Origin of the sequence: Gilliamella sp. Fer1-1 (assembly GCF_001690825.1) — a bacterium.
GTDB lineage: Bacteria > Pseudomonadota > Gammaproteobacteria > Enterobacterales > Orbaceae > Gilliamella > Gilliamella apicola_C.
The window spans coordinates 1-40,526 of record NZ_LZGX01000040.1; the positions used below are offsets into that span (position 1 = coordinate 1).

35 protein-coding genes, 1 rRNA gene and 1 pseudogene are annotated in these 40,526 nt (G+C 34.5%); 19 read left to right on the top strand and 18 right to left on the bottom strand.

All coding sequences use genetic code 11. The features are described 5' to 3' along the window. Positions 1-282 precede the first annotated feature (282 nt). A complete protein-coding gene (locus A9G28_RS05690; RefSeq protein ID WP_065580039.1) occupies positions 283-1,509 on the top strand; it encodes an RtcB family protein in 1,227 nt (408 codons plus the stop codon). 530 nt (positions 1,510-2,039) lie between these two features. On the opposite strand, the gene A9G28_RS05695 is transcribed toward A9G28_RS05690, so the two are convergent. Further along, on the bottom strand, positions 2,040-2,741 hold the full coding sequence (locus tag A9G28_RS05695; RefSeq protein ID WP_081301513.1) for a JAB domain-containing protein: 702 nt from the start codon (positions 2,739-2,741) through the stop codon (positions 2,040-2,042). Between the two features lie 153 nt (positions 2,742-2,894). Here A9G28_RS05695 and A9G28_RS05700 point away from each other — a divergent pair, with 153 nt between their 5' ends. Next, complete coding sequence (locus tag A9G28_RS05700; RefSeq protein ID WP_065580040.1) at positions 2,895-3,644, top strand: hypothetical protein; 750 nt, start codon at positions 2,895-2,897, stop codon at positions 3,642-3,644. Positions 3,645-4,598: 954 nt separating this feature from the next. Here the strand turns inward: A9G28_RS05700 and A9G28_RS14080 are convergent. Continuing rightward, positions 4,599-4,676 (bottom strand): IS3 family transposase, encoded by a 78-nt coding sequence (locus A9G28_RS14080; RefSeq protein WP_442903048.1) that lies wholly within the window; start codon positions 4,674-4,676, stop codon positions 4,599-4,601. A gap of 524 nt (positions 4,677-5,200) precedes the next feature. Here A9G28_RS14080 and A9G28_RS05715 point away from each other — a divergent pair. The 3 genes from A9G28_RS05715 (at position 5,201) to A9G28_RS05725 (ending at position 7,888) form a co-directional block, all read left to right on the top strand. Then, positions 5,201-6,277 carry a hypothetical protein gene (locus A9G28_RS05715; RefSeq protein ID WP_065580042.1) on the top strand — a complete coding sequence of 359 codons (1,077 nt, stop codon included), beginning with the start codon at positions 5,201-5,203 and terminating at the stop codon, positions 6,275-6,277. 114 nt (positions 6,278-6,391) lie between these two features. After that, on the top strand, positions 6,392-7,357 hold the full coding sequence (locus tag A9G28_RS05720; RefSeq protein ID WP_065580043.1) for a hypothetical protein: 966 nt from the start codon (positions 6,392-6,394) through the stop codon (positions 7,355-7,357). Positions 7,358-7,438: 81 nt separating this feature from the next. Beyond that, positions 7,439-7,888 carry a hypothetical protein gene (locus A9G28_RS05725; RefSeq protein WP_065580044.1) on the top strand — a complete coding sequence of 150 codons (450 nt, stop codon included), beginning with the start codon at positions 7,439-7,441 and terminating at the stop codon, positions 7,886-7,888. Positions 7,889-8,042: 154 nt separating this feature from the next. Here the strand turns inward: A9G28_RS05725 and frr are convergent, their stop codons facing one another. The 11 genes from frr to miaB all read right to left on the bottom strand — a co-directional run bounded on the left by frr (position 8,043) and on the right by miaB (position 20,545). Next, the gene (gene frr / locus A9G28_RS05730) at positions 8,043-8,600 is read right to left on the bottom strand and encodes a ribosome recycling factor (RefSeq protein ID WP_065568208.1); all 558 of its coding nucleotides are present in this window, start codon (positions 8,598-8,600) and stop codon (positions 8,043-8,045) included. 29 nt (positions 8,601-8,629) lie between these two features. Next, positions 8,630-9,364 (bottom strand): UMP kinase, encoded by a 735-nt coding sequence (pyrH, locus tag A9G28_RS05735; protein WP_065580045.1) that lies wholly within the window; start codon positions 9,362-9,364, stop codon positions 8,630-8,632. A gap of 118 nt (positions 9,365-9,482) precedes the next feature. Next, positions 9,483-10,340: a translation elongation factor Ts gene (gene tsf, locus A9G28_RS05740; protein WP_065568206.1), complete on the bottom strand. Its 858-nt coding sequence runs from the start codon at positions 10,338-10,340 to the stop codon at positions 9,483-9,485. An 84-nt stretch (positions 10,341-10,424) separates the two neighbouring features. Next, positions 10,425-11,162, bottom strand: a complete 738-nt coding sequence (gene rpsB / locus A9G28_RS05745) for a 30S ribosomal protein S2 (RefSeq protein ID WP_065568205.1) — start codon at positions 11,160-11,162, stop codon at positions 10,425-10,427. 375 nt (positions 11,163-11,537) lie between these two features. Beyond that, positions 11,538-12,341 (bottom strand): PoNe immunity protein domain-containing protein, encoded by an 804-nt coding sequence (locus A9G28_RS05750; protein WP_065580046.1) that lies wholly within the window; start codon positions 12,339-12,341, stop codon positions 11,538-11,540. Positions 12,342-13,202: 861 nt separating this feature from the next. Then, on the bottom strand, positions 13,203-14,384 hold the full coding sequence (locus A9G28_RS05755; protein WP_065567307.1) for a serine hydrolase: 1,182 nt from the start codon (positions 14,382-14,384) through the stop codon (positions 13,203-13,205). A gap of 14 nt (positions 14,385-14,398) precedes the next feature. Further along, the gene (gene mrdB / locus A9G28_RS05760) at positions 14,399-15,505 is read right to left on the bottom strand and encodes a peptidoglycan glycosyltransferase MrdB (RefSeq protein ID WP_081301515.1); all 1,107 of its coding nucleotides are present in this window, start codon (positions 15,503-15,505) and stop codon (positions 14,399-14,401) included. Between the two features lie 2 nt (positions 15,506-15,507). Continuing rightward, positions 15,508-17,445 carry a penicillin-binding protein 2 gene (mrdA, locus tag A9G28_RS05765; RefSeq protein ID WP_065580048.1) on the bottom strand — a complete coding sequence of 646 codons (1,938 nt, stop codon included), beginning with the start codon at positions 17,443-17,445 and terminating at the stop codon, positions 15,508-15,510. Positions 17,446-17,463: 18 nt separating this feature from the next. After that, on the bottom strand, positions 17,464-18,495 hold the full coding sequence (locus A9G28_RS05770; RefSeq protein ID WP_065580049.1) for a PhoH family protein: 1,032 nt from the start codon (positions 18,493-18,495) through the stop codon (positions 17,464-17,466). A 37-nt stretch (positions 18,496-18,532) separates the two neighbouring features. Further along, positions 18,533-19,012, bottom strand: coding sequence for a zinc-ribbon domain-containing protein (locus A9G28_RS05775; RefSeq protein ID WP_065580050.1), 480 nt, complete (start codon positions 19,010-19,012; stop codon positions 18,533-18,535). A gap of 105 nt (positions 19,013-19,117) precedes the next feature. After that, a complete protein-coding gene (miaB, locus tag A9G28_RS05780) occupies positions 19,118-20,545 on the bottom strand; it encodes a tRNA (N6-isopentenyl adenosine(37)-C2)-methylthiotransferase MiaB (RefSeq protein WP_065567302.1) in 1,428 nt (475 codons plus the stop codon). A gap of 444 nt (positions 20,546-20,989) precedes the next feature. Between miaB and A9G28_RS05785 the strand changes: the two genes are divergently transcribed. Beyond that, complete coding sequence (locus A9G28_RS05785; RefSeq protein WP_065580051.1) at positions 20,990-22,225, top strand: N-acetylmuramoyl-L-alanine amidase; 1,236 nt, start codon at positions 20,990-20,992, stop codon at positions 22,223-22,225. A gap of 44 nt (positions 22,226-22,269) precedes the next feature. Here the strand turns inward: A9G28_RS05785 and rsmG are convergent, their stop codons facing one another. Both rsmG and mnmG read right to left on the bottom strand, forming a co-directional pair. Beyond that, positions 22,270-22,869, bottom strand: a complete 600-nt coding sequence (gene rsmG / locus A9G28_RS05790; RefSeq protein ID WP_065567300.1) for a 16S rRNA (guanine(527)-N(7))-methyltransferase RsmG — start codon at positions 22,867-22,869, stop codon at positions 22,270-22,272. Further along, positions 22,847-24,739, bottom strand: a complete 1,893-nt coding sequence (mnmG, locus tag A9G28_RS05795; protein WP_065580052.1) for a tRNA uridine-5-carboxymethylaminomethyl(34) synthesis enzyme MnmG — start codon at positions 24,737-24,739, stop codon at positions 22,847-22,849. The genes rsmG and mnmG overlap by 23 nt, the downstream gene beginning before the upstream one ends. Positions 24,740-25,738: 999 nt before the next feature. On the opposite strand from mnmG, the gene hda reads away from it, so the two are divergent. Beyond that, a complete protein-coding gene (hda, locus tag A9G28_RS05800; protein ID WP_065580053.1) occupies positions 25,739-26,422 on the top strand; it encodes a DnaA inactivator Hda in 684 nt (227 codons plus the stop codon). A 1-nt stretch (position 26,423) separates the two neighbouring features. Then, the gene (locus A9G28_RS05805; protein ID WP_065567297.1) at positions 26,424-27,203 is read left to right on the top strand and encodes a Cof-type HAD-IIB family hydrolase; all 780 of its coding nucleotides are present in this window, start codon (positions 26,424-26,426) and stop codon (positions 27,201-27,203) included. A 23-nt stretch (positions 27,204-27,226) separates the two neighbouring features. Here the strand turns inward: A9G28_RS05805 and A9G28_RS05810 are convergent, their stop codons facing one another. From A9G28_RS05810 to tusB, 3 genes are all read right to left on the bottom strand, one after another. After that, positions 27,227-28,333 carry an anhydro-N-acetylmuramic acid kinase gene (locus tag A9G28_RS05810; protein ID WP_065580054.1) on the bottom strand — a complete coding sequence of 369 codons (1,107 nt, stop codon included), beginning with the start codon at positions 28,331-28,333 and terminating at the stop codon, positions 27,227-27,229. Positions 28,334-28,337: 4 nt separating this feature from the next. Then, entirely contained in the window at positions 28,338-28,901 is a 564-nt protein-coding gene (locus A9G28_RS05815; protein ID WP_065580055.1) for a Sua5/YciO/YrdC/YwlC family protein, read from the bottom strand. 118 nt (positions 28,902-29,019) lie between these two features. After that, a complete protein-coding gene (gene tusB, locus A9G28_RS05820; protein ID WP_065580056.1) occupies positions 29,020-29,301 on the bottom strand; it encodes a sulfurtransferase complex subunit TusB in 282 nt (93 codons plus the stop codon). A 132-nt stretch (positions 29,302-29,433) separates the two neighbouring features. Here tusB and tsaE point away from each other — a divergent pair, with 132 nt between their 5' ends. The 11 genes and pseudogenes from tsaE to A9G28_RS05875 form a co-directional block, all read left to right on the top strand. Further along, a complete protein-coding gene (gene tsaE, locus A9G28_RS05825; protein ID WP_065580057.1) occupies positions 29,434-29,907 on the top strand; it encodes a tRNA (adenosine(37)-N6)-threonylcarbamoyltransferase complex ATPase subunit type 1 TsaE in 474 nt (157 codons plus the stop codon). A gap of 62 nt (positions 29,908-29,969) precedes the next feature. After that, positions 29,970-30,674, top strand: a pseudogene (locus tag A9G28_RS05830) (N-acetylmuramoyl-L-alanine amidase); the annotation flags it as partial. A gap of 20 nt (positions 30,675-30,694) precedes the next feature. Then, positions 30,695-32,545 carry a DNA mismatch repair endonuclease MutL gene (gene mutL, locus A9G28_RS05835; RefSeq protein ID WP_065580058.1) on the top strand — a complete coding sequence of 617 codons (1,851 nt, stop codon included), beginning with the start codon at positions 30,695-30,697 and terminating at the stop codon, positions 32,543-32,545. After that, the gene (gene miaA / locus A9G28_RS05840; protein WP_065567291.1) at positions 32,542-33,453 is read left to right on the top strand and encodes a tRNA (adenosine(37)-N6)-dimethylallyltransferase MiaA; all 912 of its coding nucleotides are present in this window, start codon (positions 32,542-32,544) and stop codon (positions 33,451-33,453) included. Before mutL ends, miaA begins: the two co-directional genes overlap by 4 nt. A gap of 280 nt (positions 33,454-33,733) precedes the next feature. Then, positions 33,734-33,979, top strand: a complete 246-nt coding sequence (gene hfq / locus A9G28_RS05845) for an RNA chaperone Hfq (protein ID WP_065567290.1) — start codon at positions 33,734-33,736, stop codon at positions 33,977-33,979. 20 nt (positions 33,980-33,999) lie between these two features. Continuing rightward, positions 34,000-35,295, top strand: a complete 1,296-nt coding sequence (gene hflX, locus A9G28_RS05850) for a ribosome rescue GTPase HflX (RefSeq protein WP_065580059.1) — start codon at positions 34,000-34,002, stop codon at positions 35,293-35,295. A gap of 23 nt (positions 35,296-35,318) precedes the next feature. Continuing rightward, positions 35,319-36,551 (top strand): FtsH protease activity modulator HflK, encoded by a 1,233-nt coding sequence (gene hflK, locus A9G28_RS05855; RefSeq protein ID WP_065580060.1) that lies wholly within the window; start codon positions 35,319-35,321, stop codon positions 36,549-36,551. Positions 36,552-36,560: 9 nt separating this feature from the next. Beyond that, positions 36,561-37,520: a protease modulator HflC gene (gene hflC, locus A9G28_RS05860; RefSeq protein WP_065580061.1), complete on the top strand. Its 960-nt coding sequence runs from the start codon at positions 36,561-36,563 to the stop codon at positions 37,518-37,520. Between the two features lie 20 nt (positions 37,521-37,540). Beyond that, complete coding sequence (locus A9G28_RS05865) at positions 37,541-38,839, top strand: adenylosuccinate synthase (protein WP_065567286.1); 1,299 nt, start codon at positions 37,541-37,543, stop codon at positions 38,837-38,839. A gap of 92 nt (positions 38,840-38,931) precedes the next feature. Beyond that, on the top strand, positions 38,932-40,113 hold the full coding sequence (gene purT / locus A9G28_RS05870) for a formate-dependent phosphoribosylglycinamide formyltransferase (RefSeq protein WP_065580062.1): 1,182 nt from the start codon (positions 38,932-38,934) through the stop codon (positions 40,111-40,113). A 301-nt stretch (positions 40,114-40,414) separates the two neighbouring features. Continuing rightward, a 16S ribosomal RNA gene (locus A9G28_RS05875) occupies positions 40,415-40,526 on the top strand; the annotation flags it as partial.

Sequence of the window (40,526 nt, forward strand, 5' to 3'; positions counted from 1 at the left end):
TAAATATTTATAACTTTTTAGAATAAATTATAAAAAATTAATCAACCAAAATCCATTAAATTTCTATTTTCATCTATTTTAAACTTATTTTTGTTTTTTTAATCAAAACAATACTAATTATTTTTACCATTTTTTAATTTTTGGCACGCTTTTAGCAATATTTATCATACGGAATCACAAAAAAAGATTTTATCGCCCAAAGGGGGAATAAAATCCAAAAATAAAACAGAGCTTATAAACTTAGCAACTTAGCATTGCATGAAATTAAAAAGGAGTGAAAAAATGAGACAATATGAAGTATTAAAAACCGAAAATACTAAGCCGATAAAAATGTGGACAAAAGGCGTACCAGTAGAGCTTGAAGCTAAAGAACAACTATTAAAATTGGCACAATTACCGTTTATTTTTAAACACATCGCTGTAATGCCTGATGTGCATGTAGGTAAAGGATCAACTATCGGTAGCGTGATTCCTACTATTGGTGCAATTATACCTGCTGCGGTTGGTGTAGATATTGGCTGTGGAATGATGGCAGTACAAACTTCATTAACCAAAGCTGATCTACCTGACAAACTAGCCCCCTTACGTTTAGCGATTGAAAAAGCCGTACCACATGGTTTAACGCCAAAAAAAATAGGTCGCGATCAAGGTAGTTGGCAAAATCCACCATTAATTGTGGATCAATATTGGCAACAGCTATTACCAGAATTTGAAAAGCTGACTGAAAAATATCCACATTTTTTAAATACCAATAACTACCATCATTTAGGGACATTAGGAACTGGTAATCATTTTATCGAAATTTGTTTGGATGAAGCTGATCGGGTTTGGATTATGTTACATAGCGGTTCACGTGGTGTGGGTAATGCTATTGGAGAGTATTTTATCAAAGTAGCTAAACAAGACATGGCTACTTATTTTATTGATAACTTTTTACCAAGCCAAGATTTAGCCTACTTTGTTGAAGGCACTGAGCATTTTAATGATTATCTTATGGCGGTAAATTGGGCTCAAGAGTTTGCCCGTTTAAATCGTGAAGCGATGATGCATAACACAATTAAAGCCATCGGTAATACACTAAATATTGAGTTTATTAGTCATCTACAAGCTGTTAACTGCCACCATAATTATGTTCAAAGAGAGCATCATTTTGGTCATAATATTTTTGTAACACGTAAAGGAGCGGTATCAGCTCGTAAAGGTGAGCTAGGGATTATTCCGGGCTCAATGGGTGCAAAAAGCTACATTGTGCGAGGACTTGGTAATGAAGAAAGTTTCTGTTCATGCTCACATGGTGCAGGGCGAGTTATGAGCCGAACAGCAGCAAAAAAACAATTTACCATTGAAGACCACATCAAAGCTACCTCACATGTTGAATGCCGTAAAGATGCTGATGTGATTGATGAAATCCCAATGGCATACAAAGATATTGATGCAGTAATGACAGCTCAAAATGAACTGGTCGAAATTGTCCATCAATTACGGCAAGTCGTGTGTGTAAAAGGGTAAAAAATATCGAGGAGTAATCCTCGATATTGGTGGAAATAAAAAGATTAAAAGTCTTAATTATATTAATGGTTATCTAAAATAATACATTACTATCGAGATTATTCCATTTGATTAAAATAACTAATTATTTTAATGATAAAATATTTAACGGATTAGCAATGAAAAAAATACTCAAAATTCAACTATAGCCACCTCAAATAGGGCGACTATTCAACCATTTCCAATAGTATGGGATAACAATAAAATCAGTATTTATCCGTTTTTACTACCTTAGAAGCGCTACTGAATCGTTTGCATAATTAATGGAAATAGGAACATTTGTTAAACCTAACAATGACGTTTTTTGCGCTGAACTTAACTCTGTTGATAATAGATTTATTATCTCATCATGATCAATTAAAGAATCATCCTCTTTTAGTTTATCTATATATCCCTCAAAATTATGGGTAATAAGTTCTAAAATATTGTCTGGATAGTTTTCTCTTATAAACTCTAGATCTTGCTCTTCTAACTGTTTATAAAACGCACTATTATTTTAAATTAATAATTCTCTTAACCACCCTCACTGTAGTCCCCAAAATCTTTGCAATATTTTCAATAGATACGCCCTTTTCCAGTAACGCATTAATTAGTATTTCCTTTTCAGATTCAGCTTTTTCTCGACGAGCTTTTTCTGCTTTTGCTTTCTGCTGAGCTGTTTTGGTCTTATCCCTCTCAACCGCTAATTTTTCTTTTGCAATTTGTTTTTCTTGTTTACGGATGCGTTCAACTACTTGGTAAGTCGGAACATATTTCAAGCTTTGTTCAAGTTCAGCCATCAGTTTGATGTTGCGAAAGCTGATATAGGTTTTTGGGGTGATAATTAAGTGGTCGGTAAGCTCGATATTTAAAATATGGGCAACTTGAATTAAGCGGTCGGTGATATCTTTATCCGCCTCTGAGGGGATTAGCGATCCTGACGGGTGATTATGCACCAAAATCACCCGTGAGGCGTTTTTCATCACCGCAATACGAAACACGTTCATTGGTTCAATGTTGACCGATTTATAAGACCCAAGCGCAATTAGTTCAATATACAGGATATAACCCGCTTGATTCATACCAATCATCCAAAGATGTTCCTTTTCTTGGTCGATCTTGTCTTCACGCAATAACACACGCTGCATAATGCTATACACGTCGTCTGTGCTTTCAATATAGCGTTTATCATGTTTGGTTAGTTTAATATCCATCTTATCGCCTTGTAAAATCAAACGAAAAATAATATAGCATATTCTGTTTATGCTGGGCAGTCGTTAATCAAATAATTCCACCTGTTCACTTTTTAGGTTATATTATTTGTAAAAAATATTCAGGATTCTATACCGTTTCAAAGGAGATCAACAATGTATCACACTATTTTACCCGAAGAGCAACATTCTGCTGCTAAGCGCTTTTTGCAACAAGTCCCGTCATTAATCGCAACAAGTTCATTATGTCGACGCCTTAAGCCTGTCGCATTACTGATTGACATTGCGCCCATGACGTTAATTGCTCTGCCACATAGCTTGATTGCCAATAAATTTCACCTTTCACCACGAGCTGCTCAAAGGCGAGATAACGTTATTCGTCAGTGGCTAGCGCAGTATGAGCCAGATCTTTATCAAGCAATACTGAATCTTACACAAACGATGCCGGTAGAAGTGTCTAGACAAGCTCAGGCATTTAAGTTATGGCTGACCAAGCTACTTGGTACGTCAGTTATGCCTTGCGATTATTGTGGATCGCTTAGTACAGTTCGCATTGGGCACCGCCTTAATTTTCGTTGCCGAACCTGTCGCCGAACGTTTAATCCTCTCAAAAAGTATTATCTTGATAAATTATCTCATTGTGAACTGTGGTTACCTTTTGTTGATTTATTACTACAAGGTGAGACATTTAAAACGATTAGCCAACAATTGGGAATTAATACCGATACCGTCGCTAAGTGGCAACGTTATTTTTTGGAGATAATGGAATTACAAGGATTTTTGGCATTGGCTAACTATTATCAAATAAAGCGATGTCAACGTTACCGTCAAACATGGTTAGACATGCACACTGATGACTCGTTTTTACCCGTTAGCAAATCGCATTTTAGATCTAAATCATCATAATGTTTAATGCATTTGTAAAAAAGATTCAGGATTCTATACCGTTTCAATCATAAATTATTATGCTCAATGATTTGTTAATGGTAATAGGCAAAAGACTTTAGCATCCTTAACGTGTTAAAAATTTAGATATAAATTAGAATAAATAACCTAAAGGAGTAGAAAACAAAAATTAGCAGAATTAGCACAAGCTACATGATATCCATTGTAATCAGGGATGGGGATTTCCATCACCGAATCGTGATTATAATGTGCGTGGATAAGCGACACGATTTCTGAACTACATTTTAAGGCGGATAAGTTAGAGCGTTTTTTGCACAAGCCTTAATGAACTTAAAATAAGACAAGAAATACAGAGTGGCAATCCAATCTGATGAGTGCCACAGTATAAAATAAGTGGGCGATGCGCTGGCTGATTTGGGTAATTAATTATTGCTTCAAAGCAAGCTTACTTGATATTTTTTGTATTCCACCAATAGAATAATGACAGCATAATAAAATTGCTGGATATATTATAAAATTAAGGGTTACCAGTGATGTAATACCTAAAAATCCCATAATAAAATCTAGATTAAAAACCGATTTATTAGCCTCATCCATAACTAACATGAAGACAATAGGTGACATTAAGATAATTAGAATACCAATTGGCACTCCGCACATCACTAAACCCATCGGCCGATTTATTTTATATAAAAGAAAGATTGAAATCAGAATAAAACAGAAATAACACAAACCATAGCACATCAAATAATATAATTATGGTGTGCGATGTTTTGCGATAATCATCCGATAACACCATTGGTAACTTAGATAGGCACCTATAAAATTAAACAATACGATAATTAATAAATTAATTATTTTCATTAGTTTGCCCTTTATTATCTTCAATTTCTTTTACAGCTTATGCCAAAGAGTCTGGTGGTATGTCCACACTTTTTAGTACAAAAAATAAGGTCATCGATTTCTTTTATATTCAATCGGCGACTGTCCATTTAATATTGAATGAAGCCTGTTATAATTAAACCAATCCACATAGTGATTAAATTCCAATTTAAGTTGCGCCAGTGATCAAAAATAGTATTTGGCATAAATTCTGGTTTTACGGCTTTAAATGTGCTTTCTGCAATTGCGTTATCATAAAGACAGCCTTTGCGACTTAACGACCGTTTAATTCCAAATGCTGTTAAGCATTTATCAATCAAATGATTATCAAACCCTTTTCCTCTATCAGAATGAAAAAACTCAATCGTCTGTAAGTTCATGGATATTTGACTCATCGCTTGCATGACCCGTGCCGCTGTTTTATGCCTGCCAGCACTTCGTCCCACTATTTCACTCAGCAATATATCTTGTGGTTGCTACGTCAATTGTCGCTGATAATAGAAACGATTTCCCGTTACATTTAAACATCGACATAATGCACGTAAACGGTATCGATTGCCATTGTTTTTACCTTAGGTTACTTATATAAAAATTAATTTTTTCTACCCTTAATCTTAGCTAATTTATATACTGGAATAGACTTAAAATCATTATTTAGTGAACAATAATTTGAAATGAAAAAAATAATATTAATATTATGTATATCAATAAGCGCTATCTGCAATGCTAAGGAGCATTGTTCAAACAAAATAGAAGCTAAAAACTATTCGTTCGAGATTAATTCAAAATCGTATAACTTTATATCTTATCGTTGTGATGATGAAAATAATGAATTTTCAAAACCCGCTATATTAGAAGTAAAAGGTGATAATGTGGATTATCAACTTGAAAATTTGATTGGATCTTATCATTCACTTGATGTTCAATTTGCCAATTGGAATAATCAACCCGCATTGTTTTACAAGCATGCAACAACAAATAATATTCAAGGCTACATTCCAATAACAATTCAAAACAACAGACTAACTATTGATTGTAGCTATGTTAAGAGACGGTTAATCAACTTGATGGAAACCCGATATTCTTATTGCACTGAAAGAAAGCAGATTAACAATATTAAAGATTTAAATGGTTCCTTGGCTCTTTTTGATCCTCGCCAATTAAATTCTTACTCCTATTTCCCTCACACTGATGAAAGTTTATTACATAAAAATTTTGATGTTTTTGTTGGTAAAGTGGGTGATATTAGTTTTTATCAACACTATCAATCAATTAAGGATTATGATTTAGATAAATATACAGTAATAGTAGCAAATAAAGATAAGCAATATCATTTCAAAAATGTCGAAGTATTTCAAAGAATTAAAGAATTAGGTGAATTTGAATACCAACATATGATTGGTTTAGATATTCTCAATTCTAACGGTAATTTTACTTTTTATGATATGGACAGGCTTTCAGATATACTGGATAACTCAACCGAAAAAAGCGATATTCATTCTTATATTCAACTGGAAAAAGTTCAACTTTATGAACAACCAGACTTTCAATATCCAACTTATAACTATTTAAAAAGAAACGATTTTGTCAAAATTTTAGATGTAGAATTAGACAATGAGAAACTCAAAAAAACTAACCTTTATGAAATTTATAAAATGAGAAAGCTTTTATGGTTTAAAGTGAGCTATCAAAGTGAAAAATATGGTGAAATAATTAATTGGGTACCATGGAATGCATTTTACGCCGACTAGTAATTGCACGCCTAAATAAGCATAGACTATCAACTAAAATGCCATAAATTTCTATAAAATAATTCTTAAATGCTGTTAGTTTGAGAAGTGGATAATATGATTAAGTGAAAGAATATGAAAACAATAAAATACATTATAGTGGCTATCTTATGTTTATCCAACTTTGTATTTGCCAACTATTTTTATCGAATCGAAATCAGAACGAATGGCAAGTATAAAGAAGAGTATTATTACAATTATAATAATGATTTTGCTGGTAATGCAACTTTATATATCAATAATATCACCAATCATCCTAAGCTTTTAACCGAAAATGAGTATGACGCAGAGTCTGATGATAATCTTTCAGCTGATAAAAGATTAGCGTCATTACCTAAAACAGAATTAGAAAGTGAACTGCAATTTGGATGCTTTTCGGACTCAGAATTAGATATATTTGAAAAAAAATCTAAAGAAATAGAATTTTTACAACACAAGACAACTAAAGATTACTATTTCAAAATCGTTTTATCTATAAAAGGCTGCGCTTATAAAATGGTTGGCATTAATGTTTACCGAAAAAAAGACGGTGGTTTGTTACAAACAATTAATGATGCTGCTATTAGTGATTATGAATTTATGTCAATCGAAACAATAAAAAACGGTGATAGCACAGTAATTCATAGACCTGAAGGCACTGATGATTACAATTTTGATGGCATTGATAATGATTTTTTTATTTCTAAAACAACCGATGATGTAATGGGGGTGCCTACTTTTCATCGTTTTTACTCCTTTGATAAGAAAAAAGGAAAATTTGTTTATCTGAATTTAGATGGTCTCGATATTTCTTTTGATGAAAAGAAACAACAAGCCATTCAGAAAAAAATTTGTCCAATTAAAGAAGATAACGACATTGTAATCACTAAAACTTTTCAATTTGACACTAAAAAACATAGCTATACCTTACTTAATTCGGTATGTAATTATAAAAGACGTAGCACGAATGATTCAGATAAAGTGTTTTCTCGTCAATGCACACAAAAAGAAGATAATTATTGCAAAAACGAAGATGAACTAGATAATGATTTTGGGTTTTAATACGAGATAGCTTTAATTAAAGCAAGAAATAAATCAAGCTGAAATTGAATTAGAAAATAAGGTAATTGACGGAAAAACAAGATGATTAAACGATTCGCTTATTTAATATTCATCAACTTACTATGCCTATCTTTTACATCAAAAGCTGATGAGATAACACTTGAATCGATTCCTTCAACAGAAGGCGCAGGATTAATATGTCGCAAAAATAAGATTGAGATTAATATTTATGGTGAAACTTATCGTGGAAAAATTACCGTTATAAAAAACAGTAATAGATACCAAGTTATCTCAAATGCTGAATATTACAATGTCCCAATTTACTATCATGATGACAATGATGAAAATATAAAGTCAGAAGTAGTATTCACGGTTACTAAAAGATATTTTATACAGAATAAAAAAGTTGTTTCCGCAATATCATCAGATCCAATAGATAAGGAAAAAGCTGAAGAAGAATTATCATTAATATCTATAGCATTAAAGGAAGCCCATGAAAATAAAAAGTGTTTATCTTGGAATATTCAATAATAGTTAAAACAAGCTAATATATCTTGTTTTTATCCATACCCATGCTACTTGTGCTGAAAAGTTGAAAATATTATATACATAAAATAGCAACATTTTAGTAAATAAAAAACGCTCAGTTTTATAAAACCAAGCGTTTGCAAGGAAAAAAGATAAATTAGAATTCCATTAACTCTTTTTCTTTATCGGCCAGCACAGCATCTAATTTTTTGATTGCAGCATCGGTTGCTTTTTGGATTAAATCTTGTGCTTTACGCTCATCATCTTCAGATATTTCTTTATCTTTTAGCAATGCTTTAATTTGATCATTGGCATCACGGCGAATATTACGAATCGATACTCGACCTTGTTCTGCTTCATTACGAACAATTTTGGTTAAATCGCGGCGGCGTTCTTCTGTAAGCGGTGGCAAAGGTACACGAATTACTGTGCCTGCTGACGCAGGATTAAGCCCTAAATCTGAAGTTAAAATCGCTTTTTCAATAGCTGGCGTTAATGATTTATCAAATACGGTTATAGCTAGTGTTCTTGCATCTTCAGCAACAACATTGGCTAGTTGACGAAGTGGCGTTGGGCTACCGTAATATTCAACCATAATGCCATCTAATAAACTTGGTGATGCGCGACCAGTTCTTACTTTAGAAATATGATTTTGAAATGCATCAATACTTTTTTCCATGCGCGTTTGCGCTTCTTTTTGAATCTCGTTTAACATAATAAAAGCCTTATTTAAGATAAAGATAATTAGCTGGTTACTGTTGCTTTGTTACTAATTAATGTTCCTTCTTGCTCACCTAATATGACGCGACGCAACGCACCTGGTTTATTCATATTAAACACACAAATAGGTAGATTATGATCTCTTGCTAATGTAAATGCCGCTAAATCCATGACTTTAAGTTCATCATCTAATACTTTTTCATAGTTAAGCGTCTTATAAAGTGTTGCATTTGGATCTTTTACAGGATCAGCTGAATAAACACCATCAACTTTGGTTGCTTTTAAAACAACATCTGCTTCGATTTCAATACCACGCAGGCAGGCTGCTGAATCCGTGGTAAAAAAAGGATTACCCGTTCCTGCTGATAAAATAACGACTCTACCATGACGAAGCAAGCTGATTGCTTCAGTCCAACGATAATCATCACAGACGCCATTTAATGGTATCGCTGACATTAAACGCGCATTAACTTCAATTCGGTGCAACGCATCACGCATCGCAAGGCCATTCATAACCGTTGCAAGCATCCCCATATGATCACCAACCACTCGGTTCATCCCAGCTTTAGCAAGTCCTGCGCCACGAAATAGATTACCACCCCCAATAACAACAGCAACTTGAACATTCATTTCAATCAGTTCTTTTATTTCTTGCGCCATACGGTCAAGAATAGTTGCATCAATACCAAAGCCTTCATCACCTTGTAGCGCTTCACCACTGAGTTTTAGAAGAATACGTTTATAGAAAGGGGTCACCATATTGAAGTCTCACTATTTCGTTGTTTAATTACTCAATAAGCTAACAAATTAGCTTGTCGTAATTTTAAAATATTTTGTAGATAAACAAAACCGCCTTAACGGCGGTTTTTTGAAACAATTAAGATTGTTTCGATATTGCAGCAACTTCTGCAGCAAAGTCAACTTCGACTTTTTCAATACCTTCACCTACTTCAAAACGAATGAATGAAGCGACTGTGGCTTTCTTTTCTTTTAGTAAATCACCAACAGTTTTAGAAGGATCCATAACAAAAGCTTGACCAGTTAATGATACTTCGCCAGTGAATTTACGCATACGGCCTTCAACCATTTTTTCAGCGATTTCACGTGGTTTACCTGATTGCATTGCAATATCGATTTGAATGTTACGTTCATGTTCAACAACATCAGCAGGCACATCACTTGGATCAACATATTCTGGTTTGCTTGCTGCAATATGCATTGCAATATGTTTAACTAATTCATCATCAGCACCATTAGCTGCCACTAATACACCAATGCGAGCACCATGTTGGTAACTACCAACTACGTCACCAGAAATTTCAGCAACACGACGAATACCAATATTTTCGCCAATTTTAGCAACTAGTGCAGTACGTTCTTCTTCAAATTTTGCTTGTAAAGCAGCAAGATCAATCATGCGATCATTTAAAGCTGCTGTTGCTACTTTTTCGCTAAATGCTAGGAAACCAGCATCTTTGGCAACAAAGTCTGTTTCACAGTTAACTTCTAAGATAACGCCATACTTTTTATCAGCAGAAATTTTAGAAATAATCACACCTTCAGCAGCAACACGACCTGCTTTTTTAGCTGCTTTGGCTTGACCTGATTTGCGCATGTTGTCAATTGCAAGTTCAATATCACCATTAGCTTCAACTAATGCTTTTTTACATTCCATCATACCTGCGCCAGTTCTTTCGCGCAGTTCTTTTACCATAGAAGCGGTAACTTCAGCCATTTTTTAATCCTCTATTTAACCATTGTGATGATTTTCATTAGAATGAGTGGACACTCAAGCATCCACCCGAAAATATTTGAGTTTTTACTCAGCTGCTGGTGCTTCTTCTACGAAGCTTTCTTCAGATACTGGAGATTGGTTTTGTTCACGACCAGAACGGACTGCCTCAGCAACCGCATTTGCATATAATTGAATTGCGCGGATTGCATCATCATTACCAGGAACAATGTAATCAATACCATCAGGATCTGAGTTAGTATCAACAACAGCAATGACTGGAATACCTAAATTGTTAGCTTCTTTGATTGCGATATGTTCGTGGTCTGCACCAATAACAAAAATCACATCGGGTAAGCCACCCATATTTTTAATTCCACCCAAGCTATTTTCTAATTTAGCCATTTCACGAGCACGCATTAGTGCTTCTTTTTTGGTTAATTTGTCAAATGTACCATCACTAGCTTGTGTTTCTAAATCTTTTAGACGTTTGATTGATTGACGTACTGTTTTCCAGTTAGTCAACATACCACCTAACCAACGGTGATTAACATAGTATTGTCCACAGCTTTCAGCCGCTTGTTTAATGGCTTCGCTAGCTGCACGCTTTGTACCAACAAATAAAATTTTACCTTTACGCGCAGCAACTTTGTTTAATTCAGCTAATGCTTCATTGAACATTGGTACTGTTTTTTCAAGATTGATGATGTGAACTTTGTTACGTGCACCAAAAATAAATGGTTTCATTTTTGGGTTCCAATAACGAGTTTGGTGTCCAAAGTGTACACCCGCTTGTAACATATCGCGCATTGATACTGTAGTCATGATTTCCTCATTTTGACGTTGGGGTTATGCCTCCACATATCCGCTTTAACCGACCTAATAACAACAAGTAAAAGGCACCCCGGAAAAGTGTGATGATATGTGTGTGTTATAACGTTAATTAATTATTAAAATTTAATGCTTAATTCATATTAATTGTCATTTACTATCTTATATAGAAAAACAATATGAAATGTAGCGCGCGTTTTATATCATAAATAGTATAAAATTACTAGCTTTATTTCTATTTATTAGCCGTTATCGAAGCTAATTATTGTTATTTAGAAGTAAGTGAGTTTTATTAAACTTTCACTATTTATTTAACAAGCAAACATAAAAACAAATAAAATCAAAGTTATTTTTATATGTCATTTAAAATTAATCTCCATGATTTGCCCGTGCATATTCAATCATATCTTTAGGGTAGTACATAAAGCGGTGTAACGTGCTGTCATCAATATTTTTTAAATATGCCACGGCGGCGGCTTCAAAACACCAGTAACCAACAAAAGAACAACAATCTCTGGAGTCGCCTTGTTGCAATAAGTGACTATCAATATAAACATTGCCTGCTTTACGTAGCCCATCGTACCAACGACGCAAGTATTCATCTAAGAATTTTAAGGTATCTTTAGGGGGCTCGGCATGAATCGCTTTATAAAGCGGGTTGCGAAAGCTCAGTTCTCGTGGCGTTTTTTCTTCGGTAATGGGATAGTTTGGAATTTTCATAGCAATGAGACTATCTAACGCTTTTTCTCGATTTTCTTGGTCAAAATCCACAGCTTTAACAATGGTTTCAAACCAATCTTGGCGTTTAAATAAAATAGCTAAACCTAATAAATTTGATAACGTTTCCGTTTCAAAATATTCCGTCAGGATAGTAATATCCATTCTATCATTAGGATTGGCAATATTATATTTATCTACATAATCGATAGAACTTTGCATATATTTTAAAATACACTCCATTCTGGATGATAATCCAATGATTTTTTTACCTACGGTATAATCTAAACAGAGTTGTTGATATTGTAGTCCTATCATAAATTCAGCATAACCATCTTTTTCCTTTTTCATATCACTATCAACCATACTAATTAGTTTGGTTAGTCTTTCTTGGAAATAATGGTAAAAATCTTCATCCAATAATTTTTGGCGACTTTTTTGTTCAAATTCTGTCATTTTAACCTCCTTATATTTTTTTATTTAAACTTATTTTTATGCATCACACATTTCTTCTTGGTTGTGACTAACGCCCCCTAAACCGGCCATTAAATGGCTAAACTCGCCACCAAGTTGCCCCAAAAGGCGATTAAGTTCATTCGACATGTTTTGCTCACCTATTATTCCTCATAATTTATCTTGTTTGTTTTTATTTTAGTTATTATTTCATTTTATACTCAGCATGACTGAGTGCAAAAAACAGGCGTTTTAGCTAAAAAGCATACACCGCTTTAGTGTAAAATTTAATCTTTCTTTTAAATTGTTAAATAAATGGTGTTTAATATTAATTGTTTATATTAGTTAAATCAGTCAGTGATAACCGTTTAACGCTTTGGCTGAATAAGGGATTTAAGTCATTTGATGCTTTATGAATAATAATTTATTAAGCCATTAAATTTAAAATAATTTCATGCTGAAACGGTATAGATTCCTGAATATTTTTAACAGAAATTCAGTAATTATTAATAAAGAAGATATCTCTTTTATTTATAACTAGTTATCAAATATAAGAAATTTAAAAATAAGTTAATAAAATAAAAAACTTTATAATCATGTAAGTGTAAATAACTAGATGTTTTCTTACCATTATCATCCATTATAATATATTGGTTAGTTTTATTAAGTTTGCATTGTTTATTTAATAAGCAAATATTAAAATAAAAAGTAATGATGAAAACTTAAATAAAATCAATATTTATCTGACAGTTTTTGAGCAGTTATTTTTTATATTAGACTATATTATTTTTGAAGGAGGATAGGTTGTTCTGTAAGCAATTACTTACAGAACGCAGAGCGATGATAGCAAAACTTGAATAAAAACTAGTGGAATAATCTATAGCATTGTAGCGTTATCCAATCCCATACACTACCAAAAAAGCCTGTTTCTTCAACATTTTGTAAAGCAACAAGTGGCTGTTCGTTAATAACTTTACCGTCAAGTAAAAATTGCATTTTGCCCACTGTTGCACCCTTAGCTATTGGTGCATAAATATAATCATCAATTTTATATTCAACTTGTACATCTGCTGAACGGCCTTTTGGCACTGTGATAAAGGCACCATTAATTGCACCTAATTGAATTTTATTTTCATCACCATACCAAATAGTTTCAGTTGCTAATGGCGCACCTGCTTTTATAGGATTTGCTGTTTCAAAAAAGCGGAATCCCCATACTAATAATTTTTTACTTTCTTCTTCACGACCTTTATAAGTACGGCCACCTAATACGGCTGAAATTAAACGAGTATTACCATCCACAGCAGAAGCAACTAAGTTATACCCCGCGGCATTGGTATGGCCTGTTTTAATTCCGTCTACATTCAGTGTAGTATCCCAAAGTAGCCCATTTCGATTAAGTTGTGGTTTAGATAATGTATAAGTAAATTCTTTTTCTTTGTAAATGGAATATTCTTCAGGTAAATCACGAATTAAAGCTTGCCCTAAAAAAGCCATGTCTTTAGCTGTTGTGTATTGCCCTGGCGCATCAAGCCCATGCACTGTTTCAAAGTGAGTATGATCTAATCCAAGTCTTTTAGCATAATCATTCATTAGGTTAACAAAAGCGCCTTGGCTCCCCGCAACGTGTTCTGCCATAGCAATACAAGCGTCGTTACCCGATGGGATAATAATGCCTTTATTAAGATCAGAAACCGATACCGTTTTACCGACTTCTAAAAACATCAATGATGATCCTTTTAAAATAGGGTTGCCTGTTGCCCATGCATCTTTACTGACCACAACCATGTCATCATTTTTTATACGCCCTGATTGTAGTGCTTGCCCCACCACGTAACTGGTCATCATTTTAGTTAAACTTGCTGGATCACGTTGTTCCTCGGCATTATATTGTGCCAGTATTTCGCCTGATTTAGCATCGATCAAAATATAAGATTCTGCATCCAACTTGGGGATAGCTGGAATAGGAAAAGCCATTTCAGCATTTGCTGATGAACAAACAGCAAGCGCGAATAACGCAAAAGATAATTTAAATTTCTTTTTCATTTATTTGGGTTCCGTTAAATATTTTTAGATAACATATATCGATGTGTGTGAATAGACATCATAATGCCAAAACTTGCCATTAATACGACTAAAGAAGAGCCACCATAACTTATTAGCGGTAATGGTACACCAACTACTGGTAAGATTCCACTGACCATACCAATATTAATAAACACATAAATAAAAAAGACTAAAATTAGCCCACCAGAAAGTATTCGACCAAAGGTGGTTTGTGCCTGAGCAGCAATAATAAGCCCTCGTACAATTAAACATAAAAAGAGAATAAGCAAAACAATAGAGCCGACAAAACCAAACTCTTCGGCAATAACGGAGAAGATAAAATCGGTATGTCGTTCAGGTAAAAATTCAAGTTGCGATTGTGTGCCTTGTAACCAGCCTTTACCCCATAGACCGCCCGATCCAATTGCTATTTTAGATTGAATGATATGATAACCTGCTCCGCTAGGATCAAGTTCGGGATTAATCAACATTAATACGCGTTTTTGCTGGTAATCATGCATTAAAAAGAACCACATAATCGGTAAAAAGACAGCGATTAAAATTAATGCAACAAGAATGTAACGCCAATTCATACCCGCTAAAAATATAATAAAAATACCTGACATAACAATTAATATTGCTGTACCTAAGTCAGGTTGCATCGCAACAAGTAATGCTGGCACACCAATGATAGCAAGTGTTTGTAATGTGGTTTTTAATGGTGGTGGACACCCATCTCGGTGAATAAATTTTGCTACCATTAATGGCACGGCTATTTTGGCTATTTCTGAAGGTTGAAATCGTAAAATACCTAAATCCAACCAACGCTGTGCGCCTTTACTGGTGTAACCAAAAATATCAACTAGTAATAGTATGATAATACAAACAATATATAGATACAGCGCCCATTTTTCATAAGCCCTAGGCGAAAACTGAGCTAAAATAATCATTACAGCAAAACCGAGCAATATTTGAATGGCTCGTTTTTGCATCATATCGATATTTTGACCCGATGCACTCCAAAGAATATAGAGGCTATAGCCAAGTAATAGCGTAATAAATAAAAAAAATAAGGGATCGATGTGTATCTTTTGCCAAAAAGATTTTTTGCTATTATTCATCATTAATCTTCAGTTCCGTCATTGGGTGATGGCTCATCCAGCTGTGTTGAATCATTACCTAGAAGGTAAAAATCTAAGATTTTACGAGCAACAGCGCCACCGTTCGAGCTACCGCCGCCACCATTTTCTAATACAATCGCTAGCGCTATTTTGGGTTTATCATAAGGGGCATAAGCAATAAATAATGCATGATCACGTAAATGCTCTGGGATCTTATGAGCATTATAGACTTCATCTTGCTTCAAGCCATAAACTTGCGCAGTACCAGATTTACCTGCAGCCTGATATTTTGCATCAGCATAAATCTTACGTGCCGTTCCTCTTGATCCAAACATCACTCGGTGCATACCTTCCTTAGCAAGTGCCCAATAAGCTGGATTAATATCACCTAAACTATTTGTTTCAATATAATTATCTGAATTAATCTCTGGTTGCCGTTTATTAGCGTTTAAAATATCGCTCTTTTTATATAATAAAAAATGCGGTGTATAGGTTTTTCCATTATTAATTAAAGTCGTTAGCGCTTTAACCATTTGCATTGGGGTTGCAGTCCAATAACCTTGACCAATACCGACAGGAATGGTATCACCTTGTAACCAAGATTTTTTATGACGCTTTATTTTCCATTCACGGCTCGGCATAACGGCACGGGTTTCTTCGTTTGGTGAAATATCAATACCGGTGCGTTTACCATAACCGAACTTAGCCATCCATAAGTTTAAGCGATCGATACCCATATCATAAGCAACTTTATAAAAGTAAGTATCAACCGATTCTTCAATGGCCTTTAATACATCAACCCGACCATGCCCCCATTTAAGCCAATCTCGATAACGTCGCTCAGTACCAGGTAATTGCCACCAACCAGGATCATCAACCACAGTTTTTGGCGTGATAACCCCTTCACTCAAAGCGGCAATAGAAATAAAAGGTTTAACTGTCGAAGCTGGTGGATAAGCGCCGAGTAACACACGATTAAATAGTGGTTTACTAGGATCTTTGAGTAATTCGCTATATTTTACACTCGATATACCGCCAACAAATAGATTGGAATCATAACTTGGACTAGAAACTAAAGCTAAAATCTCACCATTATTAGGATCCATAGCGACCACGGCGGCTTTACGCCCTGCCAATAATTGCTCTATATAAAGCTGTAATTTAAGGTTAATAGATAAATAGATGTCTTCACCAGCTTGTGGTGGATGTTTGTTTATTTGACGAACAATACGACCTCGGCTATTAACTTCAACCTTTTCATAACCTGGGGTTCCGTGTAATACGTCTTCATAATACCTTTCTATCCCCATTTTACCAATATTAAACGTAGCGACATAATCGCTGGACTTATTTTCATCATCTAAGCGCTGTTTATCTTGGCTATTAATTTTAGAAATATAGCCAAGAATATGAGTCAGTGATGCACCATAAGGGTAATAACGATGCTGTATCCCCACAATAGAAACAAATGGAAAACGATGTTGATCCACAACAAAACGCGCTATTTGTTTTTTGGTCAAATTTTCTTTTAGCGGTACAGGGCGATGAGCTTTATAATTGCGTCGTTCTTTTTGAAACATCTCAATATCTTCATCAGTCAAGCCAACAATTTTTTTTAATTCATTGAATTGTTCATTAAGGTTTTTTGTTTTATCAGGAATGATATTAAGCTGATATGTGATGTTATTAATTGCCAAAGGTGTACCATTACGGTCATAAATCATGCCACGACTAGGTGGGATAGGTATAATTTCAATTCGATTATTATTGGATTTTGTACTGTAATAACTAAAATTAGCAATTTGCAAATCGGCTAAATTACCAAGCAAAATAATAACCATTAAAATAATCGTAACAAATGCAAATAGCGCCCTACGAAGAAATAAATTTGCTTCGGCAGAATGATCTCGAATTACCGTTTTTTCTTTTTTACGTGAAATAGGAATAATAAGACTCCTTTATATACTACTTTCCGTATATTGCTGTTTAATATTCTGTTGTTGTTCTTCCCATTTTTCATAAGCATTAACAATTCTGGCAACCACTGGATGACGGACTACATCTTCACTATTGAAAAAATTAAAACTAATTTCATCAACTTGACTCAATACTTCAATAGCATGTCGTAAACCCGATTTTTGATGGCGTGGTAAATCAATTTGGGTAATATCGCCTGTTATTACCGCTTTAGAATTAAAACCTATGCGAGTTAAAAACATCTTCATTTGTTCAATGGTGGTATTTTGGCTTTCATCAAGAATAATAAAAGCATCATTAAGAGTTCGCCCTCGCATATAGGCAAGTGGTGCAACTTCAATCACACTTTTTTCAATTAGCTTTTCAACTTTTTCAAATCCGAGCATTTCGAATAACGCATCATAAAGTGGGCGCAAATAAGGATCGACTTTTTGGCTTAAGTCGCCAGGCAAAAAACCTAATTTTTCACCTGCTTCAACCGCAGGCCTAGTCAATACAATGCGACGGATTTGTTGCTTTTCAAGCGCATCAACCGCTGCAGCTACCGCTAAATAGGTTTTACCTGTACCAGCAGGCCCTATACCAAACGAGATATCATAATCTAAAACATGGGCAATATATTGTGCTTGATTTGCTGTTCTTGGTTTAATGATGCCTCGCTTAGTTTTTATCATTACCAACTTGCCGCCTTGATGATCAATATAAGCAGGCAAATGCTCACTTGCCTTTTCTAGCGCACCAGACTCTTTAATTGCTAGATGGATGTGTTCTGGCTCGATATCAATGATTTTATCTTTGGCTTTAGTTTGCTTATAAAGAGATTGTAAAATATCATTGGCTGCTTGGACACAAATCCGATCGCCAGTTATGGAAAATAAATTACCACGATGATTAATCTCAACACCAAGTCGACGCTCTAGCTGCTTAATATTGTCATTATAAGGACCACAAAGGCTATTAAGTCGCTGATTATCAGCGGGATCAAGCATAGTTTCATGTGTTATGATATTCAAATGTAAGCCCTCAAATAATTAAAACTAATAATTAAAACTAACTTTTAATGTATCCTTCACATAAAGAACACTTTTCAACACCTGTTAAAAAGTCCATATTACAATGATGACATGTCACAATATTACCAGAAACAACATGATCAACAGCACGTTGGGATTGATCTTGATCAAGACCCTGTGCTTTTAGTTTATTGATCAGCATTGAAATAGGTGTTCCACTTTTTAACTCTTGTTCAACATATGATGCAACTTGTTCTTCAAATGTTGGTGGCACATATTCCAGTACGTTTTCGTTGTAATCACTATTGCACTCATTACACTTTATATAACGTCCTAATGTTTCGTAACTAAAAATAGGAATAAAAAATAACGTAAAATATTTTGCCACTTTTATTTGTGTATATTTTTGTTTTTTTTCATCGATAGTGGTGTTTTGTTGCGAACAGCAATTTGGGCAATTAAATTGTCCACTATGTTCGTTAACTTCTCTTCCGCGAGTTCCAAATATTATAAACATATTATTTTCTTTTCCTTTAAATTCATCCGTAAGTTATTTTATTATCTTTATTATTTTATAAAAAATATGAAAAGCCACTCACATTGTGGCTTAATGATTACTACTTTAAGGTTGATAGATACCGACCCCTAACTCGTTTTCTTTACGAGTGCGTGAAATAACTGACATTGGTGATTCACTAACACGTAAATCCATTTCATCTTCAGTACGAACAACTCTACCACGTAGCGAATTTGGATAAACATCAGTAATTTCAACGTCAACAAACTTACCAATCATATCAGGACAACCTTCAAAATTCACAATTCGATTATTTTCCGTTCGACCCGTTAATTCCATAAGGTCTTTTTTGGATGGACCTTCAACTAAAATACGCTGAACCGTATTTAACATACGACGACTAAATTGCATAGCTTGTTGATTGATTCGTTCTTGAAGAATGTAAAGGCGTTGCTTTTTCTCTTCTTCCGAAACATTATCTTCCATTTCAGCAGCGGGTGTACCAGGGCGAGCTGAATAAACAAAGCTGTAACTTAAATCAAAATTGACATCAGCAATGAGTTTCATTGTTTGTTCAAAATCTTCTTGTGTTTCACCTGGGAAACCAACAATAAAATCAGAACTAATTTGAATGTCTGGGCGCACTTTACGTAATTTTCGAATAATGGATTTATATTCAAGTGCGGTATGCGTACGTTTCATTAAGTTTAATACGCGATCTGAACCACTTTGAACAGGTAAATGTAAAAAATTCACAAGCTCTGGCGTGTCACGATAAACATCAATAATGTCATCAGTAAATTCGATCGGATGGCTAGTTGTAAAGCGAATACGATCAATACCATCAATAGCGGCAACTAGCCGTAATAGCTCTGCAAAGGAACAAATATCACCATCAAATGTGGGGCCACGATAAGCATTAACATTTTGACCTAATAAATTGACTTCACGCACCCCTTGTTCAGCCAGTTGTGCAATTTCATAAATGACATCATCACAAGGTCGGCTAACTTCTTCACCGCGAGTATAAGGTACGACGCAATAAGTGCAATATTTATTGCACCCTTCCATAATAGAAACAAACGCAGTAGGTCCTTCGCTACGAGGCTCTGGCAAGCGATCAAATTTTTCAATTTCAGGAAAGCTGACATCAACGACATGGTTACCATTACCACTTCGAATCTGTTCAATCATTTCAGGTAAACGGTGAAAAGTTTGAGGCCCAAAAATAATATCGACAAAAGGGGCGCGTTTACGAATATGTGCACCTTCTTGCGAGGCAACACAACCACCAACACCAATAATGATATTTGGATTATGTTGTTTAAGATTTTTCCAACGACCTAATTGATGAAAAACCTTTTCCTGAGCTTTTTCTCGAATAGAGCAGGTATTTAGTAATAAAATATCCGCTTCTTCGGCATTGTCTGTTAATGTTAAACCATGGGTAGATTCAAGGAGATCAGCCATTTTTGTTGAGTCATACTCATTCATTTGGCAGCCCCAAGTTTTGATATGTAATTTTTTGCTCATCAATAACTCAGCTATATTTAATTGTTAAAATGAAAACGGGTTTAAATCCGTGATTTTAGCGAGCCATATTGTAATCTTTTGTGAATGTAGGGTCTATAATAAAATAAGCATAGCAACCCAAAATAAAGCATTATATAAGCTTTTGTAAAATGATTTGAAAATACAGTGAAAAATTTTCAATTAATATAGATGATTATAAAAAAAAACTGTTAATTGAATAATTGCATTTAATGGCGTTTTAAGATCTATACCAACTTTTTATAACGATAAAATCTAACATTGATCTTAGAAAAGGAAAAAATAATATCGCTATAACATAAAAAATGGATAGGTTATTTTATAAAAAAATCAGATAAAGATAAGAATCATTCTTTTTAATATCTTTATATTTTATGTTATTATTCGCGATTAACTCATATAGAAAATAAAGTGTTTAGATTAAATATGTCAGAAACATTCAGTCCTACAAAGCGCCTATTAGTTAAAGGTATTCTTGCGACTTGTTTATTATCTGTCACTCGTGTAGGCTTTGCTGCTTCAATGGCACAAATTGTTGCTGTGCGAGTTTGGCCTTCATCTACTTATACTAGGATCACTTTAGAATCCAATATTAGTTTAAAATACAAGCATTTTTTATTGAGTAACCCCGAAAGAATCGCAATTGATATCAGTGATGTCAATTTAAATACAACATTAAAAAATATATCTTCAAAAGTTTTAAAAAACGATCCTTATATTAAATCGATACGTGTTGTTCAACGTGACCCAAAAACGGTTAGAATACTGATCGAATTAAAACAAGGCGTCCAACCAAATACTTTTACTTTATCGCCAATTGCGAAATTTAAGCATCGTTTGGTGATGGATCTTTATCCATCTAAACCCGCTTCAACTTCCGATGCTGATCCTTTACTTGCTCTGTTAGAAGAGTATAAATCTGGAAATCTTAATAAAAAACAATCTGAAATAAAAACACCGGCTAATAAAAAGAAAAACGCGCCAATTGTTGTTATGTTAGATCCAGGGCATGGCGGTGAAGATCCCGGTGCTATAGGCTATAATAAAACCCGTGAAAAAGACATTGTTTTACAAATTGCACGTCGCACTTACAATTTGCTAAAAAAAGAGCCCAACATAAAAGTTTATATGACGCGTAATGAAGATGTGTTTATACCTTTAAAAGTACGAGTAGCTAAAGCACGATCTTTGCATGCAGATCTTTTTATTTCTATCCATGCTGATGCATTTGCTAATCGTTCAGTTGGTGGATCTTCTGTTTTTGCATTATCAACACGTGGGGCAAGTAGTTCTGCAGCAAGCTATCTGGCACAAACCCAAAATGAAGCCGACCAAATTGGGGGAGTAAGTCGTAGTGGCGATAAATATTTGGACAATACCATTTTAGATTTAGTGCAAAAAACAACTTTAAATAATGGGGTTTTACTGGGTAATGCTATTTTAAGCCAAATGAAGAAGATTAATAAGCTGCATAAACCTTCTCTTGAAAAAGCAGGATTTGCGGTACTAAAAGCACCAGATATCCCGTCTGTTTTAGTAGAAACTGCTTTTATTAGTAATACTACTGAAGAAAAGAAATTAAGAACAGCAGCTTTTCAAAATCAAGTATCTAAAGCAATTGTTGATGGTATAAAAGCCTACCTAAAAAAACGTAAAAATTAACCTTGTAAAGATGTTTAAAATTATGTAGATGCTTTAGTATAAAGCTACTTAATAATAACTAAACATCTTTCAGCATTTAATTCAGGTATAGTTAATTTAATATTTTGTTTAAGCGTAAAACCATTAGGAATGGAATCAATATCACTTCCCTTTAATGCATAAAAAAGCCCTCGCTCATTAGGAAGGTGTTTACACCAACTTAGCATATCTTGCAAAGAGGCAAATGCACGACTAATAACCCCATCAAATTTTTTTTCAGTGTACTCTTCAATACGACTTTGCACAGGATTTATGTTTGTTAATTTTAATTCAAACTGTACCTGCTTTAAAAAGCGAATACGCTTACCTAAGCTATCAACTAAATCAAATTGTTTTTCAGGATTAATAATCGCTAAAGGAACACCTGGTAAACCAGGGCCTGTTCCTACATCAATAAAGCTTTTACCTGTTAAATAAGGCGATACAATTAAGCTATCGATAATATGCTTCACTAACATATCATTAGGATCGCGGATCGCCGTTAAGTTATAAGCCTTATTCCATTTGTTGAGCATTTCAACATAATGGATCAATTGATCTATTTGTAATTCCGTGATCAAAAGATCCGTTTGATCAATCAGATTAATAAGTTTCTTTTTTAACATAATTCTTCTTTTTTAAATAAACCAACAACATTGAAATAGCAGCCGGCGTAATACCAGAAATACGCGACGCTTGCCCAATAGAAACAGGCTTGTGTTGTTTTAATTTAGCCACAACTTCATTCGATAATCCAGATATTTCGGCATAATCAATATGTTCAGGAATAAGTGTTTGTTCATTGCGTTTTTGACGTTCAATTTCTTCAATTTGCAATTTAATATAACCGTCATATTTAACTTGAATTTCAACCTGTTCTGCAGCTTGTGCATCTGATAATCCTGGTGAAAATAAAGAAAGCGTTTTCAATGTGTTATAACTCATTTCTGGTCGCTTAAGCAACTCTTCACCATTAGCTTCTTTGGTTAAATTAGCGCTTAAAACAGCATTGACTTCATCAATCGTTTCAATATGGGGGTGTACCCAAATATCGCGTAAACGCGCTCTTTCTTGTTCGATTGCTTCAAATTTTTCGTTAAAGCGCTGCCAACGATAATCATCAACCATCCCTAGCTTACGGCCTATTTCTGTTAAACGAATATCAGCATTATCTTCACGTAACATTAAACGATATTCAGCACGTGAAGTAAACATGCGGTAAGGTTCATTGGTACCAAGAGTACAAAGATCATCAACGAGTACTCCTAAATAAGCTTGATCACGGCTTGGATACCATTGATCTTGATCAAAAACAAAACGCGCAGCATTTGAGCCAGCAAGCATACCTTGTGCAGCAGCTTCTTCATAGCCCGTTGTGCCATTGATCTGTCCCGCTAAAAATAGCCCTTTGATCACTTTGCTTTCCAGTGTTGGCTTAAGATCCTTTGGATCAAAATAATCATATTCGATCGCGTAACCAGGTCTTACAATGTTGGCATTTTCTAATCCTTTCATGCTACGTACAAATGCAAGTTGTACATCAAACGGTAAGCTTGTTGAGATCCCATTTGGATAGATTTCGTTACTGTCTAATCCTTCAGGCTCTAAATAGATCTGATGCGAATTACGATCAGCAAAGCGCATTATTTTATCTTCAATTGATGGACAATATCTAGGTCCTACACCTTCAATTACCCCTGTATACATAGGGCTACGATCTAAGCTATTTCGAATGATCTCGTGGGTTGTTTCGTTAGTACTTGTGATATAACAAGGGATCTGTTTAGGATGCTCACTTGCATTACCTAAAAATGAAAATACGGGTACTGGATCATCACCATATTGAGTGCCTAGTTTTGAAAAATCAATTGTTCTCGCATCAATTCGTGGTGGCGTACCTGTTTTTAGTCGCCCCATTCTAAAAGGATATTGGTGTAATGATTTTGATAAACCTATTGATGCTGGATCCCCTGTGCGACCACCACTATAATTATCAAGCCCTATATGAATTTTTCCATCTAAAAAAGTACCCGTTGTTAAAACAACAGCTTTAGCTTTAAATGAAATGCCCATTTGTGTTTTGACACCTGTTATTTGATCGTTTTCAATGATCACGTCTTCAACAGATTGTTGAAAGAGAATTAAATTTTCTTGATTTTCAAGAGTAGTGCGGATCACTTTACGGTACAGTGATCTGTCTGCTTGTGCTCTTGTTGCTCGCACAGCGGGTCCTTTACTACTGTTTAAGATCCTAAATTGGATCCCTGCATGATCAATAGCATGTGCCATTAGACCACCCATAGCATCAATTTCTTTTACCAAATGACCTTTACCTATACCGCCAATAGCAGGATTACAGGACATTTGTCCTAATGTATTGATATTATGGGTTAAAAGCAGTGTTTTTCGTCCCATTCTCGCTGATGCCATTGCGGCTTCTGTTCCTGCATGACCACCACCAACAACGATGACATCAAAAAGATCTGGATAAAACATAAAAAAGCCTCGTATTTATTTGTGTATAGATGATCGCTAATTTAGATCCTGTGATCTAGTTATTTAGCGTAGGGAATTTTACTCATCTTTTCGATTACGTCAAATGATCTATTTCGATCGCGATCTAAATTAAATAAGATCTTTTAGATGATCTTTTATTTTTATTATTATTTAATAGGATCCTTTTTGTTGATAACTTATTTTTATAGATATTTTATAAGATCTTATTTGTGATCTAATTCTGTGAATTGATCGGATCTTTTTTTGTGTATACTTGTTTATAACTACTAAATTTATCCACAGATGTTTTTTTGAATTAAGTTATTAATGCGATTATAACAGCTTGTGATCCTAATTTATCACAGAGTTATCCACAAAAAAATAAGTTCGTTTGCTTGAATTTTATACTTATACCGATGATCTATTTTAAAATATCTAATAGGATCAGTTGAAAAGATCAATGTGCGATCAAGACATACTAGTATAAAACTTTTCTATAACATTTAATCTAAAATAATCGCTCACATATGGTGGTATCACCTACTGAGCCTGTTTTACCTTATTGGAAAAAGGAATTGCTAGTGCAATTTATCTTGGTTGAATAGACGATTGTCCTTTTCTATTAGGTGGTAAGGTAGCTGTGATTGCAAAAGATCTTTATGAACTTTATGCGTTAAGCCTGATGATCGAATTATTAGCACTTGCACTCATTGCTGTCGAGGAAAATTATTATTAAAAAATAAATTTAGTATAGCCATTTTTTTGTGGGTAAGATGGTTAAACTATTTTATAATAAGAAAATTGTATTTATATAAATAGAGGGGATTTGATTTAGCCTTAGTTTATCTATTAAAAAGTAGATTAACCTGTTTTGTGCAATTAAAGTACACATTAAATAATTTAAGGGGCAGGATATTTTTCTTTTCTACAAAAGTGATTGATTTTTGTAAAAGCAAATTTATACTTAACATAATTGTATTTTTATTATGAGGTTATTTTATTACTCTTTCGCAGTTGCCTTTACCTTTTTCGTTACCCAATAATGAAACTTTTGATAGTTTTTATGTAGGCGATAATCGATTATTGTCTGATTCATTGCAATCCTTATTAGGTAAAGAGGGGTTTAATATCTTTTATATATGGTCGGTTAGCGCTGCGGGTCGAACGCACCTTTTACACGCATCAAGCCAAAACAAATTAGCTAGTTATATCCCGTTGAAGCAATATTATCATTTAGTACCTGAAATTTTACAGGGGTTAGATAATTATGATTTAGTCTGTTTAGATGATATTGATGCAATAGCTGGCCATCGAGATTGGGAAGAGGCTATTTTTGATTTATTTAATCGTTTGACTGAAAAAAATGTGAGTAAATTACTGATAACGGCAAGTGCACCTCCTAAACAAATTTCTTTTATATTACCTGATTTAGTTTCTCGGTTATCTTGGGGACAAGTTTATCAATTAAAAGAACTTAGTGACGATGATAAGCTTAAAGCTTTACAATTAAGAGCACAATTAAGTGGTTTTGAATTATCAACAGAAGTTGGGTTATTTTTATTAAAACGTGTTAACCGTGATATGCGCACATTATTTTCTTTGTTAGAAAAGTTTGAAGTTGCAACGCTTGCACAACAACGAAAATTAACTATTCCTTTTATTAAACATATTTTGGATTTGTAATATGAATGAAAAACCTGAAGCTATCGTTTTTTTTGATTTAGATGGCACACTATTTAATAGTCAGATTGATATATTACCTAGTTCTATTGAAGCTATAAAAAAATTAAAACAAAATAATATTACTCCAATGATAGCAACAGGCCGAACACCTTGTGAAGTTATTAATTTAATGAAAAGAACTCAGATTGATTCCATTGTTGGTATGAATGGGCAGGTTGTTTTATATAAAGGTGAAAAAGTTTTTACAAATGATATTGATAAAGAGGTGATAGCAAGAATATATCAATATTCTAAACAAAAAATGAATATTCCTTTATCCTTTTATAATGATGAATTGATGCGTGTATCCGCCCATAGCCAACCGGCTGAGAAGTTTTATCATTACCTTAAGCAACCCGTTCCTCCCGTTGATGATCAGATTTATTTAAAAGAACCTATCCAGATGTTGTTATTATTGTGTGAGGAAGGTGAATTGCATTATCGTGATGTTTTTCCTGAGCTAACTTTTATTCGTAATACACCTTACTGTGTCGATGTTTTTAATCATGGAGGATCTAAAGGTTATGGTATTACTCAGTTGCTTCAAACTAAGGGATTTTCTGATGTGCCAACTTATGCATTTGGTGATGGTATGAATGATTTTGAAATGTTCTTAACTGTTGATCACCCTATTGCTATGGGGAATGCTGTTGATACGTTAAAAGATAAAGCTGAATATATAACAGATACTAACAATAATGATGGGATAGCAAAAGCATTACAAAAATTTGGGTTGATTTAATTAACTTTTATCTATTTTTTAGTTTATTGATAAATAACTCCCAAACAAACCGCTTGGTTTGCGCCAGTTACTTCAGGAATATTGGAGGGAAGATTATTGATTTTACAATAAGCAAGCCAAGCAAAAGCGATTGCTTCCATATCATCACCGTTTATGCCTTTTGTGTCTGTGGTTAATACTGACCATGAAGGTAATAATGCCGATAGTCTTTGCATGATAAGCGGGTTTTTCGCTCCCCCACCGCAAACTAAAAGTTCACAAGGTAACGTGCTTTGTATCTTTAATTTATTGATTTCATTGGCAATGGATAAAGCGGTAAATTCAACCAGTGTTGCTTGAATATCTTGTGCTTTTAAATTTGTTCCTGCTAATTTTTTATGTAGCCACGGTAAGTTAAACAGCTCCCGCCCAGTACTTTTGGGGGCGGGCATTTGAAAATAGTCTTCTTTACATAAAAGGTTTAATAAGTCTTGATTTATTTTACCTGTTTTTGCCCATAATCCATTTTTATCATAGTTTTTACCTAAATGCTGCTTTATCCAACCGTCAAGTAACACATTACCTGGGCCTGTGTCATATCCAATAACTGTATGATTAGGAATGAGTACTGAAATATTACTTATTCCGCCTATATTTAATATTACGCGATTTATATGTTTATTTTGCAATACTGCTTTATGAAAAGCTGGAACGAGTGGTGCGCCTTGCCCACCATAAGCCATATCTTTACGGCGAAAATCGGCAATAGTCGTAATGCCTGTTTTTGCGGCAATAATATTGGCATCGCCAATTTGTAGGGTAAATGGGTTGTTACCATTTGGTGCATGATAAATTGTTTGCCCATGACAGCCAATGGCTTTAATTTGTTTTTTATCTATCTTATTATTTTCTAAAAAGTTATTTATACTATTGGCAAAAAGTTTACCAAGCTTGTGATCTATTTCACCTAAATTTTGTAATGAAGTTTGCTTGGTTTCACACAATGTTAGTAAATGCTGTTTTAAATTGCTAGGTATTGGATAGCATGCACTTACTATTGATTTAACCTTTTTTTCGGTAATATTCACTAAAGCTATATCAATTCCATCCATGCTAGTACCGGACATCACACCTATATATAAATTTTGCATAACGTTATCCTTGCCGAAAAATTTGACCTGTTTTAATGTCTTTTATTTGTGATGGTCGTGTATGGTGACCTGTTTCACCATCTAAAATAGGGAAATCTGGACCAAACTGTTTGGCAACTTCGATAGCTGTTTTACAAGGAGGATGAGCAGAAATGTTAGCACTAGTTGAAACTATTGGTTTGCCATAAAGATCACAAAGTTTACAAACGACAGGATGATTCGTGATCCGTATAGCAATAGAATCGAATTTACCGGTCAAAAAATATGGTGTATTTTCATTTTTAGGAAAAACCCAAGTAATGGGTTCAGACCAATTAGTAAGGGCTAACTTTTTTTGTTCGTTGGTGATAGTTGATTCATCTATATAAGGTATGAGTTGTTGGTAATGGCTGGCAATTAGAATCAATCCCTTATCTATTGATCGCTGTTTTAGTTGTAATAGTTTTAATACCGCTGATTCGCAATTGGGATCGCAGCCCAGACCAAAAACAGCTTCAGTTGGGTAAGCAATCACTTCACCATTTTTTAAACAATTATTGATTTGCGATAGCGTTAATAAATTAGCCATTAAATTTAAATACAATCAGATTACAGTTAATATTTATATTAAACCTAGGTGTTAGGTTTGGCAAATGGGTATTATTTAGTTTTTAAACACCGCTAATGGTAAGCTTAATGTGCTGTTGTTATTCCCAATTTATCTGTGGGAAATAGTTAGCTGTTAGTTCAACAACTTGTTGCATATTAATAATTTTAAGTCTTGAATCGATAATATCATTTAGCCCACGAGCTTGAATATCGCTGTTGATGATATAACAATGCGCCGTTTTACTGATAATATCATTTAATAATGGAGTGTTTTTGATAGCTAGAACAACACCATTTTGCCAAAATAATATGGCATCTTGAGCGGATATTTGTTGTGGATCTAGAGCTAATGGATTTGCTGTTGAAATAGTATGTAACATTATTTTTCACTTTTTACAATGAAACGTAGGTTTTCCTGTAAGTTTTTTACAAAATCTAGGTTATCTTGTTTAGTACATCTTTAATGGTTATTAGTATATAATAAGAGATCATTATTGAGCAAAGAATTCATCATGAAACCGATTATTTTAACCAATGAGCACCAAACGATTTTGTTTGGTAGCAAACTTGCCAAACAGTGTTTAAACTATTTGTCTAAGCATGATGATACAATTGTTATCCATTTAATTGGCGATCTTGGCGCAGGAAAAACAACTTTTAGTCGCGGTTTTTTACAACAATTAGGCCATAAAGGTAACGTAAAAAGTCCAACTTATACGTTAGTAGAACCCTATCAGTTTGATGATTTTTCAGTTTATCATTTTGATTTGTATCGGCTTTGTTACCCTGAAGAATTAGAGTTTATGGGCATTCGTGAATATTTTGTTTCTCGATCGATTTGTTTAATTGAGTGGCCTGAGCGAGCAGGCGGTATCTTGCCTAATGTTGATCTCGAAATTCATTTAGCTTATTTAGCGCTTGAACGCACTGCTTGTGTGCAAGCAAAAAGCGAAAAAGGCCAAGTGATCCTTAATTTATCACAATAAAAATAAACAATTAAAAGACAATGAAAAAACTACTTATTTTTTTTATGTTAGTACTGCTTTGTAGCTCTGCTTATGCAACCAAAGTTGTGATTGCTGTTGATGCGGGGCATGGCGGTAAAGATTCGGGCGCAATAGGACAAAATAAGTTATATGAAAAAACAGTTACGCTTTCAATTGCTAAAAAACTGACCAACTTATTAAATAAAGATGCTAATTTTAAAGGTGTGCTGACTCGTGACAGTGATAATTTTATTTCTGTCTCGCAACGTTCAGAAATTGCTCGTAAAAATAAAGCTAATTTATTGGTTTCAGTTCATGCTGATGCTGCGCCAAATAGGAATGCAACGGGGGCTTCAATTTGGGTATTGTCAACTCAGCGTGCAGATACAGAGCTGGGGCGTTGGCTTGAAAAAGGTGAAAAACAGTCTCAATTACTAGGTGGTGCTGGTGATGCGCTTAGTGATGATCATGATCCTCATTTAAGTCAAGCAGTATTAGATCTACAGTTTTCTTATTCTCAACAAGTGGGATATCAGTTAGCAATGCAAGTCTTAAAAGCGATGAAAGGAACAATACCATTGCATAAATCTGTTCCAGAACATGCAAGTTTAGGTGTATTACGTTCGCCAGATATTCCATCAATTTTAGTTGAAGTTGGCTTTATCTCTAACGAGGATGAAGAAAGACTACTAAGTAATAATGCCCACCAAGAGAAAATCGCTAACGCTATTTATCAAGGTATCAAAAATTATATTAAACAAAATCCAAAATTTGGAGAACAGCATTAATGGCAATTCATATTTTATCGCCGCAATTAGCTAACCAAATTGCTGCAGGTGAAGTAGTAGAACGCCCAGCGTCAGTTATTAAGGAATTAGTTGAAAATAGCCTTGATGCGGGTAGTACTCAAATTGATATTGACCTTGAGCAAGGTGGCTGTAAATTAATCCGTATTCGTGATAATGGTTGTGGCATTGCTAAAGATGAATTAGCGCTGGCGCTTGCTCGTCATGCGACAAGTAAAATCAGTAAATTAGATGATTTAGATGCTATTATTAGCCTTGGATTTCGTGGTGAAGCGCTTGCAAGTATAAGCTCGGTGGCTAGATTAACATTAACTTCACGTACTGCTGAACAATCCGAAGCATGGCAAGTTTATGCAGAGGGGCGTGATATGAAACCGATCATTAAACCTGCTGCCCATCCTGTGGGATCAACGGTTGAAGTGCTTGACTTGTTTTATAATACGCCAGCAAGGCGCCGTTTTTTGAAAACAGAAAAAACGGAGTTTATGCATATTGAAGAATTTATTCGGCGTATTGCGTTAGTGCGCCCTGATGTCTCTTTTAATTTGCAACATAACGGAAAGTTAGTTAAACAGTATCGCTCATCGACCATTGAAAAAAGAGTCGAATTAGTTTGCGGTCGAGGTTTTATGCAAAAGTCTGTAAAGCTTGATTGGCAACATGAAGATTTGCTTATTCAAGGTTGGGTGACAAGTAGTGAAGTAAGTGATCTTCAATATTTTTATGTTAATGGAAGAGTGATTAAAGATAAATTGCTTAATCACGCTTTGCGTCAAGCTTATGTAAGCCGAACCAGTGAGCAACAAAGCTATGTAGTGTTTTTACAGATAGATCCAAAACAAGTTGATGTTAATGTCCATCCAGCTAAGCATGAAGTGCGTTTTCATGAAGCAAGGCTTGTTCATGATTTTGTTTATCAAGCTATTGTAATGGCCCTTGAGTCGAATTTAACCGAAGTGGAAGAAAAAGTAACAATACCTCCTAATAGGCAAGCAGCTGGTGATAATATCTTTAACCAACAAACAGCACCAAAAATTTATCAAGCAAGTAGCCAGTTATCGAAAAAACCAAGCAATTATGCAAAAGAAAATGCGTTGTATGGTCAGTTGGTGAATGTTGATCTTGCTCAAGATGTGGAAAAATCGGAGCCGAAAAAAACGCTTTTATCGACAGAAGAACATGAAATAACTGAGCCACAAAAAGCGGTTATCGAAGCTTTATTTCCTAAGCGAAATATACCATTACAATCATTACAACAACAGCTTGATAACTCATCATTAGTACAATTTGGTCGGGTGTTAACTGTTATTCAGCCGGATATAGCATTGCTTGAAAAGTTTGAAGATAATCAACAAAAACTCATGTTAATGAAATTGCCAATTGCGCAGCAAAAAGTTGTTGCAATTAAATTATTATCGCAAGACTCTGAGAAATTGCTTATTCCATTAACAATTTTAATTAATCATAAAGAGCAACAAATTGTATCTACTTATCAACCTCAGTTAAATTTTTTAGGTTTTGAGTTTTATATTGATAAAGCTAAATTGTATTTACAAAACGTGCCTAAAATGTTGCGAGCAATGAACTGGCAACAAATTTTACCTGCTTTAATTAGTTTTATCTCATCATCTGAAAAGGAAGTATTCAATCCAACTCAAATTGCTGCTTGGTTAGCTAACCAGTACTGTGATAGTTGTACTGAGGTTTGGGGAGGATCTAAGGTAATTCAATTATTAGCACAGTTAGAGCAGATAGATATTAATTTGTTACAACAAGAATCATTTTTATATCCAATAGATATGCAATCTCTAACTCAATCAATTTTATTATGACTAAACCGAAAATTATTTCATTAATGGGGCCAACGGCATCGGGTAAAACCGCATTTGCTATGGCGCTTTATGATCGTTATCCAATTGATATTATTAGTGTCGATTCTGCACTTATTTATCGTGGCATGAACATTGGAACAGCAAAACCAACTCAAGAAGAGCAACAAAAATACCCGCATAAACTAATTGATATTTGTGATCCAGCAGAGAGCTACTCAGCAGCAAATTTTAGGCATGATGCCATTGTTGAAATTGAAAAAACCTTAAAAGAAGGTCGGATTCCATTGTTAGTTGGTGGAACAATGCTTTACTTTAAGGCTTTGATTGAAGGCCTTTCACCGCTACCAGCGGCCAATAGTGAAATTCGTCAACAAATAGAGGAAAAAGCCAATAAATTAGGTTGGCAAGCTATTCACGAAGAGTTAAAAAAAGTTGATCCTGTTTCGGCTGAACGCATTCATCCTAATGATCCACAGCGTCTTAATCGTGCTTTAGAAGTCTATTTAATCTCAGGTAAAAGTTTAACTGAGCTTACACAAGAAAGTGGTGAGGCATTGCCATATGATATTATGCAGTTTGCTATTATGCCACAAGATAGGGCACAATTACATGAACGTATTGAGCAGCGTTTTTTACAGATGTTAGATCAAGGATTTGAGAATGAAGTAAAAGCGCTTATGCAACGATCTGATTTGCATTTAAATTTGCCCGCTATCCGTTGTGTCGGCTATCGGCAAATGTGGGAATATTTAAATGGTGATATAAGTTATGATGAAATGATATTTAAAGGTATTTGTGCTACACGGCAATTAGCGAAAAGACAAATTACTTGGCTTCGTGGTTGGAAGCAACCTATTACATGGTTAAATAATGATAATATGGATTCAATTTTCCAAAAAATATTATGATTAGTAATATTCATAGTGGTTTATAGTATATAATTGTAATATAGATAAATTTATGCAAAAAAAATTATCTATATTTTGTGTTTTTTTTATATTTTTGGTTTAAATTTATTAAAAATTTAGTTATTTGTGCATAAATTTTATATGATTGGTTCAAGAGAAGTGCTTTTTATGTTATTTTGGTAGATACTAGATGTATCTGAAATAGTATGTAAAAATACATTGATTATTTATAAGTGTATTTATTTTATCTTCATATAATTACTTTTTAAAGGATAAACTTATGTCAAAAGGGCAGTCATTACAAGATCCTTATTTAAATTTGCTTCGTCGAGAGCATATTCCTGTATCAATCTATTTAGTTAATGGTATTAAGTTACAAGGGCAAATTGAATCATTCGATCAGTTTGTTATTTTGCTAAAAAATACTGTAAGCCAAATGGTATATAAACATGCCATTTCGACGGTCGTACCTTCTAGACCTATTTCTGGACTCGTATCTCAGCCTGAAGAGGGAAGTGAAAGCTGATATTTCAGTGGAGATTCTGATTGTTTGAGCGATATAAAGGCGGTGAGACTGCCTTATTAGTCCATGTATTTTTCCCTCAAGAAAGCAATATTGAGGATCTTAAAGAGTTTGAAGTATTAGTTTCTTCTGCTCGAATAGAGATTCTCGATATTGTGACGACCTCAAGAAAATCGCCGCAAGCCAAATATTTCATTGGTGAAGGTAAAGCACAAGAAATAGCTGAAAAAGTTAAACAACTCGATGCTTCTGTTATTTTAGTCAATCATACTTTAACTCCTTCTCAAGAACGTAACTTAGAACAACTATGTAAATGCCGCGTTGTGGATAGAACAGGATTAATTCTTGATATTTTTGCCCAACGAGCTAGAACGCATGAAGGTAAATTGCAAGTTGAGCTAGCTCAGTTAAAACATCTTTCGACACGATTAGTGCGAGGTTGGACTCATCTAGAACGGCAAAAAGGTGGTATTGGCTTACGTGGTCCTGGTGAAACTCAATTAGAAACTGATAGACGATTGATTCGCCATCGTATTCAATTAATTTTATCAAGGTTGGCTAAAGTTGAAAAACAGCGAAATCAAAATCGTCAATCAAGAAATAAAGCTGATCTATCAACAATATCTTTAGTTGGTTACACAAATGCCGGAAAATCGACACTATTTAATGCCTTAACAAAGGCTGATGTATATGCTGCTAATCAGTTATTTGCTACACTCGATCCAACGCTGCGACGAATCGTAGTTGATGATGTTGGTGAAGTTGTTTTAGCCGATACGGTCGGTTTTATTCGTCACTTGCCACATGATCTTATTGCGGCTTTTAAAGCAACATTACTTGAAACTCAAGAAGCCACTTTATTATTACATGTTGTTGACGCAGCGGATCCTAATTTATTGGATAATATGCATGCTGTTGATGAAGTATTGCTTGAAATTGATGCTCACGAAATACCAACACTACTCGTTATGAACAAAATCGATTTAATTGAGGGTAAACTGCCAGGTATTGATCGAGATGAAAATGGTATACCAATTCGAGTTTGGGTTTCTGCACAAAATGGTTTAGGATTAGATCAATTATTTATTGCTTTGAAAGAAAGATTAGCTAAGCAAATTCAAGTTTGCCATTTAAGCTTGCCAGCTTACTTAGCAAAACTAAGAAGCCGTTTATATCAGTTAAATGCGGTTGAACATGAGCTTATTAGTGAGGATGGTAGTTTTTATTTAGATGTGAGAATTCCCTCTATTGAATGGAATCGCCTCTGTAAACAAGAACCAGATCTGTTATACTTAATCAATAAGCAAAATAATAACTAATTGTTAAATGGAGCATATAAAATATGGCGTGGAATCAGCCCGGAAATAACGGACAAGATAATGATCCATGGGGAAGCAATAACAAAAAAACACCCAATAATTCATTAGGTGATTTATTTGATAAAATCAAAGACCTCTTAAGGAAAAGTAATTCAGGTAACCATAATAACGGTTCATCAGGCATTAAATTACCGATCGATACGTCGAAAATTGTTGGTGCTATAATAATTGTTCTTGCTCTTCTTTGGGGTGGAAATGGTTTTTACACTATCAATCAAAGCGAACGTGGTGTTATTACCCGATTTGGTCAAGTTCAGCCCGAAATTATTCAACCTGGATTAAATTGGAGTCCACCATTAATTGATAAAGTGTATAAAGTTGATACACAAGGTACGCACAATTTTAATGTAAATGGATTTATGATAACAACAGGTGAAGATTTGGTCTTTGTTGAGATGAATGTGCAATATCGTATCAACGATCCTATAAAATATTTATTTAAGGTCACTAATGTTAAAGACAGCCTACAACAAGCTGCAGATAGTGCTTTACGCACAGAAGTAGGTAGCTCAAGTATGGATGATATTTTAACTGATGGGCGTTCCGCATTAGAAACTCGCACTAAAGATGAGTTGGTTAATGTGATTAATAATTATGATATGGGAATTAGTATAGTGGATCTTAATTTCCAATCAGCTCGTCCTCCTGAAGCTGTACAAGAAGCTTTTAACGATGCAATGAATGCTCGAGAAGATAAAAAGCGTGAAATAAATAAAGCTGCTGCTGAAAAAGTTAAGCAAGTTCAACAAGCTGAAGGTCTATCCGCAAGAATTCTAGCAGATGCAAATGCTTATAAAGTTAAAGTAGAACTTGAAGCTGCTGGTGATGTCGCTCGTTTTGAAAAAATCTTACCACAATATAAGGCTGCGCCAGAAATTACTAAAGAACGCTTATATATTGAAACTATGGAAAGAGTATTGGCTAAAACGAAAAAAATTTTGGTTAACGATAAAAGCGGAAATTTAATGGTATTACCTCTAGAGCAACTATTGAAAAATACAAATGAAAAGCATTCTGAACCAATGGCTTTATTAAATGAAAATAGTGAATATAATTCTAATATGGCGATCTCTTCTGAAACAATAAAACATCAACCTCAGACGACACAAGAATTATCAAAAGAGGTTAATAGCAATACAAATAATACCATTAGCACCAGCAATAGTACGCGAACTGCGCGATTTATGGGAAGATAAGGAGAAAGTATGCGCAAATTATTGATTCCTATAATATTTGTTTTAATTGGTGTGTTTTTTTCTAGCGCTTATGTTATTGAAGAAGGAACTCGGGGTATAGTTTTACGATTTAATAAAATTATAAGATTATCAGATCCTGGATTACATTTTAAAATCCCTGGAATGGATAATGTAAAAGTTGTTGATGCTAAAATTCAAACAACAAATAGTTCTGATAATGTTGGTAAAGAACAAAAGTTTATAACACGTGAAAATAAAGATTTAGTTGTTGATTATTTTGTACAATGGAAGATTGTTGACTTTAATCGGTACTATGAAACTATTGCAGGTGGTAATAGTGTTGAAAACCTATTGCTTGCTCGGTTAAATGGCCGTTTAAGAGCCGAAGTTGGTAAATTAGATATCATTGATATTATTAATGACACCAATAATAACTCTCGCAATTCTATTATGACACGTGTAAAAGATGCTTTAAATGGCACAGCACAAGAAGCGGCTAAAAATGAATCTACTGAAGGTATTATTAGTGAGGTTGAAAAAGATTCTGAAAATAATAAAACCAGTATGAGATCTTTTGGTGTTGAAGTCATTGATGTCCGTATAAAGAAAGTTAATTTTCCTCAGGAAATATCTAATTCAATTTATGAACAAATGAAAGCAGCTCGGAAAGTTGTCGCGCAAAACCAACGTTTCCAAGGGGTTAAAAAGGCTGATGAAATACGAGCAGAGACTACATTAGAAGTTACAAAGATTTTATCTGAAGCTGAACGCCAATCTCGATCTATTCGTGGTGAAGGTGATGCAAATGCAGCTAAACTTTATGCCGATGCTTTTGGTAAAGATATGGAGTTTTTTAGTTTTATTCGTAGTTTAAAAGCTTACGAACAAAGCTTTACAGGTCATGATATTTTGGTCATTAGTCCTGATAGTCAATTTTTTCAATATATGAAATTAAAATCTAATAAATAACAGAATGAGATAAATAATCTATGAGTAATAATGTTGTTGTGCTAGGAACACAATGGGGTGATGAAGGCAAAGGTAAAGTTGTTGATTTACTCACAGAAAAAGCAAAATATGTTGTTCGTTATCAAGGTGGGCATAATGCTGGTCATACATTAGTGATTAATGGTGAAAAAACAGTATTACATTTAATTCCATCAGGAATTTTACGCAATGATGTGATAAGTATTATTGCAAATGGTGTAGTACTTTGCCCTGATGCTCTAATGAAAGAAATGAAAGAGCTAGAAAATAGCGGTATACCTGTTAAAGACAGGCTCCTTATTTCTGAATCATGTCCTTTAATTTTACCTTACCATATTGCGTTAGACCAGGCTCGGGAAAAAGCCCGTGGTAGCAAAGCAATTGGAACAACAGGGCGTGGTATTGGCCCTGCTTACGAAGACAAAGTAGCTCGGCGCGGGCTTCGAGTTGGTGATTTACGTGATCGCCAAGCTTTCGCTGAAAAATTACAAGAAGTTATGGAGTATCATAATTTTCAATTAGTTAATTACTACAAAGCAGAAGCAGTTGATTATCAAAAAGTTCTAAACGACACATTGGCAATAGCAGATATTTTAGTTTCTATGATTGCTGATATTCCCACTCTTTTAGAAGATGCACGCAAAAAAGGTGAGAGAATTATGTTTGAAGGTGCACAAGGTACATTACTTGATATCGATCATGGTACTTATCCTTTTGTTACCTCTTCTAATACCACCGCTGGTGGTGTAGCAACGGGATCTGGTTTTGGTCCGCGTTACGTTGGTTATGTATTAGGTATTGTTAAAGCCTATTCTACACGAGTTGGTGCTGGTCCATTCCCAACGGAATTATTTGATGAAACAGGAGAGTACCTTTGTAAGCAAGGTAATGAATTTGGGGCAACAACAGGCCGTCGTCGTCGTACAGGATGGCTTGATGCAGTTGCTGTTCGCAAAGCGGTACAACTTAATTCTGTATCTGGATTTTGTTTAACTAAACTCGACGTGCTAGATGGGCTTAAAGAGGTTAAGATCTGCATTGGTTATCAATTACCAAATGGAGATGTGATAAAAAATGCTCCAGCGTCTGCTGAAGAGTGGGGCTTAGTTAAGCCTGTGTATGAGTCAATGCCAGGCTGGAGTGAATCAACTTTTGGTGTTAAAAGTTATGATGCTTTACCACAAGCAGCGAAAGCCTATATAAAACGGATTGAAGAACTAACCGAAACACCAATTGATATTATTTCAACAGGGCCAGATCGAAGTGAAACTATGATTTTACGAGATCCATATTCAGTATAATTTTAAATTGAGAAAAATCGGGATAATTATCCCGATTTTTATTTTAAGCTTATTAATTAAAATACAGTGATATAAATCTATAAGAGAATATTATGGCAAAAATAGGAACACCATTATCATTAAGTGCAACAAAGGTATTACTTTGTGGTGCAGGTGAATTAGCCAAAGAGGTTGTCATTGAATTGCAGCGTTTTGGGTGTGAAGTTATTGCTGTTGATCGTTATGCTAATGCGCCAGCCATGCAAGTTGCACATCGTTCTCATATTATTAATATGCTAGACGGTGATGAGCTTAGAAAAATTATTGAGATAGAAAAACCTAATTATATTGTTCCTGAAATAGAAGCAATAGCCACCGATACTTTATTAGAATTAGAAAAAGAAGGATTTGTAGTTATTCCTACAGCTAAAGCGACGCAATTAACCATGAACCGTGAAGGTATACGTCGTTTAGCCGCAGAAGAACTCAAATTGCCAACTTCACCATATCGTTTTGCATTAAATGAAGCCGAGTATAAGCTTGCAGTTAAAGAAATAGGTTTCCCTTGTTTAGTTAAACCTGTAATGAGTTCTTCGGGAAAAGGGCAATCTTTAGTAAGAAGTGAAGCTGATATTGAATTTTCATGGAAATATGCACAAGAAGGTGGCCGTGCAGGTAGGGGTAAAGTTATTATTGAAGGTTTTGTTGATTTTGATTATGAAATTACGCTATTAACTGTTAGGCATATTAACGGGATTTTATATTGTGAACCTATTGGCCACCGTCAAGAAAAAGGCGACTATCGAGAATCTTGGCAACCGCAGCAGATGTCAGCTAATGCATTATGTTTAGCTAAAGATATCGCTATGAAGATAACCGAAGCTTTGGGGGGGTATGGGGTATTTGGTGTAGAGCTGTTTGTTAAAGGCGATCAGGTTTGGTTTAGTGAAGTATCACCAAGACCACATGATACAGGTATGGTTACATTAATATCACAAAACATCTCAGAGTTTGCATTGCATGCTAGAGCTATTTTAGGATTACCAATACCTTTAATTGAGCAATATGGTCCAAGTGCATCAGCGGTATTGTTAGCAAATGGTAACTCTGATCACATTACTTTTTCTAATTTGGACAAAGTATTAAATGTTCCAGGTACTGATTTACGCTTATTTGGTAAACCTGAAGTTAACGGAATAAGACGAATGGGAGTTGCTTTAGCTAAAGCAGCAACAGTAGAAGAAGCAATTAAAAAAGCGGTTAATGCAATTAATCAGCTAAAAATAACCTTCTAACCTTGTATTTTGACTAAAAAATATTCATTTGAAATAAAAAAAAAGAATTTTATGAAATAGAGGGTTGACGTGGACAAGTGAAATGCGTAACATACGCAACCCTTGAGACAGCGAAGTAAATTAACGGAAGGTTGATTGATTTAAAAAAGCTGTTAGCTCTTTAAAAATAAGAAACAGACAATCTGTGTGGGCACTTGCGAGACAAAAGATTAAAGTCTACGGACTAAAAAATTAAGTCTTGATAAGTGACACTGAAGATTCATTTGAATATGTCAGAGACAGTTATTGAGCATCAAACTTTAAATTGAAGAGTTTGATCATGGCTCAGATTGAACGCTGGCGGCAGGCTTAACACATGCAAGTCGAACGGTAACATGAGTGCTTGCACTTGATGACGAGTGGCGGACGGGTGA

Coding starts and splice junctions, on each gene's coding strand:
- A9G28_RS05690 (WP_065580039.1), top strand. CDS start 283: ATGAGACAATATGAAGTATTAAAAACCGAAAATACTAAGCCGATAAAA.
- A9G28_RS05695 (WP_081301513.1), bottom strand. CDS start 2,741: ATGGATATTAAACTAACCAAACATGATAAACGCTATATTGAAAGCACA.
- A9G28_RS05700 (WP_065580040.1), top strand. CDS start 2,895: ATGTATCACACTATTTTACCCGAAGAGCAACATTCTGCTGCTAAGCGC.
- A9G28_RS05715 (WP_065580042.1), top strand. CDS start 5,201: ATGAAAAAAATAATATTAATATTATGTATATCAATAAGCGCTATCTGC.
- A9G28_RS05720 (WP_065580043.1), top strand. CDS start 6,392: ATGAAAACAATAAAATACATTATAGTGGCTATCTTATGTTTATCCAAC.
- A9G28_RS05725 (WP_065580044.1), top strand. CDS start 7,439: ATGATTAAACGATTCGCTTATTTAATATTCATCAACTTACTATGCCTA.
- frr (WP_065568208.1), bottom strand. CDS start 8,600: ATGTTAAACGAGATTCAAAAAGAAGCGCAAACGCGCATGGAAAAAAGT.
- pyrH (WP_065580045.1), bottom strand. CDS start 9,364: ATGGTGACCCCTTTCTATAAACGTATTCTTCTAAAACTCAGTGGTGAA.
- tsf (WP_065568206.1), bottom strand. CDS start 10,340: ATGGCTGAAGTTACCGCTTCTATGGTAAAAGAACTGCGCGAAAGAACT.
- rpsB (WP_065568205.1), bottom strand. CDS start 11,162: ATGACTACAGTATCAATGCGCGATATGTTACAAGCGGGTGTACACTTT.
- A9G28_RS05750 (WP_065580046.1), bottom strand. CDS start 12,341: ATGACAGAATTTGAACAAAAAAGTCGCCAAAAATTATTGGATGAAGAT.
- A9G28_RS05755 (WP_065567307.1), bottom strand. CDS start 14,384: ATGAAAAAGAAATTTAAATTATCTTTTGCGTTATTCGCGCTTGCTGTT.
- mrdB (WP_081301515.1), bottom strand. CDS start 15,505: ATGAATAATAGCAAAAAATCTTTTTGGCAAAAGATACACATCGATCCC.
- A9G28_RS05775 (WP_065580050.1), bottom strand. CDS start 19,012: ATGTTTATAATATTTGGAACTCGCGGAAGAGAAGTTAACGAACATAGT.
- miaB (WP_065567302.1), bottom strand. CDS start 20,545: ATGAGCAAAAAATTACATATCAAAACTTGGGGCTGCCAAATGAATGAG.
- A9G28_RS05785 (WP_065580051.1), top strand. CDS start 20,990: ATGTCAGAAACATTCAGTCCTACAAAGCGCCTATTAGTTAAAGGTATT.
- rsmG (WP_065567300.1), bottom strand. CDS start 22,869: ATGTTAAAAAAGAAACTTATTAATCTGATTGATCAAACGGATCTTTTG.
- mnmG (WP_065580052.1), bottom strand. CDS start 24,739: ATGTTTTATCCAGATCTTTTTGATGTCATCGTTGTTGGTGGTGGTCAT.
- A9G28_RS05805 (WP_065567297.1), top strand. CDS start 26,424: ATGAATGAAAAACCTGAAGCTATCGTTTTTTTTGATTTAGATGGCACA.
- A9G28_RS05810 (WP_065580054.1), bottom strand. CDS start 28,333: ATGCAAAATTTATATATAGGTGTGATGTCCGGTACTAGCATGGATGGA.
- A9G28_RS05815 (WP_065580055.1), bottom strand. CDS start 28,901: ATGGCTAATTTATTAACGCTATCGCAAATCAATAATTGTTTAAAAAAT.
- tusB (WP_065580056.1), bottom strand. CDS start 29,301: ATGTTACATACTATTTCAACAGCAAATCCATTAGCTCTAGATCCACAA.
- tsaE (WP_065580057.1), top strand. CDS start 29,434: ATGAAACCGATTATTTTAACCAATGAGCACCAAACGATTTTGTTTGGT.
- mutL (WP_065580058.1), top strand. CDS start 30,695: ATGGCAATTCATATTTTATCGCCGCAATTAGCTAACCAAATTGCTGCA.
- miaA (WP_065567291.1), top strand. CDS start 32,542: ATGACTAAACCGAAAATTATTTCATTAATGGGGCCAACGGCATCGGGT.
- hfq (WP_065567290.1), top strand. CDS start 33,734: ATGTCAAAAGGGCAGTCATTACAAGATCCTTATTTAAATTTGCTTCGT.
- hflK (WP_065580060.1), top strand. CDS start 35,319: ATGGCGTGGAATCAGCCCGGAAATAACGGACAAGATAATGATCCATGG.
- hflC (WP_065580061.1), top strand. CDS start 36,561: ATGCGCAAATTATTGATTCCTATAATATTTGTTTTAATTGGTGTGTTT.
- A9G28_RS05865 (WP_065567286.1), top strand. CDS start 37,541: ATGAGTAATAATGTTGTTGTGCTAGGAACACAATGGGGTGATGAAGGC.
- purT (WP_065580062.1), top strand. CDS start 38,932: ATGGCAAAAATAGGAACACCATTATCATTAAGTGCAACAAAGGTATTA.